The following is a 57,671-nucleotide window of genomic DNA, read 5'->3' on the forward strand; positions in this document are numbered from 1 at the left end:
GTAGATTTCTATGCAGGTGATCTATTGATCGCAAGTGTGGAGGCTGAGCCTTTTACCTTCAACTGGGACAATGCACCTCTGGGCAATCATTACATCACTGCTATTGCCACAGACAATGAAGGGGCTGGGACGGTTTCTAATTCTATAAATATTTCTGTCATTGAAAAACCAAAAGAACCAAGATTTAGATTGGTATCGCCTGAAGACAATGGCCAATACTTTTATAATGATTATATGTCAATGAACATTGATACCCTTGAAAATTCATCAGAAATCGTAAAGGTGGAATACTTCAGAAACAATATTTATTTGGGTACTCGAGAAAATCAGAATTTCGAATATAATTGGAGAATAAGTGTACTAGGTGATCTTAATATTATGGCAATAGCCACGGATGTCAATGGAAGAACAGCTTCGGATATCAAGAGAGTAAATGTTATTGATAAACCTAAGCCTTCTCTCAAAATCATTAATCCTAACAACAATGATATATACGATTTGGGAGAAGAAATAGGTTTAGAAATTGAAATAAAAAATGTTTCAGTAGAAATAAATAGAGTAGAATTTTATAAAAATGAACAAAAAATAGGAGAAATCAAGAATGGAGTTAAAAAATTAAATTGGGTAGCAGATGAAATTGGGACGCATCTAATCACTGCAAAAGCTATGAGTGAAAATGGTTTTACGCTTTATTCAGACCCTGTGGCAGTGATCATTCGAATAAAAAATAATCTTCCGAAGGTAGAACTGCTTTCACCCATTGAAGGTCAAATGTTTGAACAAGATGATATCATAGACTTGATGGTTCTTTTCGATGGAAATGCAGATGCTGTCGATTTTGTAGAGTATTATGCGAATGGTACAAAAATCAACACAAGCAGAAATTACCCTTACTTTACTCAGTGGAAAGATGCTACGCCAGGTGAATATTTCATACAAGCAAAAGCTTTTGAAAAAAACTCGAGCAATTACGGATTCACAGAGGGAGTCAACATACAGGTAAAATCGAATGATAGTTTCCGAATCACATCTCCGAGACCACTATCCAAGCATCATATTGGAACTGATTTAGAAATTACCGTAGCAATACCAAATTCCAATAAGACTATCGAAAGGGTCGAATTCTACCAAGGTAATACCCTAATTGGACAGTCAAGAAATAAGCCTTACAATTTTGTGTGGAAAAATATACCACAAGGTAATTTGACACTTGTTTCAAGGCTAGTTTATGCGGACGGTAGTAGTTTACTCTCTTTACCTATCAGAATTGAGATAATCAAATTACCTACAATTATTCTGACTATGAAATCCGAAAAATCAAGCTTTTCTTCAAGCGAGATGATAGAGTTTGTATCAACTTATCAGGATTTTAGCGCAAGCATAAAGGAGGTAATACTTATCAAAAACAATCACATAATAGAGAAATTTACAGGTGAAAATCAAAACTTTAAAATTTCTGACTTGAGTCATGGAATACATAGAATAAAAATAGAGGTTACGGATGCTTTAGAAAATAAATTCAGCTCTAATGAAATCCAAATATTCGTCAGAGATCACGATTTGATGGCAGAAGTAGAAATTGATGACTTTAAGATATATCCAAACCCAACGATTAGAGAATTAAATATAGATATAGATCTTAATTTTGACACTAGCACCTTGTATGCTGAAATCGTATCTATGACAGGTATGCCAATGGGAATACATACCTTTAATCCAAGTGAAGGCATTGCAACTTTAGACTTAGATCACTTAAAAACAGGAGTTTATTTATTAAGGATTCATCACGAAGGACGAATAATAGGCATGAAAAGGTTTATTAAAACCAATTGACAATCCAAAAACTATTTGACTATTATTCAGAGTTCAAGCTCTCCCATAAAATTCAGAGCCACCTAAGACACAGTTGGAGTTCCTTGGGTGGCTCTAGTTTTATGGTTTAAAACTAAACATCAAATACAATGGCATGGTTTAAAACCAGTAGATGCATTTCAATTAGTATGAATATGCGATTTGTTGCCTGGTGTCTTGAAAATTTTTATAATGTATTTATTTCTCAAAAGAAATGATTTTAAATTTTCAACCTATTTTCAATTGTAAATTCAAGGTATCTAAAATTTCGAACCAAGCATCCAATGCCATGGAAGGTGGAATCTCTACATCCGAAAATCTTATTGGCTGACCTTCTTGAATATTTTCCTTAAGTATAACATTTTGAAGTAGACCTATTGGCACATGATCTGGGTCATCTGAGATTAGCATAGCTTCACCCCTCAATTCAAAACCACCAATCCCAGTTTCTATAAACTCACCTTTATTCAAGTCTCTTTTGGCCAAAGCTACTACACTTGTAGTAGGCGAAGTACCATTGTACATCAGAAGTTTTTTGTGATGAAAAACTTCTTTAATCGTGCTAGGTATTTCAAAAAAACACAAGTGAGTAGGTTTATAATGATGATAAAAAGGTCCATCCCCCATTTTATAAGTACTTAGGGCACTTTTAAGCTCTTCTCTATGTGTAGACATTATGAAAACTCCCGGAGGTGCTGTTCTTGACAAAATATAGTCGCTTATAGGCATTCCTAATTCATCTGCTACCTTAGCCAGCTCCATCCCTGAACCCACAAAATCATCTGATTTTGGTCCCACAAGGCCTTGTTTTGCTATTCCCACACCAAATGAATTAGCTACCAATGCTTGCTCTACCTGCATTTTGGTCCCATCAGTAAAGGACGTAACAGAAGACAAAGAATAATCCTGCTTCTTGGACCAATATTTCATCTCCTCGACTGTAGGATTTAAATTCATAAAACCTTTAATGTTTCCATATACCAAAGGGGTAAATCCCATGTCCATAACTTCCTGCCTCAAAACAGCCAAACATCCTGGCTGATCACCATTTGCTTCAGTTATAAAACCTCTCTTTGCCAACCATGAACCTGTAGTCACAGCTGTATCTGCATCCATGGTAATTACAGGTAGATCATATTTGAAGGCTTCATTAATGATCTGGGTATTGTAAATGGCATCACCAGTGCTGACCACTATTACATCTGAGGTTACGAATAACATTTCTGGAGATCTGTATATCTTTTCCTCTGGGACATGTAGACCCTCTATAGGACCCAATCTCCTAGTTAATACTCCAGTGACTTCCATTTCTGAACTTGCATTAATCAACTTAACCAAGCCCCTGACGATTCTCCCACTTCCAATAATTCCAACTTTTATTTTTGTTTCGGGTGACATATCTAAAATATTTTTAAACCAATAACCAAATATAACAACCTTTTTAATTATATAAAATACTTTTTTCAATGTTTAAAGAACAATTTTATAGATTCATAAGTAAAAAAGGCTTTCAATGTCTATACAACCGTTTATGATAGTTTTTATCCCTCAAAAAAAATCAAAGAGATCAACAATGGTCTTTTAAAAGTGAGGGTATATTAGTTTATATGGATATACGGAACTTTGTCAATAACATTACAAAATTCCAATTTATCTAACTTCCGATATAAATTGATATTGGATACTTATGGATATTGACCATTAACAACCTGTTAAGACAATGAATTGAAGTTACTAGTAAAAAAGCGTATAATCAGATTAGTTTATAACGTATTGAAAAAAAAATTTCGGAAACTATATTTGAAAAGGATCACATCAGGAAACAATATTTCACTTGGTCAGATCACTGAAGATGGAATTCATACTTTGCTCAAATTTCTCTAAAGTATAGCTAGCAAAAAATTTCTCCCTCCCATTTTTGCCCATTCTTCTTGCCTCATTTTCGTCTCCTATTAAAAACGCTAAATGCTCGGCTACTTTTTGGGCATCTCCTGGCTGAGTTACAAAACCATTCTGATGAGAAGTTACCATATCCCCTATTCCTCCCACATCAGAGCTTACTATGGGCAAAGCGAACTGCATAGCCTCTAGCAAAACCAAAGGAAATGCTTCATCATAAGTAGGTAAAACGAAAATATCTGATTTTGAAAAAAGGGCATACTTTTCCTCTCCATATTTTTTCCCCAAATACACCACCTGCTCATGAAGATTAAGCTCTGAAATTTTTTCTTGTAATGAAGCGGCTGAAATATCTCCTTCAGCTCCAACCATTTCACATCTGAATGGCAAATTCAGCTGTTTTAATATCTGACAGGCTTCAAGTAGTACATATACACCTTTGGAAACAAGTAAGTTGGAAAGGAACAATATGTTCATATGGGGTTTGTTTTCAATCTCACTTGGGCTGAAATCTATGATGGGAATTCCATTGGGGCAGATAAAAATATCTTCTTTTGCAAAATACTTTTTGATATCAAAAATCAACCTTGCTGAAAGTAGAATTGCCTTTGCATTTCTAAAGGTCAATTTATACAAGAAGTTATCAAAAAGCTTATGCTGATTCAGAGCAACACCTTTGTTGTGAAAATGATATACGAGATTATTCCCAAGTAGCTTTAATACCAATGCTATGAAAGCATCTTTGTAAAATCCAACTCCTTTTGAGGTTGGTGTCATGTATATCAAGTTTGGTTTATCCTTTATAGCCTTATGTACAACTCTATACACAAGCTTAAAGTATCTCATCACCTTGTTGAACCCACCTTGACCTATCTCATTGAGTTTTTCTGAAGTACTCAAATTAACAAAACTGCACTCGTAGGTATCATTAATAAGACTACTGTCTTGGAGAAACTTCCCCATCATAGCAGCTCCATGTACCGGCGGAGGTACATGCAGAATGAATAGTATCTTTGGTTTAGAATTTTTCATTTCAATATAGCATTTATCTTGTCTAATAATCGCCTTTTTATGGAAAAGAACGCTCTAAACTCCTTCAAAACTTTGGGATCTAATTGCGTAAAAACCTCAAATTTGAATGTTCTTTTACCTGATGTGTCCACTTCAGTATCAAACCTCGAAGTATATTTAGTATGTGTAGCATCTTTTGAAAAGCCTATACTATATAGCTTGGAAATAGTTGGAAAAACTGTAACTAATCCATTTTGAAATTGGTGAAAGCAAAACCTTATGGCCCATGAACTTATTCGACCCATCTTTTGATTTTTCAGCATCCCTACCATGTCGCTTCCACCCATATTGAAAGCCTTTTTTTGCTTTGAGTCTTCAATAAAATCATCGTAATCTTTCATCTCCCAATCAATAGCCTCCCATCTATCTCTCCATATTCCCCAGCCCCACGAGGAAGCTCTCACGCCAAAGTAGAAATCATTGACTGAATTTTTACATCCGGGTAAAGGCAATGTGTAACCTGAAATAGAAATAACTCTTGAATCTGATTTATAAAAGCTCAATCCTTCATTCATGAAGTCAAGAAAATTGGGAGTTACCACAAGATCGTCTTCTAAAATTATTGCAGATGGATAGTTTTTCAGCACACTTGTCACACCCTCTATGATTGATTTTGCTAAACCCTTGTTTTCTTTGGATGCAATAATTGTAACTTTTTTGAAACCATCGATTGTACTTAAAAATGCTCTCACTTCCTCAATTTTCGGACCCTGAATATCATTCTTTGGGCCATCAGAAAACACAATAAGCTCACTTTCATGGGCTAAAAAATTTTCCCTAAGAGCATCGACACACCGCTTAGTTTCTTCTAGACGGTTGAAGGTAAAAAGACATATTGGAGCTAATTCCTGCATCTGAGTCATGGTAGATCGTTCATTATCATTTTTTGTTTCATTTCAAATTATCGCTGTACAGCTTCAAAAAGCTTTTACCAAATGCACTCCATGAATGATTGTAACAGAATTGCATCACTTCCTCTTTGTCATAAGCAAGATCATGATCAGCCGAAATCAATTGTGCCAAATTTTCAAAATCATTGTAAAGTAATACATTCGATAAGGAAGATAAATCACGAAATGCTCCAGAGTTTGGCCCTATAATCTTAGAATGCATTCTTAAAGAATCCATTAAAACACCCGAACTTAACAGGGTATCTGATTTGTAGGGAAAGAAAACGAATTTACATTTTTGAGCGTGCCCAGAAATCTGTCCCAAGGGAATCACTTCATTGATTAACGTCATGCTACTTGTAAGCTCATGCTCTATAGCTTTGAGGTAATTGGGATTGGGACATTTACCTATAATGAGTATTTTGAGCTTATTCAAAGAACTAGATTTATTGACAAATCTCAAAAATTCCAAGATTCCTTTGTAAGGTTGAATAGATCCCCATATCAATAAATCATAAGACTTGCTCGCTTCACCAAAGTACACAAACGGCTCATTGATAGGGTGAATCAAGTAATGAACTTTGTCTTGACACTGTGGAAAGTACTCTCTCACAAACTGAACACCATCCTCGGCATGGGTGATGATCAAATCAGCATGCTTCATCATCAGCCCATACATAAAATCCACCCAAAATCCTTTACTATTTTTTCGATCATATTTATTATGCAAAATCCAAATAACTTTTTTCCTGAAAATTGTTTTCAAAAGGATAAAGAACACAAAGAATAAAATTTGAATCTTACCAAAGCGCTTATAAACCAAGTCTTCCATCCAATTGAGGATATATGCATCAGTTTTGAATAAATATTGAAAAAATTCAATAACCCCATTTTTGCAAGATGACTTGTTGACAATATCAAAGTACCCTTCCAAAGAGCGTTCCAAGTCCTGCATATAGGGATTGGGGACGACTGAGTTACTATTATCTTGCTTGGGATATATGTATATTTTGCTCATAATTTGATTATTCATTCTAAGCTAACACCATTGTCTAGGTTCACGAATTCAGTCTTTATGCCTAAGTCATGACACGGGGTTACTTTTCAGAAATTACACAGAAATGATCCGTCTGAATCATTAATTTAAACTAGAAATAAGCTCTTGAAACCTCTTGCTAACTTCATCTTGGGAATGATACTTTTCTGCCACTTCGACCCCTCTCTTTACTAAGTCTAGTCTCATTTGATCATTATCCATCAACTCTTTGATTTTGCTAGCTAAGATTTCTGCATCGTTTTCTAAAACTGTCATGCCACATTGATGCTTTTCTACATAATCCACAACTGCTGTGGACTTTGGTGAGAAAACAATCACTGGAGTACCACTAGCCAAATATTCAGAAGCCTTGGTTGGCATCGAAAGCCTAATGAAACTGAGTCCTTTCTCATCAAAATCATAAGGCAAAATGAGAAAATCTGCTTCAGAAAAAATCCTGGGCAATTCATCATATTCTACATAGGGGTTATGCTTCGTGTGGCTGTAATTACGAATCCATTTGGGAGCTTCTGCTGTCTGCAATGCAAATTGAATTTCATAATCTGTAGTTTCATTGACGATTTCAATGGCAGCAGCTACTTCTTGGAGAGATGAATCTATTCCAGTGCCTACCCTACCTGCATACAGCAAAATAGCTGGAGACTCCAATTTACTTTTTGACTTTCGGTTTTTATTCCAAAATTCCACATCAATCGGATTGTGAAAAGTAAAGAATTCCTTCTTGTATCTTTCCTTATACTCTTTGGCCATCAAATCACTTATGCTCAACAATACGCTTGACTTTTCGAATAAAGTTTGGAAGTCCTTTTCAATCCTTCTAAACCAGTATTTCCCAAAGATGCCTTCTGTCTTTACCATTGAAGCCCAATCATCCATCATGTGAAATACCAAAGGTTTATCCAAGTAATATTGCACTTGAATACAAAACAAAATAGAGTTGCGTGAGGAGGCTTGTGCATAGAGTATATCCGGAGAAAACTCATCAAGCCACGCACAAAGCTCTGGAGAGAGCTCTTGAATAGAGGAATTGTGATACAAGCCCAAAAATTCTAGTGTAGGATAAAACACTTTGTTTATAAAGCTTAATCTTAAACTGGACTTTAGATTTGGCTTATCAGATGGAGTTTGGTCAACTATCGCTTTTGGCTTCTGTACTTCTCCGGAAAAATACTTCCTTTTGAACAAATTGAAAGGAAATTTCCATCTGTGCTCTTTATGACCTATTTGATAGTATTTACTGCACGCCTCAAAGTTGGTATTTTCATTGATTAAGTATCCAGAACAAACTACAGCTAATTTTTCTTTTGGGTAATCTTTGAACAAATTGGAAAGGGTGATTCCTCCACCTGTTACGTTGTCAAATGGTTGGTTGATAATAAGAACTTTGGGTGATTTCATATTACATTCCTTATTTTATTTCTTCAAAGACTTCGACCAATGATTTCCCAAAAGCCACTGAGTTGTATTTCTCTACATACAATCTATTGGCATTCTCCGCCATGGCGTCAAGCCTTTCGAAGTCCATTAACAGGCTATTCACAGCGGATTTCCAATCCTCCAACTCGAAGCTATTGACGCTCAATCCAAAACCATGATCGCCGGGATTGATATCTACATATTTGTTGTAAGTCATGATCGCAGGCTTGTTGATAGCCAAAGCATCCAAGAGTACCGTAAGACCAAGCGTCCTTCCTGTCACTACCTTATCAGCTTTGATAGGGATCAAAATAAATCGGGCCTTCTGATACCTTTTCAACAATTCAATGTATGGTATAAAATCAGAGTTTACACTGATATTTGAAGGCAAATTTGATGTATCTGGCCTAGTGGCAGGAGTACAGTAAATTTCCAAAGGGAAATCTATGTCTCTGAAAGTTTCTATCATCAAGTCAAAATCCCTATCCGTAGTACCTGCACAGATGGCATATTCAGTTTGACGAGAATTTACAAAATTCTCATTCTTTTTGTGAAATGTGATATCTGCACCCCAGCTTAGCTTTGTGAATTTTTTCTTAATTACTTCTTGTGGAGCCTCTAGTGCATTGATTGTCTTGTTCATCAGACCGTCACTAAGAAATGCAATTTTATCATACTGCAAAAGAAATTTCTTCCTAAAATCGAAGATTGGTTTCTTTTTTGGCTTATCATACAAGTTCATGTGCCCAAGTACTATGATTGGGGTACGCATCAGTCCCAGGAATTTGAATAGGGTCAACACCCTGGTATTTCCTATGGCAAAAGGTGCGTATATGGCATCATATTTCCTAAGCTGCATCAATACCCTCACTTGCTGATCTAGACAAGTTATCCGAAATACTCTCCCCAGTTTATCTAGCCAAGGGTATTTTGAATGCGGTAAAATATCTACTTGAAAGCCTTCAGTAGCATTGACCTCCAGAGAACCAAATAAAAAATGTGAGGGACTTTGTCCATCTACCCATTCTTGATAAATCTTCTCGAATGAATATGTGTTAATCACTAATATTTTCATCTTAGACATTAGTTAGTTGATTGAAAGTTTCTTTTGGCTTTTTGGGGTTTAATATTTTCATTATCTGATGATTGTTGAGATTTCTTAAAGACTTAGAAAAGCAAATTCTCACACATACCCAGATCAACATATAATTAAGTGTAAATGTATTGACAGAGGAGGGATACATATTGATCACACCCAGAAGTATCCAAATCCCACATGATAGTGTAAATAAATTCCTTGATTTGAAAATTCCTAAGATGGCAGCGGGGATCAAAATAAGCATCAAAAGTCCCAAACTTACGAATCCTCCTTTTAAAATCATTTGAAGAAAATCAGTTTCTATCACTGATCTATAGACAGATGGCTCACCATCACCCCAAATGATTCCAGGGCAATAATATTCCCCACTCATTCCTCTTCCTATAATCCAGTCAATTGGCTGCATATCTTCATAAAAATTTGCTTCTACATTTGATCTGGTATCTTCAAGCCCACGCTTGGTGAGGTTAGCAAGTAATCCAGAGTTAGATATTCTATCTAAACCCAATGTCAAAAGAGATGAAAATATCATCATACCCACCACCACTAGAATGGAGCGGAAACTACCCTTTTTCAAATATACAATTGAAGCAATAACCAATATCAAAAAGCAATAAATTGCCAACCCTCGTCTACCGTGATATACAGAGATCATAAGTGCTGTGAACATTGAGCCTAAAGACAAGAAGTTTGTCCTTCGAGAATGAAATGGAAAAGTGATCAATATTATCCCCGAGGTGATACCGAATGTCCTGGAATAATATTCGACAGCCCTCATGCCTTCATGAGAACCACTTACCATGATATATGGAATCGTGATCAGTACAAAAAACAAAAATAAGGCAGCAAATAGCTTGATAGCTTGGAGCAATCTTCTCAAGTACTCTTCCGTGATAGGAATGAGCATGATCAATGGGGAAAAATAAATAAACACACCAAACCATTGGTCGAAAAGTGTGACTTTTAAGAACCCAAAATCAAGGCTAAATCCTCTGAATACTACTGAGATTAAATAAACTAAATATACATAGTATACTACCTTTAGGTACAATTGGTTGATATTGAAATTAATCAAAAAGAAAGATCCTGGAACAAACATCAAGATCCCCACAATCTGAATCAAGCTACAAATGATCGGATGGATATACCCTGTATCAGAAAGTCCAGCACCAAAAGAATAAACAATAATCCCTAAAAAGAATAGGTTGATAAATTTTACATCACTGTTTTCAATGATCTCTTTCTGGCGATATGTCTTCAATATAGCTTCCAATTGTACTTTTATTTATGCTTTAGTGAAGCAAATAGGTCTAAATGAGATTGCATGATCGCCTCATCAGCAAATTCTGCTTTCAATTTGCCCCTCAATCCTTCTTCCAAACAATATGATATCCCATCTGCCAAATCTTCAGAAGATAGTGATTTGGCAAGATATCCATTCATCTTGTGTTCCACCATTTCTGGAATACCGCCAGTTTCGAATCCTACTACAGCTGTTCCGCACCTCAAACTTTCCAGTACTGTAGTTGGCAGATTGTCTGCTACTGATGAGACTACAAATACATCCATGGAGTTGTAAGCCTCACATATATCATTCTCATTGGACAAGTATCCTGTATAGTGGACTTTGAAGGGGATTTTATCAATCACTTCATCGCTGAGGTTACTACCAAACACAAGAATTTCATATTTTTCATTGAGCCCCCTATTACCTAGATGCTGCAAGGCCTCTAGCAGATACTTAAACCCTTTGTATGGACTGCTAATATAATTTGCCCCAAAACCAATAATCTTTTTATTACTTCTTTTGATAAATTTCTCAGACTTGGAGGGCATTTCTTGGAAATTCTCTGATACCGAATTATATATTTGGGTGATAGATTTCCCTTTGAGTAAGGCTGAGGACTTCGCATTTTTCTCCATCCATTTGCTAGGCGAAACAAAGAACAGATTCTCAAAACTATTGAAAAACTGCTCTTTTTTAGCAAACAGCTTACTTGATCGATCAAAATCGCTGGGGTTTGGCAAAACTTGACATGATCGACAGAAAGTCTTAAAATTATCACACTCAAAGCTGTAATGACATCCGCCTGTGAAAATCCACATATCATGAATGACAAAGACTACGGGCTTCCCAAGTTCGGCGATTTTTTTGAAACTTTTCAAATTCAAAAAACCTCCCAAAGCCCAATGAATGTAAATGATATCCGCATGCTTCACCAGAGGATGCCCTGATATATCTGTACCAAATTTAGGGTAACTAAAATTCCCAAATTCTTTATTATTCTCTTTATTAAGCCGTGCCTGAAGCTTATGATCCAATCTAGATTTCAAATTGGGAAGCTTCCCAAAAAATTGAATTTTTGGATCATCAGGAACAAAATTGGAAAACAAGGCTAATACTGAAGAATCAACACCATTTGACTTCATTAACTTGTGCAATGTGATGGTATAATTCCCAGAAGACGATGCTCCATATTGGACATGGACAATTTTCATTTTTTGATTTTTTTTAAAATTTTCTCCTTCTTCAAGCTGAAGTAGTAGGATTTGAATTTTCACTATGATAAACCTATAGAGATATCAATCTCTTACATGATTATTTTTTCAGCCATCAATTGACATATCAACAAAGCCTTACTTGATCCAAACACCTCTTTTCTTTTTGATCACAATCATAAAGTATTGGAATGGAGCCAAAAGCACACCATTCAAATTGGCTATGACAGCCGCTATAAACAAAGCATGTACACCGAGTCCTAAAACTTGTATAAGATATATGGCTATCAAAATGTAAACTACTGGGCTTATCAGACTAGCCCAAAACTGTAGTCTTAGTGCGCTGATACCGTTCAAAAAGGAAACATAGGTGTTCCCGAACATATAGCAAATAAAGAATATATAGGCCCAGACTGATAGTGATTTTGGAATGTTGACCAATTCATCACCTAGCCAAAGTTTATAAATATAATCAGATACCAATACCATGACCAACCCTACCCCTATAAATGCAATAATCAAAAGGTTATACTTTTTGATGGATGATTTGATCCAAGCAAAATCCTTTTTCATAAAAGCTTCTGTGGACGCAGACCAGAATGGGGTCAGAAAGATCGCAAAGACCATGTTGAGTATCCCAAAGAATTTGTAGGCGATATTGTATGCGACGACATCTTCAGCTAGAAAATTCCTCACAATGATAAAATTAGCTGATTGATACTGTATGACTGCCGCTACTTGAATGATGAAGAAAGTGCCTCCAAGCTGAAACAAGTTTCTAGCATAACCAAAATCCACACTCGCTACAGTTGGCTTCAGTTTGGAATACCTCCCATTGAACAAAATGAAATTAGCCACAACTAAAACCACCAAAGGACTGATGCATAGAGCCAAACCTAAGTTAAATAATGATCCCTCTGTGGTTCGGATCAAGACAATGATGACAAGTAAAACCACTACTTGTCCAAGAACATCAATAAAACTTGCTATGGCTGGCTTCTGATCCGCAGTGAGTATAGAAGAAATAGTTTTCAATATGAACTGCATACAAAAGTAAGTAAAGACAATGATCATCAACTTACTAAGATCTCCTACTATGGCTGTGTCAGTATTTAAGATTCCTGGCCAATCAATGAAATTGTTGGCAATCATAAATACAACCCATACCAAACTGAATATAATGATCAGAGAGGCATATGTGGTACTCACATATGTCTTGGCAAGCTTGTCATCTCCTATGGCCAAGCTTTCAGCTAACTTATTGCGTAGGCCTTGAGTCAATCCGATATCAAAAAAGGAGAACCAGCCCACAATAGAGCTTATTGTGAGCCAGATCCCGTATTTGGTAGGGCTGACATAGTTCAGGGTCATGGGAACCATCAACAAACTTATGCCTATGCTTAGCCCTTTGATCAACAGGGTACCGAGTATATTTTTCTTTGCTTTTATACTCCTGGCTTGACCACTATTGATATACCCTAATATATTCCTGTAACTTAAACTTATTTTCTCAATCATCTTAATTATACTCAAGTGAGTGAAGGCTCATAATCATATCCGTAGCCATAGCCATTGACTACATTGACACCATTAAGGATTAGTGTTGGGTTTTTAAGCTTTTCCTTCACTCCAAAATTAGACAAAAAGCCCAAGTGTTCTGAGGTTGTATAATTCGATTTTACAACATATAGTGTTGAATCGGCATATTTACACAAGGTAAATGCGTCAGGCACCATTCCCACAGGAGACGAATCAATCACCACATAATCGAAGTCAAGCTTCAAAAGTGTAATCAGATCGTCCAGTTTGGGAGAATTAATTAATTCAGAAGGGTTAGATACAAGCTTACCCGCTTCCATGTACCATAAGTTCTCTCTATCTGGGTGGTGATGAATAAGCGATTGAAGATTTGAGGATTCTCCATTAAGATATTCGATGATTCCCTCGTGATTTCTTTGAACCTTCAGCTTTTTGATCAAAGTGGGTTTCCTCAAATCAAATTCTAAGACTATCACCCTTTTCCCTATCAAAGATAGACTAGTTGCAAGGTTGAGACTGCAAAATGTTTTTCCCTCACCTGAAACGGTGGATGTCACCAGAATGACGCCATCATTTACGCCGCCATTCAGCGAAAAGAGGTTCGACCTCAGCAACCTGAACTGCTCTGCTACGGGAGATTTAACCCCCATACTAAATACATCCTCATTTTCATTTTCTGAAATCTCCGCTATGACAGGAAGCTGGGTGATATTCTCCACCTCCTCTTTGGTCTCTACTTTATCGTTGAAAAGATTTTTAATAAAGATGACCACGAATGGAATTCCAAATCCCATTATAACCGCAAAGGCTAAAATGACAATCTTATTAGGCTTCACTGGACCAAACGAGGCTTTAGCAGAATCAATGATCCTCAGGAAAGAATTAGATGTGGCAGAAAGGGACATTTGTGCCTCATCATACTTTTTGCTGAGATTCTGAAATTGCTCTAACTTGGTAAGTCTCAGTCGTGTGATCTCTTGAAGATCTCTCTCGATCTGAGGGATTCTAGAGGAGCGACCTTCATATCTCGATGAACTAGACTCCAGATTGTTGATTGAAATTTGTAAGGAAGATCTTAGATTGACTAAATTACCCTCTATGGAAAGTTTTTGATTTCTAATCTTATCGTTGATAGACACTACCAAAGGATTGCTAGGCTGCACATCCCTAAGCAGTCTTTCTTTGTCTCTGACCAAACCATTGTAGTTTTCTATAGCTGCTACCAATGAAGGATCATTTAGATTTAGAGAACTCGGTATAGATTTGGTGTTTTCATTTGACGAGTTACGAAGCAAATTCTGTATTGACTCCACCACTTGAATTTGAGTCCTAACGTCTGCTATTTGATTTCGATTTTGATTGGCATTTTCCAAACTCAACCTTGCTTCGGTATCTATATCACTGATTCTATTTTGGCTTTTAAGCCTTTCTATCCTACTTTCAATAGAGTCTATTTCAGCAGCAAGTGTACTTAATTCTTTGGACAAAAAAGCAGTGGCATTTGAAGCAGAGTAATTCTTTTCTTCTTCGGTTTCAGAGTTATACTTACTGATCAAGTTATCAATGATATCTACACCTCTTTCTGGAATATTATCCAGCCTAGAGATCTGAAGTACACTGGATTGCTTACTGATCTGATAGACATTCAGACCTTTGCTCAATGATCTCGCCAGTCCCTCTGATCCATAAAAATACACACTATACTCAAGCTGCTCTAGAGATTTTAGATCTACCCATTCGCTCAAATTGATAGAAAACTTTCCGAAATGTCCCGACACCAATTGACCAAATTTATACTTCTGGATCTTTCCATCGAAGCTTAACTCATAGGTGCTTTTATCCAATATTTTTATACGGTATTCATCGTCCTCTACTTTGTATTTCCACTCCCGATCTTGCCAATCAACTTGAATAGGACTGCTGTATTTGTAATACTCGACCTGCCTTCCTAAAGCATCTTTGGAAAAGATACCTACCACAATGTCCAAATCCTCCACAACAGACTTCATAAGCTGAACCGATTTGAAAACCTCAATTTCGTTTTCTATGATTTTGGAAGAACGGTAGCTGTCCAATTCTTTCATCAGTGGGTTATCGGAGAAATCTACCCCCTTCTCTCTATCTCTGATGACAACTTTGCTAGAAATCTCGTAATACGGAGTAGAATAAATCAAATACAAAATGGCTAAACTCACTGTGATCAATACACTAGCTATAAAAAACCACTTATGCTTGAAGTATCTTTTCAAAGATTTTTTTGGATTGAAATTTTTACTTTCTCCAAAACCATCAAGTAATATATCTGATGCCTTCATCTTAATTAAATAGGTTTTGATAATTAAAAATAACTGCAACTAATACCGAGGACGCCACAGAAATCACAGTGATAAAGGTTCTATTATCTCTGGTATCTTTCACTTTTTGCTTGTCAGGCTCCACGTAGACAATATCATTCTGCTCAAGGTAGTAGAATGGAGAATTCAAAACATTTTTATTGTTAAGGTTTACTCTATACACATTCCTCTTCCCATTTACATCTCTAAGCACAAGTACATTTTCTCTTTTTCCATAGGGAGTAAGATCGCCTGCCAAGCCTAGGGCTTCAAAAATATTGATTCGCTCCGAGCCAATTAGAAAATTGGAAGGTCGATTTACTTCACCTATGACCGTCACCCTGAAGTTAGAGATCATGATGCTCACAGTAGGCTCCTTTAGATGTGACTTAAGTAAAAATTTCAACTCTTCTCTTGCCTGCTCAAGGCCTAATCCCGCCAATCGAATTTCCCCTAGAACTGGAAAGTCAATTTTCCCATCCTTACTTACCAGGTAGATGTTCTGATCTGTGCCTTCAGGTCTTGAAAGCATCCCATTCACTGGCTCTATTACGTCTGATACAACTCCTCTATTGAAGAGTAGATTGGATTCAGCATTTGGACTGTTTACTGTAATTTTAAGCCTGTCATAAGGTTTGATTTTTACTTCTGTTTCCTCCGCTATTTTGACAGAAAATTCTGAATTGGACTCTATGTCACTAAAATAGGTAAGGTTTCTTTTAGCGCAGCTACTCATTATCAGTACCAGCCAAAAAAGATTTAAAACCACTTTTTTCATATTACACCTAATGTTATCCCTGTAAATTTTTTATTCGACATGTAAACGTAATACATTTATGTGTATCTAAAAAGCATTTCAATATATTTATTTTACTATAAGGCGCTCTGGATGGTCAAAAATATTCTTCTGAATTACAAATTCAATTTCAGCAGAAAATCCAAACAAAAATCTAAAAAAATAAGAGAGAAAACATAAAATGAAATTATGTATTGATTATCAGTTTAAAAAAAATATAAAACTCTGTATTCTGAACTTAAAACAAAATGAACAAACAGGATATGTCGCTCACTACAATTGACTAAATTTCATCAAAACACAAAAATAAAAATACGAAATACTTTTTTATATATTTATTAAGCTTATTTTTGTATTTGTTATTGATGAAAAAATTTGAGAAGCTTAATGAAACTTTTCAAAAAGTTTTTTCGGAGACAGCAAGGCAATTTTAGTATAGCCATACTCATAACAATTATCAAATGAAAAAAGTACTCATCACAGGTGGGGCCGGATTTCTAGGTTCAACGCTTAGCAGAAGACTGGTCAATGAAGGATGTCAAGTGTACTGCTTGGACAATCTTTCTACAGGGTTTTACAAAAATATCATTGATCTATTACCTCATCCGAATTTCGAATTTATCCTCCACGACGTTACTGATCCTATTCATATCGAGGTGGATGAAATCTACAACCTTGCTTGTCCCGCTAGTCCAGAAAAATACCAAGCTGATCCCATCAAAACAATGAGAACTTCGGTAATTGGCGCCATGAATTTGCTTGAACTCGCCACCAAAACAAAAGCGAAAATTCTCCAAGCAAGCACTTCCGAAGTTTATGGAGACCCAAAAATCAGCCCACAACCTGAAGGCTATTTTGGAAATGTCAACATCAACGGTATACGCTCATGCTATGATGAAGGAAAAAGAGCAGCAGAAACTTTATTCACAGACTATCATAGACAATATGGTACGAGGATAAAAATCATGCGCATTTTCAATACCTATGGCCCAGCCATGGACATGAATGATGGTAGAGTCGTTTCGAACTTTATCGTACAAGCTTTAAAAAATGAACCTATCACGATCTATGGAGAAGGTTCTCAAACAAGAAGCTTTTGCTATGTAGATGACAATATCAATGGAATGCTGAAATTAATGAAATCTCCCGAGGAGATTACTTTTCCAATCAACATTGGCAATCCCGTGGAGTTCAACATGCTCGAATTGGCCAACCTAATCTTGAATCTAACTGGAAGTAAAAGCAAACTTGTGTATAAAAACTTACCACAAGATGACCCTCTCCAAAGAAAGCCAAATATTTCGCTTGCAAGACAAGTTTTGTCTTGGGAACCAAGAATTGGTTTAGCAGATGGACTATTGAAAACTATAGCATATTTTCAAAAGGAAATAGACCAAAGCTTAGTAGCAGTGAAGGTTAACCATTAAAAAAGTAATTTCTGGCTTCATTGCAAAAGCTCCTTAGTGGTCATTCATAACGATGACCACTAAGGAGCTTATTTTTGATATTATCTGGATCATTCAAAGCTTTTATCAAGACCAAAAACTAAAGACAAACAAGCGGGTCTTGTTAATTTATCAACAGTGGCCTAGAAGCCGTATACACATTCCCTACACCATCAGTCGCATACACATAAACCCTATATCGAGCTTTGCCAGATGGAATCTCAATTTCCACAAATTTATTGTCCAGCAGGGTCTGGGATATGGCATCAATTTTTTCCCAGGTTTCTTCATTGAGTATCTCCCATGAATATTTCAACTCACCCTGATAATCGTTGGTGGTAGCAGATGACACCCAATACTTCTGACCCGGATTAGCCGGATACCAATGCCCCACAATATTCACTTCTGGCATATCATGTATATTGCCACCACCCTCTCCTTTCCAAACCCGACTGAGAGCATGGTATGCTGGCTTCAACCTACCCTCAAAGTCTGTCAACCCAAACCATGTTGCAGTTCCTTCATAGCGGTCTCTCCAGCTGTAAGCTACGCCCCCAAGCAAATGCCCCTTGTTGGCCTGAATAAAATCAAGCCATTGCTCAGCATACCATTCTGCCTTAGCTAATGATCCTTCCTCCAGCAAAATCGAATCGTTATAAAAACTTCCATATTGCTTATTCCAATATCCATTCGGTCCGAATTCCGTCACAGCATATGGCCTAAGGGTGTCGGATTGGGAGACAATTTCATGCAACATAGAAATATTTTCTCTGTAATAGCTGTTCACCCCAATCACATCAATCGATGGTGCAAATATTGAAAAATCCCGTATCGTAGACATTAACCTCAATTGGTCATGCTCTTCTGAGGAAAAAATAGGTCTTTCAGGATCTATCGCATGAATTTTGACCGCCAAATTTTCTAAAAATTTCAAATATGCTATTCTGTTTAAATTCAAATAAGGCTTAGCAAAATGTTTCTTCAATAATCCATAGGTCTCATTACCAATATTCCATGCAATGATACTCTGATTATCTACATGACTGGTTACATATGACAAGACCTTTTCTTCGTACTTTTCTAGCGCACGCTTATCTTTAAGATAATCAATCTTAGGATCAAACCAGAACCCACACATCACTTTCAAACCCTGCTCCTGGGCAGTTCTATAAATATTTCGATCATATATACTAGGCTCATACCTTCTTATGGTATTAGCACCCATAGCTTTGATTTTATTGAAGTCTTGAGCAATTTGACTTTTGCTCAAAGGATAAAATCCATCCTCCCAATCATGCCCTGGATTGTAGGCTACACCCTTCATAAAAAAGTCCTTCTCGCCATTTACTTGCCAAACAAACTCTCCATACTTACCCTGAATACTACTAGCTTTAGAAGAAGATGTGATTGACGCTTCTCGATAAACAGTAGACTTTTGGGCAATCTGGTATACTGAAGTTGGGAAACTTGACAATGAAGTAGCCACTGATTTAAGATCAAAAGTCCAATCTATGAATTTCACATCAGGAGTAGGTCGCCAACCTGTTATCCAATTTTTGTCTTGATCACTATAAAAAAACACAACAGACTTGATCTCTTGATAATTCTTGGAAATATGATTGAGACTCTTGCTGTTCCAAGATTCTGATCCTGATGAATATGAAGTAGATCCAAATTCAGCAAGCATTATGGGTAGATTCAATTTTAGAGAAATAAACTTATCTCTAAAAGGAAGGTATAGCTCATCAAAATCAACATTTTTTTGGTTTTCTGCTGCTTTCCCATAATTCAAACTTGTCAAACTTATCCAATCAACATAATGAAAAGGCGAGCCTGATTCCCCAAATGGAAAATATGCTTCCATTTCTTCAGCTGACCAAGGACTCCAAACCCAACTCACATTGTGTACGCCTAGCCGATCAAATCTTTGATGGACATATTTCCATGCATTTTTGAAATCCTCTGGAGAATTGCCTCCAGTTCGAGACCATGGATACATCGGATTTTCCATTTCATGTGCAAACCTCAAGAATACTGGATAATTTAAATTTTTGAGTGCTACTGCAAACTTATCTATGTATTCATCAAAGTGACCAGAAAGGATGTATTCGAACACTTTTTTATTCTGGCTGATGTCAGGATGAGAACTAAACTGCTCAAAATTATTTGTAAATGGCTCCCAGGTGATCATAGGAATATGACCATTCTTGATTATTCTCGCCCAGTTACTCTCAGGTAACTCTTGATCTCCCCAAGCTATGTAAGTAGAGATGATTTCAAAATCTCTATCCACTTCCTCTGAGATATCCTGCACCCATGATTCTTCAAAAGCATCATTGTAATCTGGTGAATAAATTCCAAGATAAAACCCTCCCACAGTTATTTCCTTGTCATTAGAAGTCCAATTGACGTAGGAATCTCTTATTAATTTAAAATTGGAGAAAAATAGAAATACAAACATTGAAAGAATCGCTAATGGATACTTCAAAGGTCTTGCTGCTCTTGACACTTTTCCTACATATCTATCTAAAGATAATTTACCTAGCAATGCTTTGGTGCCATGCTTAAGACTTTGCATCAGTTGCGTCTGTCCAAAGATGAAAGCTAGAAAGAAAAACACCGCATTGAAAAAGGCGAAGACTGCCATCAATAAACTATAGGGCTGAAAATCCCTTTGAACTCCATAGACAATCGCTGCAACAGAAATTATCGAAACTATTAAATTCGGCATCCCTAGCCAAAACTCATTCTTTGAAGAATGCTCCTTTGGAGTAGGGATATAGGGAACTTTATGATTGATTATGGTGTAGAACAGTCCTATTATATATATCCACCATGTCCCTAATCTTAGGATTCCTCCAGCCAAATGCAACCCTTTTTCATGCTTTTCCATCAACCAACTTTGGGCTTTCCATCTGAATAAAAGTGATACTACCAATAATGGGATATAGAAATTAAAAAATTTGGTGGGATTCAGTAGCCAAGGATAGTTACCCGTTAACAAACTGTAAATAGGTATAAAAATATCAATCAATGTAACCAACCCCACCAGATAATATATAGGCATCAAGACATAATGAGCTTTCTGGGCTAAAGTGAATTTGTTAAACAATTTGGGGACCAAATTGACCCAAAGGTCAAAAGTACCTCTACTCCACTTTAACTGCTGAGAGTAGTAAGCAGAAAGGCTAGAAGGTACTAAACCTCTAGAAACTATTTGAGGTACGTATTTCGACTTCCATCCTTTGGCATGAAGAAGCATAGACGTATGCATATCTTCAGTGAGTCCAGGCGCATGCCCTCCTATACTATTCAATGCTTCCCTTCTAAAAGTACAATTTGCTCCTATAGCTTGAGCTGTACCAAATTTGCTCATCACAGTCATGAGAGGACCATAAAACATATACGTCTGCTCAGCGGCACCTTGTGCTACCAGTGATTCACCTTGATTTTCATAAGCCTGAACTACCTGTACATATCCCAACTCTTCGTCATCGAAATAAGGCAATACTGCATCTAAAAAGTCTGGTGTAGGAGCATGATCAGGATCCAATATAACACAAAGCTCACCATGTGATTGTCTTAAGGCATTGTTAATATTCCCTGCCTTTGCATGATCATGTATCTCCCTAGTCACATGAATGACTCCTAACTTTTCACACAAAGCTTTGAGAGCTGGATCATTTCCCTCATCACATAAATAGGTTGTGTGAGGATATGTGACAGCCACCATGGATTCCAAGGTATTTTTGATCATGTCATAGGGCTCACCGGGACATGCTGTAGTAAACATATCCACGGTGAAATGCTTTTTGATATCTACTCGGTGTGCCACTTCAGTCAACCCGACATAGTGATACCATTCAAAAAATGATTTCAGCAGTTTGAAAATCAAACTTGCCGTAAGAAGACCATACAGGACTTTATGACCTGACTCTACTTCAGTAACAAAACCATAAATGAAAAAAATTAAACTGATGATCGACAAGCAAAACAATAGAACCATTGAAGCTTTAAGCGATTTTACTTTTGATCGAAAATTCATGATAGGATAGACTGTGAACTAATTTTCATCATCTTTTAACGGATTTGAAAATCATTTTTTTATATATTAAATGCATTTTTATGCAATTATAAAATGAATTTACTAATTTTAAAAATTAATTAAAATAAGATTTAAAAATTAGATGAAAACTAGAAAAATAATTTTTCTAACAACCCCATTTATCTTACTCGTTTCAGCGATTTTATACTTTCACTTTCGAAAAGATAATACGCAGATATCTCGGACAGTGGAAGTACGAGAAGTAAATGGCAAATATAGCTTATACAGAAACGGGGAACCCTATTATATCATAGGCGGTGGCGGTGTTTCTCATTTCGAAGAGTTAAAAGATATAGGTGGCAACTCTATCAGAACATGGAGTCTACATAATGCCCAAGAAATCCTAGACGAAGCAGAGAAAAATGGACTGACAGTCACTTTGGGTATAGAGATAGGCAATCAACCTTGGGGAGAGGATTTTAGCTATTGGAATGTCAAAGAGACAAATAAAAAGATAGAAGAAATTCGAGAAATAGTCTTGAAATACAAAGATCATCCCGCATTACTCATTTGGGGAATAGGCAATGAAGTACATTTATTTGGCGGGAATAGGGTACTTGTCAGTCTATTCATCAATAGAGTCGCAAAGATGATTCATGAAATCGACCCAAATCATCCCGTGATGACTACGACTACAGCTGGAATCAATTTGGATAAATATGGTTTCATGAGAGTCCTATGCCCTCATCTCGACATCTTAGGCATCAACGCCTTTGATAGACTACATCTAGTAGAAAATGAAATCAGTGGCCCTCTGGGATGGAATAAACCATATATAATTACAGAGTTTGGAGTCAGAGGACCATGGGAAACGCAAGACACAGAGTGGGGCGCACCTATAGAAATGTCAAGCACTGAGAATGCTCAGTTCATAAAGCACTATTGGGAAATCATCAGGAATGATAAGCGATATGGTCTTGGTGGATATGCTTTCTATTGGGGACACAAGTTTGAGGTTACCAATACTTGGTTTAGTCTATTCTCTAAAAATGGAAAAAAATCTGAAACCATCGATTTATTACAAGAATCATGGACAGGCAAAAAGCCCGAACACCATGCTCCCAAAATCGATAAGTTAATGATTTGGGACATAGTTCAGAAACAAAGCATATACTTAGATGCAAGCAATACATACGAAGTAGAAATAATGGTCACGCATGACCACAAGGATAGCCTTAGCTATGAATGGGAAATTCGAGCTGACGGTGAAAGTGCACACGTACAAAGTAGGCATGATTACATCTATGATTATTTGCTCGAGACCGATCAAAATAAAAGCAAAATATCCTTTACAACTCCAAAAACAGAAGGAGGATACCGCATCTTCGCATTTGTCTATGACAAAAATGGTCGATTTGCTACAGCTAATTTACCATTTTACGTTGTGAAAAATAAAATTTAATTTAATTCAAAATACTTTTTATTAGATTTAAATATTATATTTGTGTATACAAAAAACAATTTAATGAATTACACAACCATGAGTACTCGATTTTACCCTATATTGATTATTCTTATTGCATTTGGTTGTATCGAGAAAATCAATAAGGAAGAGCCTAGCCTAAGTAGCCGAACTGAGTGGGCCAAAGTTGATGATATTGCTACGAGTATTTATAGCGTAAGTCAGCAAGGTGGTAACATCAACCTATTGTCGGGTGACCATCTTTATTACAACTACAATTTCAAAGGAAGCGAATCGAAAACTTTTAACTACACAGCCCATCAAACAAGACCTGGTTGGTTTAGGCTTCCTATCTCTGAAAATTTTCTCGTGACTAGAACGGAGATAGAAATCAATGTTTTCGCCATCAATCCTAATGGCGTTTCTGCTCCACTTACAATTAATCCAAAAACCCTGGATGATACATTCGTCCGATTCGAAGACACTGCATACTGGTCTGGTTATGGTGCTTTTGGACTGACAGAAACGGGGAATGTACTCATACCTTACAGAACTATTCGAAATGGTCTTGCAGAAAACAATCCAAGTTTTTTATTGATCTCTTTAGCAAAAGAGAATAATGCAATCGTCATCAAAGAGACAAAAGTCATTAAACCCAATGTAATCTCTTATTACGACTCGGTCAATGTCCTATTCGCAAATGATGATTTCTTTTTGGTAAGAGTTGGCAACAGGATAGTAAGTATAGACACTCGAGGTAACTATAGAGTAGAAGCTAATGCTGATGGTGCCAAATTTGTAAAGCTAGCAGATCGGATCGTGGGAGTAGGTTATTCCAATAATAGCAAAGAAACGTCTATTTTCGAGATGAATCTTGACGGATCCAATTTTATGACTAAAGTAAAAACGGTCGTCAAAGAGAATCTTTTATCCTACAATTATACAGCTGTAGATAATAGAATTATAGCATTTCTTGATGATAAAATCTTCGAATTAACCAATATAAATAATAAGCCAGATTTGAGAGAGTTGAATAACTCAAAACTTGAAGATACTTTTATAAGCGCAATATTCGTGACTAATGATCAAAAAATCACAATTACCACACATTGTCGTACATTATGTGGAGGAATATATGAAAAAGATTTAGATAAATTTTTTGAATTCAAAAACACCAATAACTAAATATGAATATCTAATTCTGAATATTATTTTGTATCAAAATGACCATAAGAATCATTTTAGTTGTACAAGACGACTGAATTTTAGTAACTATTTGTCAAAAACTGGATTAGCTCAAAAATCGTCGACAGTTGTTTATAGACTGTCGACGATTTTTTTGTTATATCCATCCACTATGATACTAGATGCTGTACTCCCGGAGAATTCTAAGAGTCTTAAGACTCAATAACTACTTCGATATCACATGACCTCCCCAATCAAGTCAACATGCATTAAAGAAGCCATCCTTTTATTTTATGGGGCAAGGTACCCTATATATTTTTATTCTTAAATCATTTGACGCTAATACATACAGCTACAGGGATCTTTACTGATTTACATATATAATTCTGACAATGACTTTGACTTGGTTGATTTACATCCTGCCAATAATTCTATCAAATCCCCCAAACGAGAAAATAAGACATAAAACATATCAGGAATCCCACAAAAAAACCTACCCACACTTGTAAAGGGGTATGAGTATTGAGATATAATCTTGAGCTTCCTACCAATCCCACTAGAAGCACTGCACCCATGGCGTAGCCTAACAGACTATGCCCCATGACCATCTGAGTGCTTGCCAATACAAATCCCAACAAGCCTCCCGCTCCTATCATATGAGCGCTAATTTTCCAGAAGAAACTAATACCCGTCAAGAGAACCAAACAAATGGTAATGACTAGTAATGTATAGACTAGCTTATAATCCATCCAATCTTTGCTAAAAAATGCATATGCAGTAACCATGTACAGCAAGCTAATGACAGAGAAAGGCATTATCCTTTCCTTTCTCCCACTCATCCTCAAGGATGTAATTGTACCCGTTAGCTTCATCACCATCAATATAGCCAAGGGTATTACAAAGGTATTTGCAAAAATCACAAAAAAAATCAAGGCCCTATTAGGCCCTGAGGAAAATTCAGATTCAGGCAACCCAAATAACAGGAATGCGAAAATCAATGTTGGCATCAATAGCGGCTGGAATACAGCGGATATTATTTCTGAAATTTTCTTATACACTTATAATTCTTTTCTGAGTCTAGCTACTGGAATTTGCAACTGTTCTCTGTATTTCGCTACAGTTCTCCTAGCAATATTATATCCTTTGTCATTCAAAAGTTTTACCAGCTTATCGTCAGACAAAGGCTTTCTCTTATTCTCATTATCCACCATAGATTGCAAGACACTTTTCACTTCTTTATTGGACACATCTTCTCCAGAATCGGTCGCTATTCCCTCTGAGAAAAAGTACTTCAAAGGATAAATTCCAAATTCTGTCTGAATTGCCTTACTGTTTGCTACTCTTGAAACAGTGGAAATATCCATCTCAATCTTATCAGCTATATCTTTGAGAATCATGGGTTTTAATTTTGTCTCATCCCCTTCGACAAAAAACTCAGTCTGAAAATCCAAAATTGCTTGCATGGTCCTCAGTAATGTCTGCTGTCTTTGCTTGATAGCGTCTATGAACCATTTCGCCGCATCCAATTTCTGCTTGACAAAAGTGACGGTTTCTTTCAGTTTTTTATCTTTCTTATCACTTTTATCATATGCTTCAAACATGTCAGAATATGATCTACTTACCCTAAGTTCTGGAGCATTCTTTGAATTCAATGAGATCTCCATTTTCCCATTAGCATGGGTAAGTATGAAGTCAGGAATAATGTATTGTGTTTTTACCAACCCGTCTGATATACCTCCTGGCTTTGGGTTGAGCCTTGTGATCATTTGAATAGAATCCTTCAACTCGTCATCTTCTATTCCTAATCTCTTTTGGATTTTGGTATAGTGTTTCTTAGTAAATTCATCAAAGCTATCATTGATGATGCGAATGGCATTTTGCACCACAGGATCCTCAGGATGTTCCTTTCTCTCCAATTGAATCAATAGACACTCTTGAAGATTTCTAGCAGCAATACCAGCAGGGTCGAAATTCTGGATTTTCCGTAGGATTTCTTCTACCTCGTCCAAGTCAGTCTCAATGTTTTGACTAAATGCCAAATCATTGATGATGGCTTCTAAATCTCTACGGATATACCCGTCGCTTTCAATGCTTCCAATAAGCTGTCTTCCTATCAACTTTTGAGATTCATCAAGCTTTAGATAACCCAATTGGGACAAGAGTTGCTCATGTAATGATACACCTCCAGAGATCGGGATTTCTCTATCTTCATCGTCAGGGGAATAGTTGCCATCACCCTGCATTTTGTAACCTCCATAGTCATCATTCAAGTAATCATCGATATTCAAATCTGACTCTGGAGCTTCGATATTTTCTTCATAATTATCAGAAAAGTCTTCCTCTTGGGTCTTTTCTTCATCCCTCCCCTCTTCTAAAGCCGGGTTGATCTCCAGTTCTTCTTCAATACGCGCATCAAGCTCCGCCGTAGGAACTTGAAGTAATTTGATAAATTGAATCTGCTGTGGAGACAGTTTCTGTGAAAGTACCTGACTTAAATTAAGCTTCTGCATATAAGGTGATTCATGAATTATTAAGAGAACTTAAAATGAATTAAAATGTTGATATAAATATTTTCTGAATTCAAATTTATGAAATTAGATCAAATTTTTGATAAAAAGCTTATTATATCGTTTTTTTGCATTTCTCTTATAGGTTAAGAAGAGTAAAGGTACACAAAAGCACATGTCATGGCATTTAACAAAAGAGTAAAAATAAAATCACTTTTGGAAGGAGATTTTGTAGGTCAAGAGCTGACCCTAATGGGTTGGGTAAGAACGAAAAGAAGCAATAAGAATGTCTCATTCGTAGCACTGAATGACGGCTCCTCTATCAATAATTACCAAGTAGTAGCGGATCCAAACATCATCTCTGAGGACACTTTAAAAAGAATCACAACAGGTGCTTGTATCAAAGTAATAGGTGAAATTGTAGCTTCACAAGGTGCTGGACAAAGCTCTGAAATTTCAGCTTCTTCCATCACTATACTTGGAGATGCTGACCCTGAAAAGTATCCTTTGCAACCTAAAAAGCATTCACTGGAATTCTTAAGAGAGATAGCACACCTTAGGATGCGTACAAACACGTTTGGCGCAGTATTCAGGGTAAGACATGCTCTAGCGTATGCTGTTCACAAATACTTCAATGATAAGGGGTTTTTCTACATCCACACACCAATCATCACTGCCTCGGATGCAGAAGGTGCTGGAGAGACTTTCAAAGTAACTACACTTGACTTAAAAAAGCCACCTCTTCATGAAGATGGAAGTATAAATTTCAAGGAAGATTTCTTTGAAAGAGAGACAAACCTTACTGTGTCTGGTCAGCTTGAAGGTGAACTTGCAGCTATGGCATTATCTGAGATTTATACTTTCGGCCCTACATTTAGAGCTGAGAACTCAAATACAACAAGGCACTTGGCTGAATTCTGGATGATCGAACCAGAAATGGCGTTTTATGATGCAGAAGACAACCAAGATTTGGCTGAAGACTTTTTACAATATGTGATCAGTTATGCATTGGAAAACTGTAAGGATGATTTGACCTTTTTGGATAAAAGGGCGTCAGAAGAAGAACAAAGCAAAAAAGCGGATCAAAGAAGCGAAATGGGGCTATTAGATCGTTTAAAGTTTGTGACAGAAAATAGGTTTGAAAGAATCACTTATACAGAGGCGATTGATATACTCAGAAACTCTAATCCAAACAAAAAGAAAAAATTCCAATACCTTATTGAAGAATGGGGAGCAGATCTACAGTCCGAACATGAGCGATTCTTAGTAGAAAAGCATTTCAAAAAGCCAGTAATCTTAACAGACTATCCAAAAGAGATTAAGGCTTTCTACATGCGTCAAAATGATGATGGAAAGACTGTTGCAGCTATGGACATTTTATTCCCAGGTATTGGTGAAATTGTGGGTGGATCACAGCGAGAAGAACGCATGGATAAACTGACGCAAAGAATGGACGAAATGCACATTCCTCAAGAAGAAATGTGGTGGTATCTCGATACGAGAAGATTCGGAGCAACCCCACATGCTGGATTTGGACTTGGCTTTGAGAGGCTCGTTCTTTTCGTCACTGGGATGAGCAATATCCGCGATGTAATTGCCTTCCCAAGAACACCTGGAAACGCAGAGTTTTAAAATAATTGAATCTGATGATCCGCTTTTTTTGCCAGCAACTTCAATTCATTGGCTCATCCGGTTCTAAATGGTCAATATCCATAAGTATCCGATATCAATTTATATCGGAAGTTAGATAAATCGGAATTTTGTAGTGCTATTGGCAAAGTTCCGTATATCCATATAATTGAAATAAAAAAAGCCTGTTCTCAGGCTTTTTTTATTTCTACAAATCGATCACTTTAATTCTCCTAATCAAAGGAATACAAAGTAAGCTGAAGAAAATGGCTATATAACCCACGATATTAAAATTCACCAATTGACCAGTAGCATTCTCTGCCAAAATCAATCCTGCAATAAAAGAAGCAAAACCTGCAGAAAGCTGCTGCACTGCTGAATTGAAACTCAAGAAACTCCCCCTATTCTCTGGCTTGGCTGTCCCTGTAATCAAAGCGGAAGCTGGAACCATACGTCCATTGGATGTCACGAAAAACATGGTCGAGATCAAAAGCACATAAGGAATCGGTGTCATGCCTAAGTGCGTAATCAAACCAATTGGTATTACATTGAGTGACATAAATATGGTAAAAACCTTCACTTTCCCATACTTATCTGTCAATTTGCCTACCCATGGAGAAGTGAAAATGGTGAATGCTCCTCCCGCCATATAAATATAAGTAAGCTGCATATCAGTAAAACCAACATTAGCTACCATATAAGGACTCAGAAAAGGTATGATCATGAATTGGCCAAGCATTATCATTATGGTAAGCGTGATTGCTCTCATTTGATTAGCATTGCTGGTGACCCTTTGGATCACTTCTATTGGTGAAGGCTTTTTATTTCCGCTTACAATATGATCTGTCAAGGATGGTACATATTTATAAATCATCCAAAATATGATGGCTGATATTCCAGCTAAAAACAAAAATGGCGCGTGCCAATTGGAAAGGCTTGCGATAAATAGTCCGAAAGGTACACCAAAGACAGAAGCAACCGAAAATGCCGCCATTACCAATCCCATGGCTCGCCCTCTCCTGCTATCTGGAATCACATCACCAATGATCGCCAATATCAAAGCCGATGTCAATCCCCCAAACAGTCCAGAAATTACTCTAGCTATAAGTAAGACAACATAGTTTGGTGAAAAAGCGCAGGCTAAAGTCCCTAAAAAGAACCCGGTGAACACCCAAAGCATGATCGTTCTTCTGTCGTACTTATCTAGTACAAATGCACCCATAAAACTACTAAAACCCGCTGCAAAGGTGTAAGAAGATACCAGAAGCCCGAATTCTCTAGGACTGATCTCAAAAATCCGCATCAACTGAGGCCCTAAAGGCATCAATATCATAAAATCTACTATGTGTGTAAAATTGATTGCTGCTAAAGTCCACAGCAAAAGCTTTTCCTTGGTCATTTTAACTTCAAAATATTGCTAATCAACCATTGTAAAAGTGAATAAGTTCTTTTGATTTAAAGTAATCCATCTTGAAATGAGTTCTCAAAGGGAATGATAATACTCTTCTTCACCTGAACTATCAATTCATCGATCTTATCATTTGCTTTTTACCATCATCTAGGAGTAGCTCGTCTCCAATGGTCAGTCCAATAACTGTCAAAATCGTAGCCATGCAAAATAGGTTAATATAAAGTTGACTCATTAAGTCCTTCTTGAAAATCAAATAATATCCAATTGGACAAAAGTCTTCGGTATGGCATTGATAATATCCGAAGCAATCATACCTCTATACTTCGTTTGGGAAGCAATCTCTCCTGCTAAGCCATGGTGATAGACACCACAGATAGCAGCATTTTCAGGAGTATAACTCTGACCCAAAAACGAAGCTATCATCCCTGTGAGGACATCTCCAGATCCTGCCGTTGCCATATATTGATTGCCACTTGAATTAAAAATCTGTCTTCCATCTGGCATAGCAATCAAAGTGTGAGCCCCTTTCAAAATTATGATAACTTGATGATGAATTGCAAAATCACTCGCCATCTGTATTCTTTCCAAATGGTCTTTAGATTTTCCCACGAGCCTTTCGAACTCTTTTAAATGCGGCGTTATGATGCTGTTTTTTGGTAAATAATCTAAAAGCTTTGGATACCTTGCCAACAAATTGATCCCATCGGCATCTAGGACAACCGGCTTATCAACTTCATCTAAAATGCGTACAAACCAATCAATATCTACATCGATTCCCATACCAGGGCCTATGGCAACAGAATCAAACCCTCTTAGGTTTAAATCATCTTTACCTCCAAAAATCATTAATTCCGGGACGATTGTTTGAAACTGGTATGGATCTGAGATTTGGGGAGCTAGAGTAACCAAGCCACTACCAGTTCTCAACGCCGCATAACCAGCCAGATTGATTGCACCAGTTTTACCAATTGTACCACCGATAAGCAATACCTTCCCAAAGTCTCCTTTGTGACTAAACTTATGGAAATGCTTGTGATAAGCTTTAATATCTATTCCTCTTAAAAAGAACCTTTGCTTGGAAAATCTACAAACACTTTCTTCAGAAATACCTATATCTATGACTGCCAATTCCCCTACTTCCCTTGCATGCTCTGGAAAAAGCAAACTTAATTTAGGAAATTGAAATGTAGCAGTGTAGTCAGCTTGAAATGCAATACTATTTTTGGAATAATCAGCTGGAAGCCCAGAAGGTATATCTACTGCAATCTTTACCCCTCCTACATGATTCAGTTTCTGTATCAGGTACATATACCGAGATGCTAATGGTCTATTGATCCCCACGCCAAATACTGCATCGATTATAACAGAATTCTCTTCAATTTCTTGAGTCCAATTAGCATAACCAATCACATTGACCTCAATGGGAAGTCTATGGAAGTTGTATACAAAATCAGCAGAACATTTCTCAAGTACTTCCATACAAACAAGAATTATTGACCTACAATCATTTTGAAGTAGTCGAGCAATTACTAAACCATCGCCCCCATTATTGCCCGGACCTACGAAAACATAAATATGCTTTCTGCTAGAAAAAGACTGCTTTTCATACCAAGTCACAAATGATCTTCCGGCATTTTCCATCAAATCAATAGAGCTTATTCCAGAAAACTGAATGTAAGATTCATCCAGTTGCTTAACATCTTTTCCAGCAATAATAGGAAGCATCATATTAGTCATGTACAGAAGTTTGTAAATCTCTTGGAGGTATTTTTAATAAAATTAAGAATCCTAATCCAACAAAGAAAAACAAACCAAGTGCAAGTGAGCTATTCCTCATAGATCCAGTCATTTGTTCTATAAAGCCATATGAAAATGTACCCAAGACAATGGCAATCTTTTCAGTCACATCAAAAAAACTAAAAAAAGATGCATGATCCGTAGTATGTGCTGGTATCAATTTAGAATAAGTAGACCTAGATAAGGACTGAATACCTCCCATCACCATTCCTACCACAAAAGCCAAAGCGAAAAATTGATATGCTGTTTGTACAAAATATGCAGCACCGCAAATCAATACCCAAATGAATACCATCATTACCAAAGAGGCCTTATTGCCTAAAAGCTTAGAAATTAAAGCGAATAAATAACTCCCTCCGATAGCTACCAGCTGAATGATCAAGATAGTAATGATCAACTGATCACCTGGCAAACCCAGTTCCTTATCACCGAATGTAGCAGCCAAATACATTACTGTCTGTACTCCCATACTGTAAAAAAAGAAGGCAAGCAAAAATCTATTCATAACTGAAGAAGAACGAACCTTATGAAACACCGATCTTATTTCCTTATAGCCTACAAGCAGGAGGGATCGGTTTACTTTTTTATTGTAAGGATTATCTGGCAAATATTTAAATGAAATCTGGGCAAAACCAGCCCACCAAAACCCAACAATCAAGAACGACCACCTAGCTGCTTGACCACCATCTGACAAGTGGAACAAATCTGGAAATTCTATCATCATCAAATTCAAAATTAACAAAATCACACTACCTATATATCCTAGTGCAAAACCTTTGGCACTCAAGAAATCATATTCTTCTTCCTTGGAAATCTCTGGAAGAAAAGCATTGTAAAACACAATACTTCCTGCATATCCAACACTAGCTAAAATCGCACATATTATTCCCCATTCGAGATTGGCTCCATCAAAAAAAAACAGTCCAAGGCACGCCATAGAACCTAGATAAGTAAAGAACTTCATAAACACCAACTTCTTACCACCTGAATCAGCGATTCCAGACAATAAGGGAGATATTATCGCAATCACCAAAAAAGAGAATGAAATAGCATAGGAATACAATACAGTATTGATGATATCTAACCCAAAAAAGTTTACTACATCACCACGCTCTTCTGTAGTAGTTACATTATTAAAATATACAGGAAATATTGTGGAAGTGATTACAAGGCTATAGACTGAATTTGCCCAATCATACATTGCCCAAGCATTATGTATTTTATTTTGCATCTAATTTTCTAAATAGAAGTAACTGTGTATTAAGATAAAATTTAAAATATCTACCCATAAATTTAACAGCAATAATACCATCTTACGGCATAAAGTCAACATGCTTTTCTGATATTATTGATAACTAAAAAATAAACCTTTCGATCATTCCTATACACTATAATTTAATTATTGGCTTCACAGGCAGTTTTATCAATTCAATGTCTATAGCGCATGCTATTGATCAAATTCATGTCATTTCAAATATAAAAGCTAAGTTGAATTAATTTTGTCTATAGTTTCTGGAAAAGTTGAGATCATACTTAGGACATAAATCATAAGTATAGAAATGGGTGAGAAAATTAGTATGCATAAAAAAAGCCACTTCGATGAAGTGGCTTTTCTTGACTTGTTAAATTAATCAGTTCTGTACTCTTCCTACAGAAGCGTAAAGTACTCTTCGAGCATCTACCTCTCTCAATTCAAACTGAATATCCGAAATAGGACCCATTTTTACTTCTCTATCTGCTTTCAGGGAAATAGTTAACATTTCTCTTTCAGTCTCAGATCTTTTATCTTTTTCCTGATTGACCCATAGGGCAATATCAGAAGTATTAATCAAAACATCATTAGCCTGAATTCTAGGTTCTGTACCGTACAAAGCTGTATTCTTCGGCTTACCTACGTACAAATAAGAGATCAATGTTTTCTTCTCCAACTTTTGAAGTTGGGTAGCCTCTGGAATTTTTTGTTCCACAAGCATTTCATTTTCTCTTAAAACCGTCGTAGTCATAAAGAAGAACAACAACATGAAGATAATATCCGGCAAAGCTGAGGTTGGGATGTTTTCCGTTACCTTATTCTTTTTCTTAAACTTCGACATATTAATTACCTCCTATTTTATCTGGTTCAGCAATTGAGATAGCCATTGGAATACCTTCTTTACCTCTATCCTGAAGTTCTTTTTCAGCAGCGGTCTTTCCAGTAAGTGCTCTATACTCTTCGGCTGTAAGGCCTACTCTTTCAGCATAGATTTCAAAATAAGCTCTCTTCACTTTATCCAAAACTTCTAGATAAGTTTCATAAGATGTACCTCTATTTGTTTTGATAGAGACTACAGCTCCACCTTGCATTGGGTGATCTGAAGATTTGGAATCACGATTAGACTGAGCTTTCAAAGATGCTGGAAGGCTATTGAACAATTCCATTGCTTCTGCGTTAGGAGCTCCGAAATTCAGAATAAATGCCTTAATATCATCTGAAAGCTTATCAGTATTGTCTAAATACTCACCTTCCACCAACAATTGATCATTTGCATTGACCAATATATTGAAAATATTTCTCTCATTGAGAGGTATTTCTGGTGGTGGCACATTCGGGTCTTGCTTTGGAGGCAAGATATTGAGAATACCTTTATCCGAAGCAATAGTAGTAGTCACTAGCCAGAAGATCAATAGCAAGAAGGCTATATCAGCCATCGACCCTGCATTGACTTCCTGCGACATTCTGCCTCTTTTGCTTGCCATTACTTGATTGCTTTATTGAGTTCTGTAAATACGATACCCACAAGAGCTACAATAGCCAAGATGTAAGTCGTAACCAAAGTTCCACCAACAAACTTGGTCAAGGTAGGAGTCATGTTGAATGGATCTCCTAGGTATTTTGGTGCTACTTCACTATCAGCAGTGCTGAAGGCAATGAAGAATATGACACCAAGTATTAATATACCTGCACCTGTTTTGGCTAAACTCTTTGGATTATCTAAGGATTTGATCAAAGGCATAACCACTGCCACGATCGTTCCCAAGATAATCAATAAATAAGATACGTATAAGAAAATATCTATAGAATCCATATTGATTGTTTGCTTAAGTTAATAAATAATTAAGAGTTGAAACGAATCAATCAACTAATAATTACTTAGTCAATCTGTGCTTCACAAGGATATCTACCAAAGAGATAGATGCATCTTCCATGTCGTTTACCAAAGAATCAATCTTCGCAACACAGTAGTTGTAGAACAATTGAAGGATAATCGCAACGATCAAACCTGCCACAGTAGTCAAAAGGGCAACTTTGATACCACCAGCTACTAGAGATGGAGAGATATCACCCGCTGCTTCGATCGCATCGAATGCAGAGATCATACCGATTACAGTACCCATGAAACCCAACATCGGCGCAAGAGAGATGAAAAGAGAGATCCAAACTAGACCTTTTTCCAATCTACCCATTTCAACAGATCCGTAAGCGATGATAGACTTTTCTACCATTTCGATTCCTTCAGTGTATCTCATCAAACCTTGAGTAAAGATAGATGCAACAGGACCTTTGGTGTTTTTAGTAACATCCTTGGCTGCTTCGATACCACCTTGCTCCAACGCTTCCTCTACTTTAGCCAAAAGCTTTTTGGTGTTGGTAGTAGAAAGGTTAAGCGTAACGATTCTTTCTAAAGAAACTGCTAAACCTAAGATTAAACAGATCAATACTGGAGACATGAAAGTAGTACCACCTTCGATAAACTTCTCCTTGATAATTTGGTGAAAACCTTTGTCTTCTTCGATGATTTCATCGTCAACGACCGCCGGAGCAACTTCTTCTGCTTCTACGACTTCTGTGGTTTCAACTTCTGCAGAATCAACATCTGCGTCTTGAGCATTCGAGATAACCGGCGATAAAAGGATTCCGGATAGCATGAACAAAGCGATTAACTTTTTCATAATGTAGATTTTAATAGACTTTAAATAAAGGTTAAACGGTTTCTAAATTAATATTGAGATTTTAAAGTTATCATTTTTTAATTTCAAATTGCAAAGGAAACGACCATATTTTTTTTCAATAATTAATTCAGCCTCTTGTTTAGAGATTTGGTTTGCAAGCTAAATTATAGCTTATGAAGTAATTAGACAATTTATTTGAATGGGAATAAAGTAAAGTGAATGGGCTATATTTAAGTTTGACGCTCCTATATCATAACATAACTAAACACGCAAAGGCTTTATCTTTCCCTTTCTTCTTATAACCATGTCAAATATAACTAATTTTTTATTAAATAAAAATCCCAAACCTTTCCCCACGATACTTTCCGAGAAGGCTAAATTTCACCACTGTCAAAACAACAAATCAGCAATGTAATTCATACGCTCATGTCGATATTTTCAAATTCTTGTAGATTCAAAGTTCATAAAACATACTAAAACCTATTTTTAGTAACTTATAAGATAAGTATACCAAAAAGATATTTTCAACTTTTTAAGTAAAAAAAATATGCAAAAACCTGTTTTGAATTTAATCCTATTTCTAGAATCAAAATCCAAGGACACATTAATATGGTGCTGCCATAAATTTAGTAAAGCTTGAAACTTATTATCGAGTATTATCATGAGCACGCGTTTTCTGAGCCGAAAACAACTTATATATTATAACGTGAATCGATTTGTAAAGCTATGAATCAAATCATTATAAAAGATTGTGATGTATTTTAGGAAATCATTAAATATCATGGAGTTTGAATAGAAATCAAGCTGATACAAAATTTTATTCTTACATTTGCACCTTAATTCAATTTTACAATGCAAAATATACGGAATATTGCGATTATCGCACACGTTGACCACGGTAAGACAACCTTGGTGGACAAAATCATCCATGCTTCCAAAATCTTTCGTGAAAACCAACAGTTTGACGATCTTATATTGGATAACAACGACTTGGAAAGAGAAAGAGGTATCACGATTCTTTCCAAAAACGTATCCGTTAGGTATAAAGATCACAAAATCAACATCATTGACACCCCTGGTCACGCTGACTTTGGTGGTGAAGTAGAGAGAGTTTTGAAAATGGCCGATGGTGTTATCCTTTTAGTGGATGCTTTCGAAGGCCCTATGCCACAGACGAGGTTTGTACTTGGAAAGGCACTAGCTTTAGGCTTGACTCCAATAGTAGTGGTAAATAAAGTAGATAAAGAAAACTGCAGACCAGACGAGGTTCAAGAATCAGTTTTTGAACTGATGTTCAACTTGGACGCTACTGAAGAACAACTTGAGTTCACGACGCTTTACGGATCTGCTAAGCAAAACTGGATGGGACCTGATTGGAAAACCCCTACTGATTCTATCCTTCCATTGCTTGATGCGATCATTGATCATATTCCTGCTCCAAAAATCGAAGAAGGAAGTCTTCAAATGCAAATTACTTCTCTTGATTACTCAAACTTCGTAGGTCGAATAGCTATCGGAAGAGTAAAAAGAGGAAGCATCAAAGAAGGTGCTCAGCTTACACTTTGTAAAGCTGACGGTGTATTCAAGAAAGTTAAGGTAAAAGAACTTCATGTTTTTGAAGGACTTGGTAAAAATAAAGTCACTGAAGTATTTGCTGGAGATATCTGTGCCGTAACAGGTATCGAAGACTTTGAGATCGGTGATACCATCGCAGCATTGGAAAATCCTGAGCCGCTTCCTAGAATCTCTATTGATGAGCCTACGATGAATATGCTCTTCACTATCAACAACTCCCCATTCTTCGGTAAGGAAGGTAAGTTTGTAACTTCTCGTCACTTGAGAGACAGGTTGATGAAAGAAATGGAGAAAAACCTTGCTCTAAGAGTTGAGTCAACTGATTCTGAAGATAAGTTCCTAGTTTATGGTAGAGGTATACTTCACTTGTCTGTTTTGATAGAGACAATGAGAAGAGAAGGATATGAATTACAAGTAGGTCAGCCACAAGTAATTTTCAAAGAAATCGATGGTGTGAAAAATGAGCCTATCGAAACTTTGGTAGTAGATGTACCTGAGGCTACAGCTGGAAAAGTAATCGAACTTGCTACTCAAAGAAAAGGTGAACTTCTAATCATGGAGCCAAAAGGTGACTTGCAACACCTTGAATTCAGAATTCCTTCTAGAGGTTTGATCGGATTGAGAAACAATGTATTGACAGCTACTCAAGGTGAAGCTATCATGAACCACAGATTCTCATCCTATGAACCATTCAAAGGTAATATTCCAGAAAGAAATAATGGATCATTGATCTCTATGGAAGCTGGTCAATGTACAGCTTATGCGATAGATAAACTACAAGATAGAGGTACCTTCTTCATAGAGCCAGGTGATGAACTTTATACTGGCCAGGTGATTGGGGAAAACTCAAGAGACAACGATATCGTGGTAAATGTCCAAAAAGGAAAGAAACTTACCAACATGAGAGCATCTGGCTCTGATGACAATACGAGAATAGCTCCTCCTAAGAAATTCTCCCTAGAAGAAGCCATGGAATATATCCAAAAAGATGAGTATTTGGAAATCACTCCTAAATCCATCAGAATGAGAAAAATCTACTTGGACGAGAACGAAAGAGCAAGAATGTCTAAGAAAGACGCTTAATCGTTAAACCAAGTACCAAGTATTCAGTACTAAGAAGACCCCGAAGGAAACTTTGGGGTCTTTTTTTGAACTTTGGGCTTCGGAAGTTCTCGGAATCAAAAACCTCGAAAATATCCATTTTATCAGCAGAAAAGACCTACTAGGTTTCGAAAGCCTGGTAGGCCTTTTGGAATAGCCATGGCTATAAATTTCACTTTACAACTTTCGAAAGCTAGTTTATAACTTCCACTTTTCTTTAATTGCAGTTAATCTACAAGAATCAATTTCATTTGAGATGCGAAACCTCAATTGATACGCTTTCCCATAACTTTCAAACCAGAAGTGATTCCATGTTCCACATGATTTTTTGGGATACTTTGCATGAAAAACAAATCCAGTATCAGGTCTGCCTACATAATCATAGCAAATAAGTTTTTTTACTTTAATATTTTCAAGCTTGTAGTCCATCCCACCCAAGGTAATTCTGTCGTCATAAAAGACTAAGTCAATAGGAAAAGAACCTTTAGGTTTTTCTAATCTATTCCACCTAAAAAACGCCATTGTATAACAAACCATAGATAATGAAACCATCACAACTATTGCAACTAAATAAAACTCAAGGATTAAAAAGAGAATACTACTGAGCAAAATGATCCAACCTATCAAATTAAATCGTTCTTCTAAAAACTCGGCCTTTGAATTTGGCTTAAACACGTAAGTTTGAATTGAATTTTTCATACCACAACTATTTAGCTAAATTATGAAACGGCACCACCCTAACCTTATACCCATCTTTTTCAAATTCATCTTCTTGAGCTAATGTTACTAAAACTGACTCTTTTTGCTCAAAAAACTTCATAGCCTCCCAAAGCCCATCCAGTTCCCGTTTAAGGTTATCAGGGTTTAATTGTACACAAACTTGAACCAATGCGACCAGTCCTTGCCTATCAAAAACAACAAAATCGCACTCTCCTTTTTCAGCAAAGTAATAGATCTCGGGATACAATCTCCTGTAATGTAAGAAAACCATGTTCTCAAATCTCCTCCCATGGTCTTCCGAAAACGACCTTGAATTGGCAGTAACCAATCCTGTATCAATGGCATACACTTTCCTGGCATTCACAAGCTGCTTCCTTTGGGAATAGGAGAATTTGGGTACAAAAAAGAACAACCAACTCTCTTCCAAATAGGAAAAATACTCCATAACTGTACTAGTCGCCTTGATTTCAAGTATTTTCCTTAGATTGTTGCCAGACACAGGTTTGGCGACATTGGATATCAAATAGACCGCTAGGTTTTGAAGGGATTTTATATCTCTCACACCATATCGGACAGCTATATCCCTCAACAGTAAATCATCCAAGAGTTGATGGAGCAATTCTTGTCTTCTGCTTTTGAGATATTCTGGAAACCCTCCCAAGTTCAAATAGTCCATTGTGCTTTCAGCAGACATTTTAAGATCAGCAAATTCACAAAATTGAACATACGAAAAAGGAAACAACTCTCTTGTTACATGCCTGCCAGTGAGTTTTGTTCCCAATTCCCGACTGAGCAAAGAAGCATTAGATCCAGTAATAACCATTTGATAATCGCCTAGATCTAGTTTTTGCCTCACATACCTCTCCCATCCTTCTACCACTTGAACCTCATCAAAAAAAACATCCTTCACTTCTCGCTCTTCTATGATCTTATCTATTTTTTGAAAATCACCAACCTCAAAACCATAAAGTCTTGGATCTTCAAAATTTAAATAAAAAGCATCAGGATAGCCTCCTCTTAACAATTGGACCAAAAGCGTACTTTTACCGCATCGACGTATCCCTGATATGATCAAAGCATGGCTTCGAAGCAAAGGCAAATCCTTCATTTCTGATCTCTCCAACGCTGAGGCATGTCGTTGCAAATCACTCTTTTGATTACTGGCAACTTCTAATAGCAAATCTTTGGATATCATAACGATAACTTTTCTGAAAGTTATCACATTATTTTTTACCAAACAACACTTTTATTGCTTAGTAAACAACACTATTGCATTTTATTAAGAAACACTTTTACAAAATCTTCCGAAAATAATAATTAAACTGGAACTTAAACACTTGGGCTTCTCCATCATGTGCCATTTATCAATAGCTACAGCCTAACAAACAAACCCTAAACCAATAATGAGAACAATTCCAGAAAGATAAAATTCTACATAGAAAACACATCCCAACTAGGAGAATATTCCACCCTATCAAATTGTACCTTTCTTTCAAGAATTCAAATTGACGGTTTGGTTTAAACACATAAGTTTCAACATGAATATCCATGAAGATTAAAAATTCTATTTTACAGATTCTAAAGCTCAACAAATACAAGAAAGAAATGATCTATATCCCAAAAAATATCTTGTAATCAATTGATTTACAGAAACAATAACCCACATCTACTTCACTCAGACAGTTCTAATAGCTGATTAGTTGTAAATAAAAACCTGGAATGTTTGCAGATTTTAGGGATGCATTAAACGATATCCATGCCACTCCCAAATTATTTCACTCATTTACTTAACTCTTTCAAGCTTTTTATGAATTGTCCATTATCAAAAATTAACTTACCAAAAACGGTCTGTTCTATGGTGCCAATATTTCTAATATCTTCCAATGGATTAGAAGTCAATAATATCATTTCGGCATTTTTCCCCACTTCTATTGTCCCCCAAGTCGAATGCTCTCCAAAAAACTTAGCCGCATGATAAGTGGCTGACCTTAAAATGCTATAGTTATCAATCCCAATATCAGACCAATGTAACATTTCCTCATAGATATTAAACCCCGGGGCTTGAAAATGGGTACCTGCATCTCCCCCTATCAATAACAGACATCCAGCATCATATAAGTCCTTTAATATTTTCTTCTTTGCTTCAAACGCACCCTGATTTTTCTCCATTGACCCTTGTATCATCTCAAGACCACCCAATTCATCAATATATGATTTATAATCAGCTTCCCATTTTTTTGTAATTTCTATGGGCAAAAGCTTATAAGTAAACCTGTCTTTATAGCCCTTTGGATACAAAAGATTAGATGTCATAACATCCCAGTCCAATGTAGGACAATTGTAAACCTCATTGAGCTTAGTAATTTGAATTGATTTTTCAATTTGATCATCGCTTTGTAACCAAATATAACCACCTAAATGCTCCACACTTCTAAATCCGCTATGTAGCACTTTATCCATATCTACCATATATGCCTGACCGAACTTTTGATATACAGGAAAGTGACCACAAAAAATCACACCATTCGATTTCGCCGCGGCACTTAGGTTACCAAATGTTTCTTCACTACCAAGACTAAGTAACTTTACGAACCTCTCCTCCGTTTCTTTCATTTTTTTCATCAAACTATCCGCTTGATGAATGGTGTATGATTTGTCCCTCCTGATCAAATGGCTAAAATGTATACTTGGCCTTAAAACTCCGTCTTCAGCATCAATTACTCTTTTGAGTTCATCTTGATCCATTACACTATTCATCACACGCAGATGCAATACACCAGCTGCCAGATTATACTTCAAAAACTCTTCTACTCGATCCTCATCTGGTAAGTGCACATGCATATCTACCAAACTAGGCATCAAGAATTTGCCCTTTGCTGCTATTACTTGCGTTTTACTCTTCTTCTTTGGTTTCAGATTTTTATAATCATCAATGGCTACAATTTTACCATCCTGAACCAAGACGCTCTGAGAAATCAACAAAGTATCACTAGTCATTGGTATCAGGTTGACATCTTTGAAAAGTATTTTTTGAGAAAAACTATTGTTGGTAATCGAAATGAAGCATAATATTACCAAAAGAATGGGTGAGTAAAATTTCAGTTTCATGTTAAAAGAATAAGTTTAAATTCAAGGAAACAAAATAAATCAGCTATAGTCATTATCTTAAAATATAGCCTGACCAGTTCAAAAATCAAAAAATAAACTCAATAAAAAAAGACTGGCAATCAACCAGTCTTTTTAACCTCTTTATATTTCAATTTGTAAATTAATACCTGTAATATTCCGGCTTGTATGGACCTTCTGGTGTCACACCAATATATTCAGCTTGCTCTTGGCTCAAGGTATCCAATTCAACCCCAAGTTTTGCGAGGTGAAGGGCAGCTACTTTTTCATCGAGGTGCTTAGGAAGTACATAAACTCCTGGCTGATATTGATCAGTATTTGTCCAAAGCTCGATTTGAGCCAAAGTTTGATTAGTAAATGAATTTGACATCACAAAAGAAGGGTGACCGGTAGCACAACCTAGGTTTACTAATCTACCTTCTGCCAATACAATGATTTCTTTACCTTCAATATTGTAAAGATCCACTTGGGGCTTGATCACATCTTTGGTGTTTCCATAATTCTTGTTGAGCCATGCCATATCGATTTCATTATCGAAATGACCAATGTTACAAACGATAGCTTTATCCTTCATGGCTCTGAAATGCTCCTCAGAAATAATGTCTTTATTTCCAGTAGCTGTCACGACAATGTCTGCTTCTTTGACAGCATCTACCATTTTCTTTACTGCATACCCATCCATTGCAGCTTGAAGTGCGCAAATTGGATCGATTTCAGTTACTATCACCCTTGCTCCTGCTCCTCTTAGGGATGCAGCTGAACCTTTTCCTACGTCTCCATAACCAGCAACTACAGCTACTTTTCCTGCCATCATCACATCAGTAGCTCTTCTGATAGCATCTACAAGTGATTCTTTACAGCCATATTTGTTATCAAATTTAGACTTCGTTACAGAATCATTCACGTTGATTGCTGGCATTGGTAAAGTACCATTTTTCATTCTTTCATACAACCTATGCACACCAGTTGTAGTTTCTTCTGAAAGACCCTTGATACCAGAAACTAATTCAGGATAGTGATCAAGAACCATATTGGTCAAATCTCCACCATCGTCGAGAATCATGTTAAGTGGCTTTCTGTCCTCACCAAAAAATATGGTTTGTTCTATACACCAATCAAATTCTTGCTCATTGAGTCCTTTCCAAGCATACACTGATATTCCTGCGGCAGCAATAGCAGCAGCAGCGTGATCTTGAGTAGAAAAAATATTACAAGATGACCAAGTGACTTCAGCACCTAAGGCCACAAGGGTTTCGATCAATACGGCCGTTTGAATGGTCATATGTAGACAACCTGCTATTCTTGCACCTTTCAGTGGCTGTGAAGCTCCAAACTCTTCTCTCAACGACATCAAGCCTGGCATTTCGGCTTCAGCCAATTTAATCTCTTTTCTCCCCCACTCTGCTAGTGAAATATCCTTCACTTTGTACTTTACGAATTTGTCAGATTTAATTTCAGACATGCTATTATATTGTTTATGAATTAATTCGGTTTTTAAGTTTTACAAAACTACAGCTTTTTGTACCAAATGTAAAATCTTATTCCTTAATGAACCTAACTTCCTTGAACGCATAAAAGTTTATCATACCAGATTCTTTCTCTATGATTAATTTACCATCATCAGCTATACCCCGAATTTTCCCGAAAAACTCATTTTCATCTGAATATTTACTCCATACATTGAACAGATACATCTGTTTCAAATAACTTTCTTTTAGCTGTTTATGTTTCCCAGACTTCAACATGATATAATTCTGCTCAATCCTATGAACAATCAAATCAAACACTGTCTTTAAGTCAAATTGCCTCTTTGATATATTAATCAAGGATGTGGCATGATCTAGACCTATAGTCCTTTGATTTACATTTAGACCAATTCCTACTACTGAGCCAGAGACTTTTCCTTTGGAAATGACATTTTCAAATAATATTCCACCAACCTTGTAGCCATTTTTGGTATAAATATCATTTGGCCATTTGACTAAAAGCTCTAAATCAAAGTAGGCCAAAGCTTCAACTACGGCTAATGACACCATGATATTGAGATCAAATTGATCCATAGCATTCAGAAACGACGGCTTCAGGACCAAAGAAAAAGTCAGGTTTTCATCAGGAGCACTTTTCCAGACATTCCCTCTTTGTCCTTTTCCATGGGTTTGCTCCCCAGCTATGACAATACTTCCTTCGGTCACTTTGCCAGACTTCAGCATATCCATGGCTAAATCATTGGTCGAGTGACAGACTGGCAGATAAATCACTTCTTTGCCCAGAAATAATGTATTGGCAAGGATTTTATACATTTTTTATAGTTAATTTGTAAATCAATAAAGATATTCATCAAGGCTGTTAAATTCCAGCATTGATATCTTGTAAATTTAAACCAAAAATATGACAGCAGAAGAGCTGAGTAAAGTAATAGTGAAGGGGATGGAGGAGAAAAAAGCTTCCAAGATCGTGCTGATGGATCTCAGAAATGTTAAAAATTCAATGACAGATTTTTTTATAATTTGTTCGGGTAATTCTGACACACAAGTAGAGGCTATAGCTGATTCCGTAGAAGATTTTGTATACAAATCCCATAAAGAAAAACCGTGGCGAATAGAGGGTAAAAGCAACAATCAGTGGGTATTAATTGATTTCACCAATGTGGTAGCACATGTATTTCTGAAGGATCAAAGAGAATTCTTTGCACTGGAAGAGCTGTGGGGTGATGCAGTAATCACCAGAATAGATTAGGATTTTTATTGAACTTTCTACTTCCATATTCGTTTTAAAAAAAATTATATAAGGCAACAAATTCCTAGCGATGAGCGAAAATAATAAAAGTAAAAAATTCATTCCAAAAACACCACAAAAGCCAAATGTCCAACTTTGGTTGATCATCACTGCTGTCATTGTGCTGATTGGTGTGACGTGGTTTCAAAAAAGCAATACAGTAATCAACATTACTAAAAGTAAATTTGAGGATATTTATTTGGCAAATGATGTATCAAAAGTAATGATCATCAGGAACCAAAACAGGGTCGATGTCACCTTGAAAGAATCAGCACTCGAAAATGAGCGATACAAAAGTGAACTGGAAGGTAAAAGTCCTTTCTTCAACCCAACAGGGCCACACTACTCTGTAGAGGTAGCAAGTGCTGAAAAGTTTGCTTCAGATTTTGAAGAACTAGAATCAAAAGTACCCGAGAATCAAAGGATAGGCTACAATGTCAAGAACGAAGAATCCTGGGGCAGCTGGTTCACTAGCTTTGGATTTATGATTTTGCTTTTCGTTCTCTTCTGGGTGATGATGAGAAGAATGGCTGGTCCAAGTGGTCCTGGAGGTCAAATTTTCAATGTTGGAAAATCAAGAGCTCAACTCTTTGATGCCGAAAATAAGGTAAAAATCACATTTGACAATGTGGCTGGCCTTGATGAAGCCAAAGAAGAAATTCAGGAAATCGTTGAATTCTTGAAAAATCCAGGGAAATTCACCAAGCTCGGTGGTAAAATTCCTAAGGGAGCACTCTTAGTAGGTCCTCCAGGGACAGGTAAGACTCTCTTAGCAAAAGCAGTAGCTGGTGAAGCTGGAGTACCATTTTATACACTATCAGGCTCTGATTTCGTAGAGATGTTTGTTGGGGTAGGCGCTGCACGAGTAAGGGATTTGTTCAAGCAAGCCAAAGAAAAAGCACCTTGTATCATCTTCATTGATGAGATAGATGCCATAGGTAGATCAAGAGGCAAAGGTCAGATGCCTGGATCAAATGATGAAAGGGAAAACACGCTCAACTCATTGTTGGTAGAAATGGATGGGTTCGGTACAGATACTGGGGTCATTGTATTGGCTGCTACAAATAGACCAGATGTGCTTGACTCTGCATTGCTGCGTCCAGGACGTTTCGATAGACAAATTAGCATTGACAAACCTGATATCGTCGGAAGGGAAGCGATTTTCAAAGTTCATTTGAAACCTATAAAAACTGTTACAGATGTCGATGCTAAAAAGCTTGCTGCCCAAACCCCAGGTTTTGCAGGTGCTGAAATCGCCAACGTGTGTAATGAAGCCGCACTTATCGCCGCAAGAAGAAACAAAGAAGCTGTTGACATGCAAGATTTCCAAGATGCGATTGACAGGGTTATAGGTGGATTAGAAAAGAAAAATAAAATTATTTCTCCAGAGGAAAAGAAAATTGTCGCCTATCACGAAGCAGGCCATGCTGTTGCTGGCTGGTTCTTGGAACATGCTGATCCTTTGGTGAAAGTAAGTATAGTACCAAGAGGTGTTGCCGCTCTAGGTTATGCACAATATCTCCCTAAAGAGCAGTTCTTGTATCAAACAGAACAACTAATCGACGAAATGTGTATGACACTAGGAGGTCGAGCTGCTGAAGAGATCGTATTTGGAAAAATCTCTACTGGTGCACTATCTGATCTTGAAAGAATTACCAAAATGGCTTATTCTATCGTATCCATTTATGGTATGAATGAAAAAATCGGAAATGTTTCCTTCTATGATAGCAAGAGTTCTGAGTACAGAATGTCAAAACCATATTCTGAAAAAACATCCGAAACTATAGATGAGGAAGTGAGAAAGCTAATAGGTTTTGCTTATGAGCGAACAATCAAGCTACTTACAGAAAGAAAAAATGAGTTAGAAATTCTAGCTAAGGAACTGCTTGAAAAAGAAATCTTGTTCCAAACAGATCTGGAGAAACTCATCGGAAAAAGACCATTTGGTAAAGAAACTACCTACGAAGCTTTTACAAGAAAAATAGAAGCCAATGAAAAGGCAGCAGCAGAAAAAGCGGCTTTGGACGCTGAAAAATCTGTAGAAGAATCTTCACAAGTTGGAGAAAATAAAGATTAATAACCATCTAAATGTGATCCACTCGCATTAATAATGCGTAGACAAAAAGTATCACAGATGTATTAAAACAATAAAGCCTGTCCAAATGGTCAGGCTTTATTGTTTATATGCTTCTCATAAGAAATTAAACTTTAAACATTGAGCTTACTTCTTATCACCTAATTTCCCTTTGTTCGAGTCAGAGCTACTACCACCATCATTCCCAGCAATGGACGACCTCATGTCTGTATCAGATTTGATATTCTCCATTCTGTAGTAGTCCATCACACCGAGTTTTCCTGATCTAAATGCCTCTGCCAAAGCTTGAGGAACTTCTGCTTCGGCCTCGATTACCTTGGCACGCATTTCCACTGATTTGGCTTTCATCTCTTGCTCTAATGCTACTGCCATAGCTCTACGCTCTTCCGCCTTTGCTTCAGCAACTTTCAAGTCCGCAGAAGCCTGATCGATTTGAAGTTTTGCACCGATGTTGGTCCCCACATCAATATCAGCGATATCAATAGAAAGAATTTCAAAAGCCGTACCTGCATCCAATCCACGTTCCAAAACGAGCTTAGATATTTTGTCAGGGTTTTCTAGTACACTTTTATGATTCTGAGCCGAGCCAATGGACGTTACTATACCCTCACCTACTCTTGCCAAAATAGTATCTTCCCCAGCACCTCCGACAAGCTGTGCGATATTCGCTCTCACAGTGACTCTCGCTTTTGCTATCAGCTGAATCCCATCTGCGGCTACTGCTGCCACATTTGGTGTATTGATCACCTTAGGATTTACTGATATTTGAACCGCCTCAAAAACATCCCTCCCTGCTAAATCAATCGCTGTTGCCTGCTTGAAACTCAAATTGATATTTGCTTTATCCGCAGAGATCAATGCCCTGATGACATTAGGTACATTACCTCCTGCCAGATAGTGTGTTTCTAATTCATTGGTAGTCAAATCCAACCCAGCCTTAGTGGCAGTAATCAGTGAATTGACGATAATACTTGGCGGTACTTTTCTGATACGCATCCCAATCAACTCTCCAATTCTAACCTTTACCCTAGCAAAAATTGCCGTTATCCAGAGATTGACTGGTACGAAGTACAAGAAGACAAAAAGAAGGATCAGCGAGCCGAATGCTGCAAATATAATAATGGCCGAACTTGAATTTTCCATGTTTTAACTTTTTACAATGATAGTATTATGATCCAATTTAGTAATAATTAATTTTTGTCCCACTGAAACATAGCCAGAATCTGATTTTACTTCTAAAATTTTCTCTCCAAAAGATCCCTTTCCAATCGGTCTCAAATCCGAAATGGCTATTCCTTCCATCCCTATCTCAAGCCCATCCATTCTTCCATCAAAACTTCGTCCCTCTACTGTATCTTGAAGAGCAAATTTAGTCCAGACTCCTGATTTAAATCCATAGATGATCGCTCCTAAATTTAGTATAAAAGCCATGGAAAAAACCAACCATGCAACATTCGACTCCAAAACTGAAAATCCATAAATTACACCAACTGCCGAGATCGCAAATCCCATCACTCCAATAATCGTAGTGCCTGGTATAAAGAAAATCTCAGTAAGGATCAATATCAAACCTATCCCCACAAGTGTGAGTAAAACCATCCAAATCATGAAATTTATTTTTTAGCTTTTAACAGTTCTTAAACTTATGAAATTCAATCATATAATCCTCAAAAATAATCGCATCATTTTAAATTTTGACTCAAAATCAGCATCCTAAAAACTAATTTTTGGTTTAACGAAAATAATTATAGTTACAGCATATTTACATCTGAATTTTATAGATATATTCGTAGCAAAAATCCAACTCTAATATATGAAGAAAGCATTACTCAAATCAGTCCCACTGCTTTTAATTTCAGTACTGGGCATTACCCTCAACTCCTTTTCTCAAACACTTAAATCACCGCCCGAAGACAAAGCATTAGTTTATTTTGTAAGGTCAAACGGAACAGGTGCATTGATCAATTTCAAATTCTTTGATGGTGAAAAGTATCTAGGGAAATTTAATGGTATGAAGTACTTCATCTATGAATGTGAGCCTGGTGAACATGTATTTTGGGCAGCATCTGAAAATAGATCTTTTGTAGAAGCTGAACTCCAAAGTGGAAAAACATATGTTATTGACGTAAGACCAACACCTGGAGCTATGAAATCGGCAGTAAAATTAATACCAGTAACTGCTGACAATGCGAAAGCCATGAAACATATCAATAAATTGATTTCTAAGAAAGAGCCAATTGATTTAGATGCTAAAGATTTTTCTAACGAAGCAGAAGACCTTGATTTTTTTATACAAAACGGCTTAAAAAAATACATGAATGACCGATCAAAAGAAAAATCTATAACTCAACTAAAACCCGAGCATGCACACAACTAACAAGATTATCAGTAAATTATTATCAGCTTCATTAATCATGATCATGCTGATTTTGTCAAATATTGCAACTGCACAAAACCTAAGTTCTGAAAAAGGAACGACATCACTAGGGATAGGTTTAGGCCTACCTTATGGTGGAATCATAGGAGGTAAGCTAAGCCATAATGTTCAAGACAATTTTTCTATTTTCGGTGGACTGGGATACAACTTTATTGGAGTAGGTTTCAATGCAGGTTTGACATACACTGTCCCTACCGAAAAACTAACGGAATTGTACTTCACAGGCATGTATGGATATAATGCAGTCATAAATATCGAGGGAATGCCTCAATATCAAAAAACTTATTATGGTCCATCTCTAGGCTCAGGATTGAAATTTAACTCTAGAAGAAAAAAGGGCTCTTATTGGGATTTAGGTATCATGATTCCAATCAGAGGATCTAATTATAAAAATGACATAGAGGATATTGAAAACAATCCGATGATTACCATAGAAACTAAGCCTTGGCCAGTTCAGTTTTACTTTGGGTATAATTTCACCATAGGATCAAAAAATTAACATTAAAAATCCCAAAAGATTCAAACTTCTTTTGGGATTTTTTTTACCCAAACAGTCCTGAACTCAGGTAACGATCTCCTCGATCACATGTAATACACACAATAAAGCCGTGTTCTAGCTCCTTAGATAACTCAAGAGCTGCATGCAAAGCTCCTCCACTACTCATACCCGCCAAAATCCCCTCCTCTATAGCCATTCTCCTCGTCATTGATACTGCTGCCTCTTCACTTACGTCTATTATCATATCAACCCTTGATTCGTCATAGATTTTGGGCAAAAACTCAGGTGACCATCTTCGGATCCCTGGGATGTTCGAACCTTCAGTTGGTTGCGTCCCAACTATTTGAATAGCCCTATTTTGTTCTTTGAGGTATTTCGACACTCCCATGATAGTCCCCGTTGTCCCCATAGCTGAGACAAAATGACTTACCTGACCCTGAGTATCTCTCCATATCTCAGGCCCTGTAGTATGATAATGTGCTAGATAATTATCTTCATTTGAAAACTGATTTAGCATAAAATATCCGTCACTTGCTACCATTTCTTCTGCCAAAGTCCTCGAATATTCTATTGTCTTTTCGGCAGGTGTCAAAATCACTTTTGCACCATACGCTTCCATGGAAAGTATCCTTTCCTTCGTAGAGTTGTCGGGCATCACCAAAGTCATACTTACCCCTAAAAGATTCGCCACCATAGCCAATGCTATACCAGTATTCCCGCTAGTAGCTTCTACAAGCCTATCTCCCTTTTTTATATCTCCTCGATCTAGTGCTGACTTAATCATGTGAAAGGCCGCTCTATCTTTGACGCTCCCAGCAGGATTTTGCCCCTCTAGTTTACAAAAAATCCTTACCTCTTTATTATAAGAAATATTAGAAATCTCCACAATTGGAGTGTTGCCTATCAATTCAAATAGTCTCATGATTTTAATTTTAAAGCTTGCACTCAGCTTTCTTGATCATTCTTAAACACATACATATCTGTCTGATTCTTTCCTGCATCATGCATTTTGGCTTGATAATATATCTTACTATTAGCAGGGATACTTTTGGTAAGCCATACATTTCCACCGATGACAGAGTTTTTACCGATGACGGTGTTACCACCTAATATGGTCGCTCCTGAATAGATCACTACATTATCTTCAATAGTAGGATGACGCTTGATATCAGCATCCTCCTTGTGAACACTCAGAGCTCCTAAAGTCACTCCTTGATAAAGCTTCACGTGGTTTCCAATCACAGTAGTCTCGCCTATGACGAGTCCAGTACCATGATCTATACAGAAATGGTGACCGATACTTGCACCTGGATGTATATCTATTCCTGTCTTACTATGTGCATATTCTGTGATGATTCTTGGTATCATCTTCACGCCCAAAAGATACAATTCATGGGCAATCCTGTACGCTGCAATCGCATAAAATCCCGGATAGCATCTTAGGATCTCTGCTCTAGATTTCGACGCAGGGTCACCAGCAAACATAGCATCCACATCTTGATGGATAAGATCAAAAACACTAGAAAGTTGATCAAAAAACAAATCACTCAATATTTCCCCATCTCCTTGGTGTAAATGTTTGTTTTTACATAAGATATCAGCTAATTGATGCTTAAGTACCAATAGGTTTTTTTCAACATCTTGCTCATTGAGAAGTACCTCCAAAGTGAACTCAGGAAAAAGAAGACCCAATAGTGAGTCAAAGTAAGTCTGAATCAATTTAGGAGAAGGACACTCGGGACAATCTTGATGTGATTTAAATATTTTTTCAACTAACGACTTCATTTTTTTGGGGTGGTTTAAGATCAAAAAACAAAACCCACACGGATCACATATGGTTCATTGTAAGGTGATCTTAAGTTGTCATGCATTAAATTATAAAGGAGGGTAAAGTTGGCCCCACCTCTATTTCCGAAAGGGGTAAAATAACCTGCGCCTACAAAAAATGATGGAACCCACTCTCTATTGAATTCATTAGTATTCCTATTAAATAAATCAAAATTCAATGCTTCATATTCCGTATGAGCAAAAATATTAGGCAATACATTGTATCTTAAAAAGGTCCTTCCACCATAAAGACTCCTATTTCCACTTGCATTGATAAATCTTCTGTCGTCGAAGTATTGATATGTCACTCCAACTCCACCCGAAAACTTGTCCGTAATCATTGCTCCTACCAAAGGAGAAACATCAATAAAAGTAATCGTCCCAAATTGAGCTGCAAAATTACCTCCAAAATACAACCTATCCACTAATGGAGGGTTCTCTTCTGGATCGATGTATCGTTGAGCTTTTGCACTTTGCACTTGTATAAATACACTTAAAAACAAAGTACATGAAAATACGAAAAGATTAATCTTGGACAATGACATATAGATCTTCTGTTTTTTTCTTCATGAGATATCTTTCACGAGCAAACTTCTCTAAGAGTTCTGTATTGCTCATCAATTCCTCTCTATCTTGACGGACTTTTTCTTTTCGCTCCAAAAGATACTCCTTTTGATTCTCAAGATCATTGAGCTTGGAACTCAGTTTGAAATGTGTTAGAAAATCATTTGAATCTATAAAAACCATCCATAACACAAACAAAGCTGTGAATATGAAGTAAAAATTCTTGGTATATTTAAGATACTTTTTCATGTGATCAAGATTTGTATTCAACTGCTACTCTAAATGATATGCTTGAAACTAGGCGAATAATACTGAAAATCGAATCTATCATTTTAAATTTTCTAACAAATCTAATATTCAACTTTCTGAAATGAGCATTCATTTCATCGGATCAATACTCTTCACCGTACCTCACCAGTATTTTACAGAACAAATATAGACAATTTGAAAGTATAGAAAAACCTCATAACTAACTACTTTGAAATAAACAGTCTTTCTCGTACAATGATTGTATAAGGTTTTATTTAAATATTTGAAGACGCCTTGATGTAGCTGCTTTTCAAAAGGCAACAATTACATCATGTCTAAATCTAAAAACATCACGATAATGCTTGCTCCATGTCTTCTATAAGATCTTCCAAATTCTCTAACCCTACAGATAGTCTTATCAAATTTTGAGGTGTCTTGGTATTTGGACCTTCGACAGCGGCTCTTCGTTCGATCAAACTCTCTACACCACCCAAGCTCGTGGCATTGGTATAGTACTTCAATTTCCCTATTACTTGATCAGCATATGAAGCATCTCCCTTTACCAAAAAAGACAACATTCCCCCATATCCTGACATTTGACTAGCCGCAATCTCATGTCCTGGATGATCTTCCAAACCTGGATAATATACCTTTTCTACATTTTTGTGAACTTGTAAAAATCTAGCGATATCAATGGCATTGCGCTCATGTCCTTTCATTCTATATGGAAATGTCTTGATACTGCGAGTCAACATATAGCAATCAAATGGAGAGGGGACAGCCCCTCCTGTAGTTTGCACAAGTCTAACACGACCCCACAATTCATCAACATGCTTTGTAACTAAAGCCCCACCAAGAATATCGCTATGTCCGCCAAGGTATTTGGTTGTGCTATGCATCACTATTGACGCGCCTAAGTCAAGCGGATTTTGAAATGCCGGAGTTGCAAATGTGTTGTCACATACTACTGGAATATCTTTGATCTTTGCAATCTCACAAATTGCCCTAATATCTGAAATTTTCAAAAGTGGATTAGAAGGAGTTTCAAGCCATATCAGTTTTGTATTTTCCTTGATATACTTCTCCACTTGCTCTGGATGTGTCATATCTACAAAATCAACTGACAAAACTCCCTTAAAAACATCAACCAATAAATACCTCAAACCATGGTACATATCATCTGGGGCAATCACATGGCTACCTGCAGGAAGTGCTTGGAACACACTCATACCTGCTGCATTTCCGGAAGAAAACGCAGCTGCTTCCTGACCACGCTCTAGTTTAGCTAGTACATTTTCCAAAGCAAGCCTGTTTGGATTGGATGCTCTTGTATAGATCACTGAATCAGCGTGATGCTCAAATGTGGTCGATAGGGTGATTGGCTGCACAGCTGGTCGGTGGCTATCCGTGATTTTGGTGCCTGCATGTATTGCGATAGTTTCGATTTTCATCCTGTGATAATTAATTTTAGTATAGAACAACTAATACTTATTGATAAAGAGGTGAGAACCATCTTGTATATTCCTTCGGTGAAATCCACTAGGAAAAGCCACAATGTATATTCAAATCTAGCTCTCCTCATTTAATGCACCTTAAATAAACCTCAGGTGCTTTTCAATATTGTAATTTGGAATATCAATATGATTTCTGGTTGACAATCTCTAGGATCGGCTGACCAGAAGCTCCATTTGGTAGACGAGTGCCTAGCATAATCGCAAGGGTTGGTGCGATATCCGTTATGGTTGTGTACCGTGCACTTTTTCCTGACTTCACATTCCACCCCATCATCACTACTGGCACATGGGTATCGTAAGTGTACCCAGTTCCGTGTGTCGTTCCTCTAAATGAACTACTCAACCATGCAGGCTCCAAAATCAGCAACAAGTCTCCAGACGCTTTGTGATTATACCCCATTTGCAGTAAAGAACTTTTTCCTTTGACATATTCATTTCGCCTCATATCAGCTGCTGTATAGACTTCCTTGACACCATCAAATCCTAACAAGAAATCAGCTAAAGCCCTTTGAACATCTTCTACCTTTACACCTTTTTCTTTGGCAAGATCATGGTTGATAAACACTTGTTCGTTGGAATAGTTGACAATCCAATTTCCCTCACCAAACATCTGAGAAGTAAAACCTCTCATTTGTGTCAGCACAAACCTCGTATTGAAGTTACCAGAAGGGACATTTTCGGACTGCATATAATTTACAATGTCCGCCACGGCATGGTCAGCTGTCAAAAATACCAGGTACTCCCCTGCGCCATATTCATTGTCCAAGAAATCAAAAAACTTCTCTAAATCCCTATCCAACCTCAAATAATTGTCCTCCAGCTCAACAGAACTTGGTCCAAACCTATGTCCTATATAATCTGGGGAAGAAAAACTGATTGCAAGCAAATCCGTCTCCCCTCTTTTCCCAAGCTGCTCTCCTTCGATGGCCGCATAAGCCATTTCTAGAGTCATAGTATTCCCGAAAGGTGTCGTAGAGATCAATCCATATTCACCATTGTCTTCCATGAGAGCTTTCAAATCGTAAGGAAAAGCGGTGTTATCTTTACCGATGAATGGACCTTCAAAATCATTATCATCTTCAATGCTTTGCACATAAGTGTCTATAGGGAAAAGCGTTTCCCAAGTACCACTCAAGTATTCATCCGCCAACTTTTTTTCATTGAATGCCTTCACCCATGCAGGAAGCTCTTCATAATAATATGTAGAAGTCATGAACTCCCCTTTCTTGCTATCAAACCAATAAGCATCCCCCAAGTGACCCGCTGGAAGCGCCGCTCCCCTATCTTTTATAGCTATACCCACTGATTTTGACCGCTTGTTGGTCGCAAATCTCAACTCATCTGAAATGGTGGTAGACTTCATATTTCTTGGCGAAATTTTACCATTACCTTCGGTCCCTCCGACCGCGCTTACTGTACTATCACCAGCACAATAAATAGTTCTCCCTAAACTCCTCACATACCAATCGTTGGCAATAATACCATGCGTGGCAGGAGTAGTCCCCGTATAAACAGAGGCGTGACCAGGACCTGTGTAGGTCGGTATGTAATTGTAATGGGCATTGGTCATCATAAAACCTTCATTCATCAATCTCTTGAACCCTCCCTCTGTGTACCGCTCTTGGAACTTATAAAAATACTCTTGTCTCATCTGATCTACTACAATGCCTACTACGATCTTAGGCTTATTGGATTCTGATGAGACTTGGGCTGTAGCAATAGTATCTAGGGTAAGAAAGCTAAAAAGTGCTAATAATAAATTTTTCATATCTGTGTATTTGTTTCAATTTGGACAAATATAAGCAATCCTACCAAAGGCTATGACACAAGTCATGTAAGAATAAATTTCAAACACATTGAGTCTTAAATTTGACCAGTGGTTTTAACATGTTAAAAATGAAATGTATCTTTCCTATTCGTTTTAGCTAAATTAAATTTATGAAAAGGAAATCATTACAAGTTTTACTTGTAGCTATCATTTCAATATTTGAAATTGCTTCTGTTCAGGCACAAACATGGTTTGACGACGGACTAAGCCCAGAGTTCCATAAAGGGAGACGTGACCTTTTTCGAGAGAAACTCCCTGAAAATGCTGTGGCCGTTTTCTTCACCAATCCCACAAGAAACAGGTCCAACGACACGGAGTTCGACTTCCGACCCAACTCCGACTTTTACTATTTGACAGGGTTTAGAGAACCAAATGCAGCTCTGATTATTTTCAAAACCCCACAAAACATTGATGGAGAAGTGGTTTCAGAAATGATTTTTGTACAACCAAGAGATCCAAGGACTGAGCAATGGGATGGAGAAAGACTAGGAATAGAAGGTGTAAAAGAGAAGTTAAAGCTCAACCATGTATATCTCAACAGTGATTTTCTTAAATCACCTGAAGTAGATTTTTCACAATTCTCTCAAACGCTCGCATTCAATACCCCAGAAATAGAAGGCGGCAGGCATAATGCTATCTTGAAATCAATGGTTGATTCTTTCAAAGCAGTCAATCCTAGTCCAGCAAGACCTGCTGATCAGATTTTGAATCAAATCATGCACCAAATGAGAGGTGTAAAAACCGCTGAAGAAATCGAAATGATCAAAAAAGCGGTTGAAATATCAGGAAAAGGCCATATAGAAGCCTTCAAATCAATCCAACCTGGTGTATCAGAAAGGGCGATACAAGGAGTCCATGAATTTGTACATAAAGCGCTAGGAGCTGAATACGTGGGCTATGGATCTATCGCTGGAGCTGGAAACAACTCCACCATACTTCACTATGTCTATAACAGTGTAAGAGATTTGCAAGAAGGTGTGATCCTGATGGACATAGGAGCTGAATACCGGGGCTATTCAGGAGACATCACTCGTACAGTCCCTATCAAAGGCAAGTTCTCTCCTGAAGAAAAAGCCATCTACGAAATCGTCCTCAAAGCACTCGAAGAAAGCACCAAGGCCAGCAAACCAGGAACTGACTTCAGAGCCATCGGGCAAATTTCAAAAGAAATCGTGGATGAAGGACTTGCCAAACTTGGCATCATCAAAAAAGGAGAAAACCACAGCTACCTACCGCATGGCATTAGCCATCATTTGGGTTTGGACGTACATGATAGAGGTGGATATGGTCCATTAGAGCCAGGGATGATCTTTACTATAGAGCCAGGCATCTACATTCCAGAAGGATCAGATTGCGATCCAAAATGGTGGGGTATTGGCATCCGTATAGAGGACAACATTTTGATAACAGAAAATGGTTATGAGAACCTTAGTGAATTTGTTCCAAGAACTGTGGCAGACATCGAAAAGGTAATGAAAGAGGAAGGTGTGTTGCAGAAGT

At 37.1% G+C, this 57,671-nt stretch carries 44 protein-coding genes and 1 pseudogene (1 of these 45 running past the window's edge); 11 read left to right on the forward strand and 34 right to left on the reverse strand.

The features are described 5' to 3' along the window. A partial coding sequence (locus tag MM214_RS12275; protein ID WP_241295885.1) for an Ig-like domain-containing protein occupies nucleotides 1-1,833 on the forward strand: 1,833 nt, incomplete at its 5' end. Nucleotides 1,834-2,079: 246 nt separating this feature from the next. On the opposite strand, the gene MM214_RS12280 is transcribed toward MM214_RS12275, so the two are convergent. The 11 genes and pseudogenes from MM214_RS12280 to MM214_RS12330 all read right to left on the reverse strand — a co-directional run bounded on the left by MM214_RS12280 (nucleotide 2,080) and on the right by MM214_RS12330 (nucleotide 16,432). Beyond that, nucleotides 2,080-3,249: an SAF domain-containing protein gene (locus MM214_RS12280; protein WP_241295886.1), complete on the reverse strand. Its 1,170-nt coding sequence runs from the start codon at nucleotides 3,247-3,249 to the stop codon at nucleotides 2,080-2,082. Between the two features lie 432 nt (nucleotides 3,250-3,681). Further along, nucleotides 3,682-4,782 (reverse strand): glycosyltransferase family 4 protein, encoded by a 1,101-nt coding sequence (locus MM214_RS12285; protein ID WP_241295887.1) that lies wholly within the window; start codon nucleotides 4,780-4,782, stop codon nucleotides 3,682-3,684. Further along, nucleotides 4,779-5,693: pseudogene (locus MM214_RS12290) on the reverse strand (glycosyltransferase); the annotation flags it as partial. The gene MM214_RS12285 and the pseudogene MM214_RS12290, both read right to left, overlap by 4 nt. A gap of 19 nt (nucleotides 5,694-5,712) precedes the next feature. Then, entirely contained in the window at nucleotides 5,713-6,729 is a 1,017-nt protein-coding gene (locus MM214_RS12295) for a glycosyltransferase family protein (RefSeq protein WP_241295889.1), read from the reverse strand. Nucleotides 6,730-6,849: 120 nt separating this feature from the next. Then, a complete protein-coding gene (locus MM214_RS12300) occupies nucleotides 6,850-8,166 on the reverse strand; it encodes a glycosyltransferase (protein ID WP_241295890.1) in 1,317 nt (438 codons plus the stop codon). A gap of 10 nt (nucleotides 8,167-8,176) precedes the next feature. Further along, on the reverse strand, nucleotides 8,177-9,259 hold the full coding sequence (locus tag MM214_RS12305) for a glycosyltransferase family protein (RefSeq protein ID WP_241295891.1): 1,083 nt from the start codon (nucleotides 9,257-9,259) through the stop codon (nucleotides 8,177-8,179). 1 nt (nucleotide 9,260) lies between these two features. Next, nucleotides 9,261-10,556, reverse strand: a complete 1,296-nt coding sequence (locus MM214_RS12310) for a hypothetical protein (RefSeq protein ID WP_241295893.1) — start codon at nucleotides 10,554-10,556, stop codon at nucleotides 9,261-9,263. 8 nt (nucleotides 10,557-10,564) lie between these two features. Further along, entirely contained in the window at nucleotides 10,565-11,782 is a 1,218-nt protein-coding gene (locus MM214_RS12315; protein WP_241295895.1) for a glycosyltransferase, read from the reverse strand. Between the two features lie 138 nt (nucleotides 11,783-11,920). Beyond that, nucleotides 11,921-13,300 carry an MATE family efflux transporter gene (locus MM214_RS12320; protein WP_241295897.1) on the reverse strand — a complete coding sequence of 460 codons (1,380 nt, stop codon included), beginning with the start codon at nucleotides 13,298-13,300 and terminating at the stop codon, nucleotides 11,921-11,923. 11 nt (nucleotides 13,301-13,311) lie between these two features. Further along, complete coding sequence (locus MM214_RS12325; protein WP_241295899.1) at nucleotides 13,312-15,636, reverse strand: GumC family protein; 2,325 nt, start codon at nucleotides 15,634-15,636, stop codon at nucleotides 13,312-13,314. A gap of 1 nt (nucleotide 15,637) precedes the next feature. Then, on the reverse strand, nucleotides 15,638-16,432 hold the full coding sequence (locus tag MM214_RS12330) for a polysaccharide biosynthesis/export family protein (protein WP_241295901.1): 795 nt from the start codon (nucleotides 16,430-16,432) through the stop codon (nucleotides 15,638-15,640). A gap of 479 nt (nucleotides 16,433-16,911) precedes the next feature. Here MM214_RS12330 and MM214_RS12335 point away from each other — a divergent pair, with 479 nt between their 5' ends. Then, nucleotides 16,912-17,877, forward strand: coding sequence for a UDP-glucuronic acid decarboxylase family protein (locus MM214_RS12335; protein WP_241295903.1), 966 nt, complete (start codon nucleotides 16,912-16,914; stop codon nucleotides 17,875-17,877). A gap of 142 nt (nucleotides 17,878-18,019) precedes the next feature. Here the strand turns inward: MM214_RS12335 and MM214_RS12340 are convergent, their stop codons facing one another. Continuing rightward, on the reverse strand, nucleotides 18,020-21,940 hold the full coding sequence (locus tag MM214_RS12340) for a glycosyltransferase (protein WP_241295905.1): 3,921 nt from the start codon (nucleotides 21,938-21,940) through the stop codon (nucleotides 18,020-18,022). 142 nt (nucleotides 21,941-22,082) lie between these two features. Here MM214_RS12340 and MM214_RS12345 point away from each other — a divergent pair, with 142 nt between their 5' ends. Both MM214_RS12345 and MM214_RS12350 read left to right on the forward strand, forming a co-directional pair. Next, the gene (locus MM214_RS12345; protein WP_241295907.1) at nucleotides 22,083-23,402 is read left to right on the forward strand and encodes a glycoside hydrolase family 2 TIM barrel-domain containing protein; all 1,320 of its coding nucleotides are present in this window, start codon (nucleotides 22,083-22,085) and stop codon (nucleotides 23,400-23,402) included. A 63-nt stretch (nucleotides 23,403-23,465) separates the two neighbouring features. After that, complete coding sequence (locus MM214_RS12350; RefSeq protein ID WP_241295911.1) at nucleotides 23,466-24,587, forward strand: hypothetical protein; 1,122 nt, start codon at nucleotides 23,466-23,468, stop codon at nucleotides 24,585-24,587. A gap of 434 nt (nucleotides 24,588-25,021) precedes the next feature. On the opposite strand, the gene MM214_RS12355 is transcribed toward MM214_RS12350, so the two are convergent. Further along, entirely contained in the window at nucleotides 25,022-25,645 is a 624-nt protein-coding gene (locus MM214_RS12355; protein ID WP_241295914.1) for a PA-phosphatase, read from the reverse strand. Beyond that, a complete protein-coding gene (gene rpoN, locus MM214_RS12360) occupies nucleotides 25,646-27,097 on the reverse strand; it encodes an RNA polymerase factor sigma-54 (protein ID WP_241295916.1) in 1,452 nt (483 codons plus the stop codon). It abuts the gene before it with no gap. A 177-nt stretch (nucleotides 27,098-27,274) separates the two neighbouring features. Here rpoN and asnS point away from each other — a divergent pair, with 177 nt between their 5' ends. Beyond that, nucleotides 27,275-28,726 (forward strand): asparagine--tRNA ligase, encoded by a 1,452-nt coding sequence (gene asnS / locus MM214_RS12365; RefSeq protein WP_241295917.1) that lies wholly within the window; start codon nucleotides 27,275-27,277, stop codon nucleotides 28,724-28,726. 205 nt (nucleotides 28,727-28,931) lie between these two features. Here asnS and MM214_RS12370 read toward each other — a convergent pair whose 3' ends face one another. The 7 genes from MM214_RS12370 to MM214_RS12400 all read right to left on the reverse strand — a co-directional run bounded on the left by MM214_RS12370 (nucleotide 28,932) and on the right by MM214_RS12400 (nucleotide 35,861). Next, entirely contained in the window at nucleotides 28,932-30,122 is a 1,191-nt protein-coding gene (locus tag MM214_RS12370) for an MFS transporter (RefSeq protein ID WP_241295918.1), read from the reverse strand. Nucleotides 30,123-30,383: 261 nt separating this feature from the next. After that, the gene (locus MM214_RS12375) at nucleotides 30,384-31,871 is read right to left on the reverse strand and encodes an NAD(P)H-hydrate dehydratase (RefSeq protein ID WP_241295921.1); all 1,488 of its coding nucleotides are present in this window, start codon (nucleotides 31,869-31,871) and stop codon (nucleotides 30,384-30,386) included. Continuing rightward, nucleotides 31,864-33,162, reverse strand: a complete 1,299-nt coding sequence (locus tag MM214_RS12380) for an MFS transporter (protein WP_241295923.1) — start codon at nucleotides 33,160-33,162, stop codon at nucleotides 31,864-31,866. The genes MM214_RS12375 and MM214_RS12380 overlap by 8 nt, the downstream gene beginning before the upstream one ends. A gap of 400 nt (nucleotides 33,163-33,562) precedes the next feature. Next, complete coding sequence (locus MM214_RS12385; RefSeq protein ID WP_241295926.1) at nucleotides 33,563-34,024, reverse strand: ExbD/TolR family protein; 462 nt, start codon at nucleotides 34,022-34,024, stop codon at nucleotides 33,563-33,565. Nucleotide 34,025: 1 nt separating this feature from the next. After that, nucleotides 34,026-34,667, reverse strand: a complete 642-nt coding sequence (locus MM214_RS12390; RefSeq protein ID WP_241295929.1) for an ExbD/TolR family protein — start codon at nucleotides 34,665-34,667, stop codon at nucleotides 34,026-34,028. Continuing rightward, the gene (locus tag MM214_RS12395) at nucleotides 34,667-34,996 is read right to left on the reverse strand and encodes a hypothetical protein (protein ID WP_241295931.1); all 330 of its coding nucleotides are present in this window, start codon (nucleotides 34,994-34,996) and stop codon (nucleotides 34,667-34,669) included. The genes MM214_RS12390 and MM214_RS12395 overlap by 1 nt, the downstream gene beginning before the upstream one ends. Before the next feature lie 61 nt (nucleotides 34,997-35,057). Then, nucleotides 35,058-35,861 (reverse strand): MotA/TolQ/ExbB proton channel family protein, encoded by an 804-nt coding sequence (locus MM214_RS12400; protein WP_241295933.1) that lies wholly within the window; start codon nucleotides 35,859-35,861, stop codon nucleotides 35,058-35,060. An 852-nt stretch (nucleotides 35,862-36,713) separates the two neighbouring features. On the opposite strand from MM214_RS12400, the gene typA reads away from it, so the two are divergent. Then, nucleotides 36,714-38,519 (forward strand): translational GTPase TypA, encoded by a 1,806-nt coding sequence (gene typA / locus MM214_RS12405; RefSeq protein ID WP_241295934.1) that lies wholly within the window; start codon nucleotides 36,714-36,716, stop codon nucleotides 38,517-38,519. Nucleotides 38,520-38,735: 216 nt separating this feature from the next. On the opposite strand, the gene MM214_RS12410 is transcribed toward typA, so the two are convergent. The 5 genes from MM214_RS12410 to MM214_RS12430 all read right to left on the reverse strand — a co-directional run bounded on the left by MM214_RS12410 (nucleotide 38,736) and on the right by MM214_RS12430 (nucleotide 44,683). Continuing rightward, nucleotides 38,736-39,236, reverse strand: coding sequence for a hypothetical protein (locus tag MM214_RS12410; RefSeq protein WP_241295936.1), 501 nt, complete (start codon nucleotides 39,234-39,236; stop codon nucleotides 38,736-38,738). A 7-nt stretch (nucleotides 39,237-39,243) separates the two neighbouring features. Next, nucleotides 39,244-40,452, reverse strand: coding sequence for an ATP-binding protein (locus MM214_RS12415; protein ID WP_241295939.1), 1,209 nt, complete (start codon nucleotides 40,450-40,452; stop codon nucleotides 39,244-39,246). Nucleotides 40,453-41,036: 584 nt separating this feature from the next. After that, a complete protein-coding gene (locus MM214_RS12420; protein ID WP_241295941.1) occupies nucleotides 41,037-42,365 on the reverse strand; it encodes an amidohydrolase family protein in 1,329 nt (442 codons plus the stop codon). 160 nt (nucleotides 42,366-42,525) lie between these two features. Beyond that, on the reverse strand, nucleotides 42,526-43,845 hold the full coding sequence (gene ahcY / locus MM214_RS12425; protein ID WP_241295943.1) for an adenosylhomocysteinase: 1,320 nt from the start codon (nucleotides 43,843-43,845) through the stop codon (nucleotides 42,526-42,528). 76 nt (nucleotides 43,846-43,921) lie between these two features. Further along, nucleotides 43,922-44,683 (reverse strand): biotin--[acetyl-CoA-carboxylase] ligase, encoded by a 762-nt coding sequence (locus MM214_RS12430; RefSeq protein ID WP_241295945.1) that lies wholly within the window; start codon nucleotides 44,681-44,683, stop codon nucleotides 43,922-43,924. Nucleotides 44,684-44,771: 88 nt separating this feature from the next. On the opposite strand from MM214_RS12430, the gene rsfS reads away from it, so the two are divergent. Both rsfS and ftsH read left to right on the forward strand, forming a co-directional pair. Further along, nucleotides 44,772-45,119 (forward strand): ribosome silencing factor, encoded by a 348-nt coding sequence (gene rsfS, locus MM214_RS12435; RefSeq protein WP_241295950.1) that lies wholly within the window; start codon nucleotides 44,772-44,774, stop codon nucleotides 45,117-45,119. Between the two features lie 70 nt (nucleotides 45,120-45,189). After that, nucleotides 45,190-47,235 (forward strand): ATP-dependent zinc metalloprotease FtsH, encoded by a 2,046-nt coding sequence (ftsH, locus tag MM214_RS12440; RefSeq protein ID WP_241295952.1) that lies wholly within the window; start codon nucleotides 45,190-45,192, stop codon nucleotides 47,233-47,235. Nucleotides 47,236-47,379: 144 nt separating this feature from the next. On the opposite strand, the gene floA is transcribed toward ftsH, so the two are convergent. Continuing rightward, entirely contained in the window at nucleotides 47,380-48,396 is a 1,017-nt protein-coding gene (gene floA, locus MM214_RS12445; protein WP_241295954.1) for a flotillin-like protein FloA, read from the reverse strand. Between the two features lie 3 nt (nucleotides 48,397-48,399). Next, nucleotides 48,400-48,861 carry an NfeD family protein gene (locus MM214_RS12450; protein WP_241295956.1) on the reverse strand — a complete coding sequence of 154 codons (462 nt, stop codon included), beginning with the start codon at nucleotides 48,859-48,861 and terminating at the stop codon, nucleotides 48,400-48,402. A gap of 205 nt (nucleotides 48,862-49,066) precedes the next feature. Here MM214_RS12450 and MM214_RS12455 point away from each other — a divergent pair, with 205 nt between their 5' ends. Next, nucleotides 49,067-49,630: a DUF2846 domain-containing protein gene (locus tag MM214_RS12455; RefSeq protein ID WP_241295958.1), complete on the forward strand. Its 564-nt coding sequence runs from the start codon at nucleotides 49,067-49,069 to the stop codon at nucleotides 49,628-49,630. Further along, nucleotides 49,617-50,189, forward strand: a complete 573-nt coding sequence (locus MM214_RS12460; RefSeq protein ID WP_241295960.1) for a hypothetical protein — start codon at nucleotides 49,617-49,619, stop codon at nucleotides 50,187-50,189. The genes MM214_RS12455 and MM214_RS12460 overlap by 14 nt, the downstream gene beginning before the upstream one ends. Nucleotides 50,190-50,232: 43 nt before the next feature. Here MM214_RS12460 and cysM read toward each other — a convergent pair whose 3' ends face one another. From cysM to pafA, 6 genes are all read right to left on the reverse strand, one after another. After that, a complete protein-coding gene (gene cysM, locus MM214_RS12465; RefSeq protein WP_241295961.1) occupies nucleotides 50,233-51,111 on the reverse strand; it encodes a cysteine synthase CysM in 879 nt (292 codons plus the stop codon). A 23-nt stretch (nucleotides 51,112-51,134) separates the two neighbouring features. Further along, nucleotides 51,135-51,974, reverse strand: a complete 840-nt coding sequence (gene epsC / locus MM214_RS12470; protein ID WP_241295962.1) for a serine O-acetyltransferase EpsC — start codon at nucleotides 51,972-51,974, stop codon at nucleotides 51,135-51,137. 20 nt (nucleotides 51,975-51,994) lie between these two features. Continuing rightward, complete coding sequence (locus MM214_RS12475) at nucleotides 51,995-52,561, reverse strand: hypothetical protein (protein ID WP_241295963.1); 567 nt, start codon at nucleotides 52,559-52,561, stop codon at nucleotides 51,995-51,997. Next, nucleotides 52,542-52,829 carry an FtsB family cell division protein gene (locus MM214_RS12480; protein WP_241295964.1) on the reverse strand — a complete coding sequence of 96 codons (288 nt, stop codon included), beginning with the start codon at nucleotides 52,827-52,829 and terminating at the stop codon, nucleotides 52,542-52,544. The genes MM214_RS12475 and MM214_RS12480 overlap by 20 nt, the downstream gene beginning before the upstream one ends. A 350-nt stretch (nucleotides 52,830-53,179) precedes the next feature. Next, nucleotides 53,180-54,280, reverse strand: a complete 1,101-nt coding sequence (locus MM214_RS12485) for a trans-sulfuration enzyme family protein (RefSeq protein WP_241295965.1) — start codon at nucleotides 54,278-54,280, stop codon at nucleotides 53,180-53,182. A gap of 184 nt (nucleotides 54,281-54,464) precedes the next feature. After that, on the reverse strand, nucleotides 54,465-56,111 hold the full coding sequence (gene pafA / locus MM214_RS12490) for an alkaline phosphatase PafA (protein WP_241295966.1): 1,647 nt from the start codon (nucleotides 56,109-56,111) through the stop codon (nucleotides 54,465-54,467). 170 nt (nucleotides 56,112-56,281) lie between these two features. Between pafA and MM214_RS12495 the strand changes: the two genes are divergently transcribed. After that, nucleotides 56,282-57,671, forward strand: the 5' portion of a protein-coding gene (locus MM214_RS12495; RefSeq protein WP_241295967.1) for an aminopeptidase P N-terminal domain-containing protein. The gene runs 20 nt beyond the window's last position; the window shows 1,390 of its 1,410 coding nt (coding positions 1-1,390); the start codon lies at nucleotides 56,282-56,284; its stop codon lies beyond the right edge, outside the window.

The organism is Belliella kenyensis (genome assembly GCF_022549675.1).
Classification (GTDB): domain Bacteria; phylum Bacteroidota; class Bacteroidia; order Cytophagales; family Cyclobacteriaceae; genus Belliella; species Belliella kenyensis.

Bases quoted from the DNA above. Each gene is read 5' to 3' on its own strand.
- rpoN (WP_241295916.1), bottom strand. From the start codon at position 27,097: ATGCAGAAGCTTAATTTAAGTCAGGTACTTTCACAGAAACTGTCTCCA.
- MM214_RS12335 (WP_241295903.1), top strand. From the start codon at position 16,912: ATGAAAAAAGTACTCATCACAGGTGGGGCCGGATTTCTAGGTTCAACG.
- MM214_RS12415 (WP_241295939.1), bottom strand. From the start codon at position 40,452: ATGATATCCAAAGATTTGCTATTAGAAGTTGCCAGTAATCAAAAGAGT.
- MM214_RS12430 (WP_241295945.1), bottom strand. From the start codon at position 44,683: ATGTATAAAATCCTTGCCAATACATTATTTCTGGGCAAAGAAGTGATT.
- MM214_RS12450 (WP_241295956.1), bottom strand. From the start codon at position 48,861: ATGATTTGGATGGTTTTACTCACACTTGTGGGGATAGGTTTGATATTG.
- MM214_RS12420 (WP_241295941.1), bottom strand. From the start codon at position 42,365: ATGAAACTGAAATTTTACTCACCCATTCTTTTGGTAATATTATGCTTC.
- MM214_RS12320 (WP_241295897.1), bottom strand. From the start codon at position 13,300: ATGATTGAGAAAATAAGTTTAAGTTACAGGAATATATTAGGGTATATC.
- MM214_RS12390 (WP_241295929.1), bottom strand. From the start codon at position 34,667: ATGGCAAGCAAAAGAGGCAGAATGTCGCAGGAAGTCAATGCAGGGTCG.
- MM214_RS12285 (WP_241295887.1), bottom strand. From the start codon at position 4,782: ATGAAAAATTCTAAACCAAAGATACTATTCATTCTGCATGTACCTCCG.
- MM214_RS12370 (WP_241295918.1), bottom strand. From the start codon at position 30,122: ATGACCAAGGAAAAGCTTTTGCTGTGGACTTTAGCAGCAATCAATTTT.
- cysM (WP_241295961.1), bottom strand. From the start codon at position 51,111: ATGAGACTATTTGAATTGATAGGCAACACTCCAATTGTGGAGATTTCT.
- MM214_RS12400 (WP_241295933.1), bottom strand. From the start codon at position 35,861: ATGAAAAAGTTAATCGCTTTGTTCATGCTATCCGGAATCCTTTTATCG.
- MM214_RS12410 (WP_241295936.1), bottom strand. From the start codon at position 39,236: ATGAAAAATTCAATTCAAACTTACGTGTTTAAGCCAAATTCAAAGGCC.
- MM214_RS12380 (WP_241295923.1), bottom strand. From the start codon at position 33,162: ATGCAAAATAAAATACATAATGCTTGGGCAATGTATGATTGGGCAAAT.
- MM214_RS12480 (WP_241295964.1), bottom strand. From the start codon at position 52,829: ATGAAAAAGTATCTTAAATATACCAAGAATTTTTACTTCATATTCACA.
- typA (WP_241295934.1), top strand. From the start codon at position 36,714: ATGCAAAATATACGGAATATTGCGATTATCGCACACGTTGACCACGGT.
- MM214_RS12455 (WP_241295958.1), top strand. From the start codon at position 49,067: ATGAAGAAAGCATTACTCAAATCAGTCCCACTGCTTTTAATTTCAGTA.
- MM214_RS12475 (WP_241295963.1), bottom strand. From the start codon at position 52,561: ATGTCATTGTCCAAGATTAATCTTTTCGTATTTTCATGTACTTTGTTT.
- MM214_RS12280 (WP_241295886.1), bottom strand. From the start codon at position 3,249: ATGTCACCCGAAACAAAAATAAAAGTTGGAATTATTGGAAGTGGGAGA.
- MM214_RS12305 (WP_241295891.1), bottom strand. From the start codon at position 9,259: ATGAAAATATTAGTGATTAACACATATTCATTCGAGAAGATTTATCAA.
- MM214_RS12325 (WP_241295899.1), bottom strand. From the start codon at position 15,636: ATGAAGGCATCAGATATATTACTTGATGGTTTTGGAGAAAGTAAAAAT.
- rsfS (WP_241295950.1), top strand. From the start codon at position 44,772: ATGACAGCAGAAGAGCTGAGTAAAGTAATAGTGAAGGGGATGGAGGAG.
- MM214_RS12395 (WP_241295931.1), bottom strand. From the start codon at position 34,996: ATGGATTCTATAGATATTTTCTTATACGTATCTTATTTATTGATTATC.
- MM214_RS12295 (WP_241295889.1), bottom strand. From the start codon at position 6,729: ATGAGCAAAATATACATATATCCCAAGCAAGATAATAGTAACTCAGTC.
- MM214_RS12350 (WP_241295911.1), top strand. From the start codon at position 23,466: ATGAATTACACAACCATGAGTACTCGATTTTACCCTATATTGATTATT.
- MM214_RS12485 (WP_241295965.1), bottom strand. From the start codon at position 54,280: ATGAAAATCGAAACTATCGCAATACATGCAGGCACCAAAATCACGGAT.
- ahcY (WP_241295943.1), bottom strand. From the start codon at position 43,845: ATGTCTGAAATTAAATCTGACAAATTCGTAAAGTACAAAGTGAAGGAT.
- floA (WP_241295954.1), bottom strand. From the start codon at position 48,396: ATGGAAAATTCAAGTTCGGCCATTATTATATTTGCAGCATTCGGCTCG.
- ftsH (WP_241295952.1), top strand. From the start codon at position 45,190: ATGAGCGAAAATAATAAAAGTAAAAAATTCATTCCAAAAACACCACAA.
- MM214_RS12345 (WP_241295907.1), top strand. From the start codon at position 22,083: ATGAAAACTAGAAAAATAATTTTTCTAACAACCCCATTTATCTTACTC.
- epsC (WP_241295962.1), bottom strand. From the start codon at position 51,974: ATGAAGTCGTTAGTTGAAAAAATATTTAAATCACATCAAGATTGTCCC.
- MM214_RS12300 (WP_241295890.1), bottom strand. From the start codon at position 8,166: ATGAAATCACCCAAAGTTCTTATTATCAACCAACCATTTGACAACGTA.
- MM214_RS12340 (WP_241295905.1), bottom strand. From the start codon at position 21,940: ATGAATTTTCGATCAAAAGTAAAATCGCTTAAAGCTTCAATGGTTCTA.
- MM214_RS12460 (WP_241295960.1), top strand. From the start codon at position 49,617: ATGCACACAACTAACAAGATTATCAGTAAATTATTATCAGCTTCATTA.
- asnS (WP_241295917.1), top strand. From the start codon at position 27,275: ATGGCATTTAACAAAAGAGTAAAAATAAAATCACTTTTGGAAGGAGAT.
- MM214_RS12385 (WP_241295926.1), bottom strand. From the start codon at position 34,024: ATGTCGAAGTTTAAGAAAAAGAATAAGGTAACGGAAAACATCCCAACC.
- pafA (WP_241295966.1), bottom strand. From the start codon at position 56,111: ATGAAAAATTTATTATTAGCACTTTTTAGCTTTCTTACCCTAGATACT.
- MM214_RS12315 (WP_241295895.1), bottom strand. From the start codon at position 11,782: ATGAAAATTGTCCATGTCCAATATGGAGCATCGTCTTCTGGGAATTAT.
- MM214_RS12375 (WP_241295921.1), bottom strand. From the start codon at position 31,871: ATGACTAATATGATGCTTCCTATTATTGCTGGAAAAGATGTTAAGCAA.
- MM214_RS12330 (WP_241295901.1), bottom strand. From the start codon at position 16,432: ATGAAAAAAGTGGTTTTAAATCTTTTTTGGCTGGTACTGATAATGAGT.